Genomic DNA, 57,671 nt, shown 5'->3' on the forward strand with positions numbered 1-57,671 from the left:
GGGCTCCGACGGCTCCGACGTTGCCGCCCCCGCACCGGGCGCCCCCGAGAGCGCCGCGCCGGGCGCTCCCGACGCGTCGAACTTCCTCGCCACGGTCGCCGGCGAAATGCGCGACTACGCCGGCCGCAACTTCGTCTCCGAGCTGGCCGTTGAGCCCATCCACGCCGACGACCTCTACGAATACGCCGATTCTGTGCTCTCGCGCCTGCAGGAAACCCGCGTGGGCCAGCAGATCGCGCAGCTGAAGTCGCAGCTCCAGCGCATGCGGCCTTCCGACGACGAGGAGGCCTACAACGCCCTCTTCTCCGACCTCGTCGCGCTCGAGCAGGCCCGCCGCGACCTCAACGACCGCGCCTTCCGCGGCAACCGTTAGGGGCGCGGGTATACCGAAATTGGAATGTGGCAAATATTTGCCACATTTCGAAAACACCACATCCGTGGGCGAGTGGTGCTGGACGAAAAGTTGGGTGGGGCCCTTCGGAAGGAGCCGCCCCACATGAGGAAACCGGCTACCTACAACCGGCTACCATGCAGAGAAACCGCTGGTAGCCGGTTGTATGTAGCCGGTTTGCGTGGTAGCGGCGGCGGTTTCGGGCGAAACCCCCGAAACCGCCCCGAAAACCCCTACTCGGAGCGGCGGGCGAACTCGCGCAGCGCCCACTCCACGGCAGGAACATCAGCTACTGCTCCGGAACCGGGTCAATCATTGGCCTCACGCTGCGGAGTGCTGTTTGAGAATCTGCCCGACTCGGCCGTAGCTGATGCCCAGAAGGTAGGCGATGTCACGGTAGTTGTAACCGCGTTCAGAGAGGTCTTTCGCGTGCTGGGCGATTTTCCCCAGTTGATCGTGTTCTTGCCGACGCAGCTCTTCGAGCTCGTCTCGTGCCGAAAGTGCCGCCTTTTCCGCTTCGCCACCGATGGCGAGTTCGATCTGGGCGGACTCTGCATCGTGGGTCAGTTCGGGAAAAAGTCCAAGGGCGTCTTTGAATTCGTCTTCAATCTGATCAAGGCGACGTGCTTGGACGATGACACCAGGGTCTTGATCGAGTTGGCCGACCCACCAGCCGGAGTCACGTTGGACAGTCGCGGTAAAACAGTTCATCGTTATTTCAGTCCAATCTGCTTATAAATCTTTTGGGCGGCGAGATCGGGAATTTCTCGATGCCTGGGAACAGTCGTGTAGCGGTCACCGACCCATATGCCTGCCACTGACCACCTAAAAACAAAAACCCGGCGAGTTCAGGTTTTCCCTGAGCTCGCCGGATCGCACACATTCTTCCTACTCGGAGCGGCGGGCGAACTCGCGCAGCGCCCACTCGACGGCGTCCAACGGCAGCGATGAATCGTAAGCGTCGCGCGCCGAAGCCAGCGCAGCTAGGTACTCGCTGTACTCCTCGGCGGTCCAGTCGGCGTCAGAAGACAGCCCGGCCAAACGAGCGCGGTTGGAGCAGATGATCACCGGCTTCAACTCAGAGCCAGAGCCCGATTCCTGCTCCCCGGCCAGGAAGTACGCCACGGCCGACGCGAACTTCGGCGGCAGGCCAGTGCCGACCAAAGCACCGTAAGCGTCAACGGCACCCACGCCGTCAAGCTTCCGCACCGCCCCCAGCAGCTTCGAAGCGTTCCCCTTGTTCCGCAAAAACGCCTGCATCTGCATCACCTGGTTGGACTGGCCAGCGGCGTAGGCGAAGCAGGCGCCCAAAAAGTCGATGATCTGCTCGCGCGCAAAACCGGACTCACGCACGTCCTCGCCGAACGCGAACACCTCGGAGCGGGTGATGGAGGCGGTGGCGTCGTCGCGGAACGGCGGCACGCGGCGCAGGTGGTGCGGCCACCCAGTCTTCCAGCGGATGGGGGAGAAGGTCACGGAATCGCCCAGCGCGTCCTGCGCGGTGGGCTTGACGGTCTCGAGGGCTTCAGCAATCTGAGTCATGCGCTCCATCTTAGAGCCCTTAGACTTGCCCACCATGACCGCAACCGTCCTGCTTCTCGACCCCCGCTGGCCCTCCCTCATCCCCCTCCACCTCGCCGGCCGCATCAGCGGCGATGTCGCCTTCACGCCTGAGGTGCCTGTCGACGTCCGCTGGGCCCTCAACGTCAAAGGCGGCACGGAAAGCTGGCTGATTTCCACCGACCCGGACGACCCGGAGGTCCGTTGCTGGCAGGGGGAGGGCGCGGCAACGGAACGCGTCGCTAGTCTCGACGACCCTGTCTTCGAGGCCACCCGCACGATGCACGCCGCGCGCCGCCGCGGGGAGTGGGAGCAGGCGATGACGCACGAAAGCCTCCTGCCGTTTCTGTGGGAGGAGGCTGAGGAAGTCGCGCAGGCAATCGAGCACAAGTTGCCTATCGACGATCTAAAGTCCGAACTGTCCGACCTGCTGCTCCAAATCCTGTTCCACGCCGAAATCGCGCAGGAGACCGGAGCGTTCGATTTCGGCGACGTGGCCGACGCGTTCGTGCAGAAGATGCGCCGCCGCGCGCCCTACCTTTTCGACGGCTCAACCGGCCCCGTGGACAAAGCCACCCAGGACCGGTTGTGGGAGGAAGGCAAGGCCGCCGAGAAGAATTAGCGCAGCGCGCCGATGTAGTTGCGGATGTCCGGCAGGTTGGCCTGGGAGGACATCTGGGAGCTCATGGCGAAGAACTGGTCCAGCGGGGTGGCCGGGTCCGGCTTGACGATGCCGCACTCCAGCGCGCGGTCCGCAAGCGCGCCGACCGTGGAGGCGGAGGCGAGGCGCAGGGTGGCGTCCTTGCCCACGACGTTGTTCACGTTGGCGACCAGCTGGGAGCGGGTGGTGTCCGGGCCGACCATGTTGGTGGAGGTCAGGCCAACGCGCAGGGCGTCGCAGTTGGCGGTGGCGATGTTGCCGTTGAGCAGCTTGAGCAGCTCGAGCGACTGCGTCTGGGCCTGAGCGGTGGCGGGGGAGGTGACGGCGGCCGCGGCCATCAGGCCAGCGGCGGCAAGGGTTGCGATACGGCGCATTGGAAGGGGTCCTTTCGGGGAAGAAACTAGGTCGCGGAGAATCATACATGTTAAGCAAGTGGCACGTGTGGCAAAAGTGGCAAAATTGATCGCATTTCGGTCGGCCAGTGGGGTGGACATGTGCTGATTAACTTGCGTCGATGAAAACCCAAAAACAGCCGCGCGAAACCCCAGCTCGCAACCCACCCTCCCGCCCAAAACACACCAAAAACATCGCCGAATTCAGGTTTTGCCGCAATACCTGAATTCGGCGCGGGTGTGCGCGGTGGTATGTGCTTCAAGGCAGACATAAACCCGCCGCGAATTCGGGCCAACTACGACAAAACCCAACGCGGGTATGTGCTACCGGCGCGTTCACCATTCGCAGGCACCCGCGCGGTACACTCTCCGGTCATGTCAGCAGCCAGGCGAGTAGCGCGCGGGTGCGGCTGCGCGGGTGTCCTCGTCGCGGCCGCCGCGGTGGTGATGGTGGTCGCGCTGGTGGCGTGGCTCATCGCCGCGTTCTCCACCCCGGACCGTCACGAGCCGCTCCAGCCGGTGCCCACCACCATGCCGCCGCCAGCCGCCGTAGCGCCCCCGCCTATCGACGTCCACGGCCCCGGCCGCACCTCCGACCTGCTTTTTGACTGGTCGCAGGACATCGGCAACGCCACCAACGTCTCGGGCCAGGCGATCCGCGCCTACGCCAACGCCGCGCTGATCGCCAACGAGTCCTGGCCGGCCTGCAACCTGCAGTGGAACACGCTCGCCGGCATCGGCTGGGTGGAAACACGCCACGGCACCTACACGGGCCACTTCAACAACTCCCAGTTAAACCAAGATGGCTACCCGGAGCCGCCGATCATCGGCCCGAAGCTTGACGGCGACGGCTTCGCCCACGTCACGGACACCGACCAAGGCGCCTTCGACAACGACCCTGAGTTCGACCGTGCTGTCGGCCCCATGCAGTTCATCCCCGAGTCCTGGGCGCGCTTCGGACGCGACGCCAACGGCGACGGCCACCCGGACCCGCAGCAGATCGACGACGCCGCTCTCGGCGCCGCCAACCTCCTGTGCAACTCCGGCGGGCACACGCGCGACCTGGCTACGGAAGAGGGCTGGCGCCAAGCGATTTTCGCCTACAACCAGTCCAACGACTACGTGGCCAAAGTCCGCGACGCCGCGGCGAACTACGCCATGAACCAACCGGCGCACCGATAGCACTGACCGGGCTAAGCTAGTACCCGGTAAAACGCTTCCGACCCACGCAAGGAGTCACCATGGCCGACATCATGCACATCTTCGCCCGCGAGATCCTGGATTCCCGCGGCAACCCGACTGTGGAGGTGGAGGCGCTCCTCGCGGACGGCTCCCACGGTCGCGCGGGCGTCCCGTCCGGCGCGTCCACTGGCGAGCACGAGGCGCACGAGCTTCGCGACGGCGACGAGCGCTACGCCGGCAAGGGTGTGCTGAAGGCTGTCGAGAACGTCAACGAGACTATCGCGGACGAGTTGGCGGGGATTGAGGCGGACGACCAGCGGATCGTCGATAGGCTGATGCTCGAGCTCGACGGCACCGACAACAAGAAGAAGCTGGGCGCCAACGCCCTTCTGGGTGTGTCCATGGCCGTGGCGAAGGCTGCCGCTGATTCGGCCGCGCTGCCGCTGTACCGCTACATCGGCGGCCCGAACGCGCACGTGCTGCCGGTGCCGATGATGAACATCCTCAACGGCGGCGCCCACGCGGATTCGGGTGTGGACGTGCAGGAGTTCATGATCGCCCCGATCGGCGCGGAGACCTTCACCGAGGCGCTGCGCATGGGCGCCGAGGTCTACCACGCGCTCAAGAGCGTGCTGAAGTCCAAGGACCTGTCCACCGGCCTTGGCGACGAGGGCGGCTTCGCCCCGTCCGTCGGCTCCACCAAAGAGGCCCTGGACCTCATCGTGGAGGCCATTGAGAAGGCGGGCTACAAGCTTGGCGACGACGTCGCGCTCGCCCTCGACGTCGCTTCCTCCGAGTTCTTCGAGGACGGCGCCTACAACTTCGAGGGCGGCAAGCACTCCGCCGAGGAGATGATCAAGGTCTACGCGGACCTGGTGGAGCAGTACCCGATCGTCTCCATCGAGGACCCGCTGGATGAGAACGACTGGGACGGCTACGTCACCCTCACCGAGCAGCTGGGCGACAAGGTGCAGATCGTGGGCGACGATTTCTTCGTCACCAACCCGAAGCGCCTGGCCGAGGGTATTGAGAAGGGTGCCGCCAACGCGCTGCTGGTGAAGGTCAACCAGATCGGCACCCTTACCGAGACCTTCGACGCCGTGGAGCTGGCCCACCGCAACGGCTACCGCACCATGATGTCGCACCGCTCCGGCGAGACCGAGGACACCACCATCGCCGACCTGGCCGTGGCCCTGTCCTGCGGCCAGATCAAGACCGGTGCGCCGGCCCGCTCCGAGCGCGTGGCCAAGTACAACCGCCTCCTGCGCATCGAGGAGGAGCTCGGCCCGGCCGCCGAGTACGCGGGCCGCTCCGCGTTCCCGCGCTTCAAGTAAGCACTTGCTTATCGACGCACCTCCGGCCCCGCCCGTCTTCGGCGCGGGGTCTTCTTTTGGTCGCATCGATTGATGTTTGTATCAATCTGAACTGACGATTGTATCTCGATGAGTGATACAATCGTCGCCAGGGAGCGATACAAAGTGACGGAGTGGCGTATGAAGCAAGCGGAGGTGCTGGCGACCTTGGAGACGATCGCCTCCGACCAGTGGGGGATCGTCACTACGGCACAGGCTGGCCGGGAGGGCGTGGAAAGACTGCAACTTTCGCGGCTGGCTGAAAAAGGCGACCTTGATCGAGCGAGGCATGGCGTGTACTTGCTGCCCTCCCATCAGGCTGGGCCGCAGGATGAGATTCGTGCCGCATGGCTGTCTCTTGAACCAAAGAAGTTCATCGACGAACGCTGGGAGGATGAGTGGCCCGTCGTGGTTTCTCACGAGTCTGCAGCGCGCATCCACGGCATTGGGCGTTTGATTCCGCCGAAGCTCACATTCTCGACCGGCGGCACGAAGCAGACGCGGCAACAGGGGATCCGCATCTACACTCGCCGCGAGATTCCCGAAACAGACATCGTGTCCGTGGATGGGCTACCGGTGACAAGTGTTGCCAGGACAGTCGGCGACCTGGCTGAACTGAAGGTCGAGAGGGGATACCTGGCCGACCTGGTCGCGGACGCCTTGCGAAAGGAAAACGTACGCATCGATGACCTTGCTGAGAAGCTGAAGCCTGCAGCCCGTTCCTTCGGGGCGAAAACCGGTACGCAACTGGTCTCCGAGTTGAGTGCTGAAGCGTCTTCCGTGGAGGACCTCGATGAACTTCGCAAACGGCTGGTTCACACCACGCAGGGCGCGGGGGACTTGGTTATCGACGACAACGTATTGCAATTGATTAACAACCAAATCGAAGAGGCGCTGGAACCACTCCGGAAGCAGGTAGACCAGATAGCGAAACATCGGGCTTAAGGCGTGTGCTCGTAAAATTTAACGACGCACATTTCCCACCTGGGCAAACGCGCATCGAAAATCGCCGGAATGTCAGCTTTTGCGACGCAACACCATTTCCCGGTAGCGATGTCGTATGTCTCTGAGGGACTGGATCCGGCGCTGTCCAGTGACTAGGCAGCGTTGGGGCGAAACCACGTACAGTTGATCAAGTGACTATTCGTACTCTGTTTGATCAGCTGACCGTGGACTATCTGGCGGAGCGCACCGACCACGCGAGTTTTGACCGCGGGCAGAAGATCGACCCGCAGCGCGTGGCGATCACCGAGCGCACCGACAACGTGGTGCGCTCCACGGTGACCGCGCCGCACGAGTACCACGTGCGCCTTTTACTCAGCGGCGCGGACCTGCAGGCCGAGTGCGACTGCGCGATCGAGCACGAGTGGTGCCGCCACGCGGTGGCCACGGCGCTGAAGCTGATCCACGAGCGCGGGGAAGTGTTCACCCCCAGTGTGCAGGCGGCCGCTGCGGCGGAGGCCGTGTTCGACGACGAGATCGACGAATTCGTGGCCAACCTGCGCCACGACCAGCTGGTGCAGCTGGTGCGTAACCTGCGCGTGGCGCAGCCGAATGTGGACCTTGTGTTAGAGGTTGGGGCGGCGGAGCACGGTGGGGGACCGGAGGCCGTCGGTAGGCGAATCGCCCAACGGGTGGACCGCTTGAGCCGCAAGAACCCCGGCTGGTCCGCGCGACTGACCGCGGAAGTGGCGCAGGAGTGGTTCGCGCTGCTGGACATCTGCTCCACCTGCATCGACCGCGGCTGGGGCGCGCAGCTGGTGCGCCCGCTGGAGGCCGCCACCGAGGGCATCGGGCAGATGCTGCTGCGCACTGACGACGCCTACGGCTCTCTCGCCGACGCCTACCGCACCGCGATTATCCTGCACCTGGCCGCTTACCGGCAGGCGCCGCCGACGCCGGGGGAGGTGGTGGAGTGGATCTCCAACCTGGTCTTCGACGAAACCGGCTTCGGCGAGCCTGACCTAGCCGATTACGCCGACTGGCTGGACATCCCGGCCGTCGATGAGCTGGAGCGCCGCCTGGACAAGCAGGACACGCAGGACGCCTTCGGCCGCTACGACGACGCCCTGGTGTACCTGCGCGAGGGCATCGCTCGCCTGCGCGGAGACGACCTCGCGCTCGAGCAGATGCTCGCAGGCGACGAGCTACTCGCCTTCTTTGAGGAGCGCGCCCGCGACGACGACGCCCGGGAGCTGCTCGAAGCCGCCATGAAGGAGCGCGTGAGCACAAAGCGCCTAGGACTCGGCGGCACCGGCATCTCCATGGAGGCGCTGACAGCCCGCTTGGACCGCTACTTCGGCGCTGGCGCCCTATTAAAGTTCCGCACCGCCTTTGCCACATCCCACCCGGGTCGGGGTTTCCGCGAGCTGCTGGCCGAAGACGGCGCCACCCCCGCCATGGCCCAAGAGGTCATCGATGCCGCCCCGAGCTGGATCCAGGGCAACCTCAAGCTGCTCTACGCCGAGCACTTCGACGACTTCGAGCTGGGCTACCGTGTGGCCACCGAGCACCCGCGCCCGGACGAGCTGGACCCGGAGCTGATCTTTGAGATGGGCACCGCCATCGGCGTGAACGTGGACCGCGCCCGCGGCACCGAGCTGATGTTCCGCCTGCCGGAGCACTTCGCCGCCGCGGGTGATCTGCCCAGCTACAAGCGCTTGGAGGCGGAGCTGCGCGACATCCGCAAGTTCGTCGCCGACGACGCAAACGCGCAGGCCCGCTTCAACGAGCTGGTGGAGGACCTGCGTGCCCGCTACGCCGGCCGCGCCGCCATCCGCGAGATCCTCGAGCGCATCTAGTCCCTGGCGTATCATCTGCTGATTATGACGAAGCGCTCCCGCACCCGCCGCCCCAGCACGGTCCCCGTTGCCAGCCGCGACCGGGAAAACGCCGAGCGCGCCGCGCGCCGCAAACAACGCGGCAGGGCCATCGCATTTCCGAAGCAGGACATGGCCAGCGTGGTCATCCTCATCGCCGTGCTCATCCTCGTGCTGCTGGCCATCGCGGCGCCGCTGCGCAACTTCTATGAGGGCCGCGCCGAGATCGCCCGCGCCAACGAGTCCATCGCGCGCCTGGAGGCCCAAAAGCAGGCTCTGGAGGACGACATCGCCATGTACGACGACGACGCCTTCCTCAAACAGGAAGCCCGCCGCCGCCTCGGCGTCATGGAAGAAGGCGAGACCGCCTGGCGCATCATCGACCCCCGCATGACCGCTCCCGAGGCGATCACCACCGGCAAGGACGACATCCCCGACACCCGCACCTGGCCGCAGGTGATGTGGGATTCCCTACGCGAGGTCCCGGGGGAGGAGCTTCCGCCTATCGACGAAGCTCCGCCCGCCCCCGCGCCCGAAGCCCCAGCGCCAGAAGTTCCGGCTCCGGAGGCCCCAGCACCGGAAGCACCGGCGGCTCCGGAGGCCCCAGCACCGGAAGCACCGGCGGCACCGGAGGCCCCGGCACCAGAAGCTCCCGCGCCAGCGCAATAGGCGGCGTGTGGGACAATGGCCCGCATGCACACTCCTCCCACAGACGAACAACTCGCCATCGTTGCCGAGCAGCTCGGCCGCACCCCGCGCGGCGTGCTCGCCATCGCCTACACCACCCCGGACAACCAGCCGGCCGTGGTGAAAACCGCGCCCAAACTTGACGACGGCACCCCGTTCCCCACCCTCTACTACCTCACTGACCCGCGCCTGACCGCCGAGGCCTCGCGTCTCGAGGTCGCGCAGGTGATGAAGTGGATGGAAAACCGCCTCAACGCAGACAGCGACGAAGGCGAAGACCTGCGCGCGGATTACTTGGCAGCCCACGAACACTTCCTCGCCGAGCGCAACGCCATCGAGGACCTGGGCACCGACTTCTCCGGCGGCGGCATGCCCGAGCGCGTGAAGTGCCTCCACGTGCTCATCGCCTACGCCCTTGCCGAAGGCCCGGAGCGCGTCCGCTTCGGCACCGAAGCCGTGGCCCTGGCCGCCGAGCACGGTGACCTGCGCGGCACCGCCATCCCTGCCGACTGGCCCACGCTCGCCGACCTCGGCATCACCCTCGCAGAGGCAGGGGAGGGGCTGGCATGACCCGCGTCGCCGCCGTGGACTGCGGCACCAACTCCATCCGACTGCTCATCCACGACACGGACACCGGCGAGGTCTCCCGCCGCAACACCATCGTCCGCCTCGGCCAGGGCGTCGACGAAACCGGCCAGTTCGCCACTGAAGCGATCGAGCGCACCCGCGTAGCGCTCGCGGACTACGTCGAGGAGATGCAGCGCGAGAACGTCACCCGAGTGCGCATGGTGGCCACCTCCGCCACCCGCGACGCCGCCAACCGCGAGGACTTCTTCGCCATGACCCGAGAGCTGCTCGGCAAGATCCAGCCGGGGGCAGCTGCAGAGGTGATCACCGGCGAGGAGGAGGCGGCGCTGTCGTTTGCTGGCGCCACCGCAGACATCGATCCGGCCCGGGGCCCATTCTGCGTGATCGACCTCGGTGGCGGGTCGACGGAGTTCGTTATGGAGGGCCACGCCATCTCCACCCAAATGGGGTGTGTGCGCATAACCGAGCGCATCATGCGCACGGATCCGCTCACAGCAGAGGAGACCGCCGAGGCGCGTGTATTCATCGACGCGAAAATCGCTGACGCCGCATCCACCGTCCCTTTTGCAGAGACAAAGACGTTTGTGGGTTGCGCCGGCACCTTTACGACGCTCTCCGCGTTAGCGCAGGGGCTGGAATCCTACGACCCCGAGCGCATCCACATGTCGGAGATCCCATTCGATCGGCTGCGCAAAGTGACCGCGGACCTGCGCGGCAAGACCGCAGCGCAACGTCGTGAGAACCCAGTGGTCCACCCCGGCCGTGCCGACGTGATCGGCTCCGGCTCCACCGTGGTGGAGCAGCTCATGGATGCCTTCGAACGCGAAGCTGGCGCCACCAGCTTTATTATCAGCGAAAAGGACATCCTCGACGGCATTGTCGCAGGCCTTGCCCAAGATTAGGGGCGGATGCTTCTAGTCCTGGTCCGGCTCGTAGATCGTGTCCTCGATCTGCTTGTCCGAGCCGCGGAGCTTCTTGCCCTTGCGGAGGTCTCTGACCTCGCGCATGCGCGGCTCCGGATCAATCTTGTTCGCGATCGCTCGGCGAGCAGAGGCCGTGACCTGCTTGGTCACCGGCGAGTTAGCGACAGCCTGCGCGGCATTGACGATCTGGTGGTAGCGCTTCCGGCCAGCTTTCGTGCCGAGCACATACCCGGCGGCGGCCCCGACGACGTATTGGTACATGGTGGCTAGTGTATCTAGGAGTGGAAGTTCGCATTGACTTCACAACTACCGGTAGTGTTCAAAGAAGTCAGCGGCACCTTGAAATCAATTGGTTTTGAGCGGAGAAAGAAAAGCTTGGACGAAGAATGGTAAGTGAACACCCGAAGGTGATGGTGGTGTATGGGACACGGCCAGAAGCCATCAAACTTGCACCGGTCATCCGTCGGCTGAAGTCCTACGACGATTTAGATGTGGTCGTGGTGTCGACGGCGCAGCACCAGCAGCTGCTTGCGTCGATCGTCGAGAGGTTTGGCATTCACGCTGACCATGAACTTGCGGCAATGCCTGCGGGGAGGACGCTTAATCAACTTTTGGCATCGACGATTAGCGGCCTTGACTCCATCCTTTCGGAAGTTCAACCTCAGTTGGCTCTCGTCCAAGGGGATACAACGACTGCCTTTGCCTCCGCATTAGCGGCGTTCAACAGGGGAGTAAAGGTGGTACACCTTGAGGCTGGGCTGCGAACCGGGGATATTCGTGCACCTTTCCCCGAAGAAGCAAACCGCCGGTTAATTAGCCAGACTGCTGAATTGCACTGTGCACCGTCTGGAGATGCCGCGCAGAACTTGCTTGCGGAAGGCATCCCCAAGGAAAAAATCGTCATAACGGGAAATACGGTTATCGATGCCCTCTATGAAGTTGCGGAATGGGACGTTGAATTTTCTGATGGCCGCGTTAAGGACCTCGTTGATCAGAACGCCAGATTCGTCTTGGTGACGGCCCATAGAAGGGAAAATTTGGATAAACTTGGGGAGATTGCCGCTGCGATAGACCAACTTGCCGAATCATTCAGTAACGTCTCTTTTGTGGTTCCGCTTCACGCCAACCCGCTAATCAAAGAAACGTTCCAGCAAAAACTCGCCCTCAAAGATAATGTGTTTCTGATCGATGCGTTGCCCTACCCGGAATTTACAGCACTGTTGAGACGAAGCTGGATGGTGATTACAGACTCGGGCGGGGTACAAGAAGAAGCGCCGGCATTAGGTATCCCGGTCTTACTTATGCGAGATAAGACTGAACGACATGAAGTGCTCCAGTCTGGGTCTGTCCGTTTAGTAGGTACCGACGCGACCCGAATTGTCGAGGCAGCTACTCGAGTTCTGGATGACGAGGAAGAGCGGGCGGCGATGTCTGTCGTTTCAAGCCCATACGGAGAAGGTAGAGCTTCCTACCGGGTTGCTGACGCTCTCCACAATTTGCTTATTACGAATGGTTAGAGGCAACAGGGCAGGGGGCATTTCATCACGAGCAGAATGGCATGGCTATACTTTCGGCAAACGAGGGGCTATAGCTCAGTCGGTTAGAGCTACGGACTCATAATCCGTTGGTCGCGGGTTCGAGCCCCGCTGGCCCCACAGGAAGAGACGGCTTGCGGAATTTCCGGAGGGAGAGCTGATGCAAATACTCGTGCTTTCCCAGTATTGGTGGCCCGAAAATGGTGTACCGCAACGCAGGTGGAGCTGGTTGACATCAATCCTCATAAAACAGGGTCATGAAGTTTATGTAATTGCGCCTCCGCCCCGTGAGAAAAAGAGTACGAGCGTGGGCGTTTTCCACCGTCATGTTTCCCAAACCATCGCAGACCCTGAAGTGGGGCCCAGCGGCGAATATATCTATCGATGTGGGTATCTCCCCACCAACAGCTCTCTAACATATCGAGCCCTCAATCAAGCGTTTGTTGCCTTGAGTACGGTAATGGTTGGTGTGCGGTTGTGTCGTGATGGTCGCATTCCGAAACCTGAACTATTGGTCGGTACGGTGCCCGCACTGCCAACCGCACTGGCAACACGTTTGCTGGCAAAGTTGTTACAGGTGCGCTATGTAATTGATTTAAGGGATGCTTGGCCCGACTTGGTCGATTACAGTGCTCTCTGGAACCAAGGCGTTGGAAAGATGTCACGGCGTGAGCGGGTGCTTCGCCGGGGTCCAGTGCAGCTTGTGAGCCGGTACGTGAAGAAGATGCTGCCCGCCATATATAAGCGCAGTTCGGCGATGATCCTCACTTCGGACTACCTGAGGGAAAGTTTGCAAGAGCGGATGCGGGCAGGCGATCGTTTAGAACAGCCTTGTTTCGTGACCATTCGGAACGTTTTTCCAGCCCAGGTGGATGCAAGAGGCGCCCGCACAGAAGCTAAAACCCCGGGCGAGCTTAATGTTCTCTATGCAGGCACTCTCGGGAGGGCTCAACAGCTTTCCAATGCGGTGGAAGCGGTTCGTATCGCACGCGAGAAAGGGTACGAAGTCAATCTGAGGCTAGTGGGCGCTGGTGCAACTAGCGGAGCCCTGCGTGCACAAGTGAGGGCGACCGATTTGCCCATCAAGATTTACGGCAAGGCAAATCCGGAAACGCTCAGTGGACACTATGAGTGGGCAGACACTGCGCTCGTTCATTTGACAGATTGGGAGCCACTCAAAGCAGCGGTGCCCAGCAAGACCTTTGAACTGATGCGAATGGGAATACATATTTCAGGTTCTGTCGCAGGCGAAGCCGCGGATCTGATCGAGAGTCTCGAGGCAGGTGACGGAGTACCGCCTCAAGATCCGCTCGCTCTAGCAAATCTATGGTGTGAGTTGATTGATGATCGATCGCGTCTATCAATATCCGCCAAGGCCAGGTCATGGATTGATCAAGAGGAGAGCGTTGAAACCCCACGTAAGGTTCGCGCCCTCATTCAGAGCATCAAGGACCAACATTGATGCAATACGCGCGCGCGGTATTTACTTTTCTAACCTTCTTATTAAGGGAAGCAGTTGTTGATCCACGTGGTCTGATCGGCAAAGTGAGGGCGAAACGCGGCTTGCCAAAATGGCAGCCACTTTTTGAGCCAACAGAAGCTGAGCTGGCCGAAGACGGGGGCGAGTACCGATTAGCCCTAAAGCTGGCTTCGATGAAAGGGCGTCCCTCACAGCGGTGGAGAAATGCTCTCGTTCGCAGGCGAGTTGAAAACGAACTTTGGTGGCTCTCTCAATCAATTGCGACGAGCAAAACGTATCTGCTTTCGAGCGAGCCACGATCCACTCAAGTCCTCTATGTTGCTGGCAATTCTCTTCCGTACACAAACTCTGGATATTCAAAACGTACGCACTCTCTGGCAAAGGCCGTGCAGTCTTCGGGTGTGGCAATAACCGTCCTCACGAGACTCGGTTATCCCTCAGTAGTTGGTGTAGCTGTCAGTAAGGCAGCTGAGACGGTTGAATCGCTCCGCTATGAACGAAATATGCAGTGGCGATTTCCGTGCGACCCCAGGAAAGAATTTGAATACGCGAAAAAAGGAATCGTGGAGGCGGCGAGACGCCACAACGCTACAATTCTCCACACCACGACGAGCTTTAAGAATGCCATTGTAGTTGCCGCAGCGGCTCAGGAACTGCACCTGCCTTGGGTATATGAGACTCGTGGCGAGATTGAGAAAACGTGGCTGACGCATTCCGCATATGGCAGAACTTCGAGAACCGAGGAGTCAGAGCATTATCGCCTCTGGCGAGCGAAGGAAGTGGAGGCTGCTTCGGCGGCAGACGGGGTGGTTACATTAAGCAACCTCGCTGCTAGACGACTGATTCGTAAGGGTATCGCTGGGGGGGATATCTGTGTAGCGCCTAATTCTGCGGAGGATGACCTCTTCAAAAGGGTGATTTCTGTGGATGAAGCGCGAAGGTTGACCGGAGTTGAAGGTGATTTCATAGTGGGAACTATTACTTCGGTAGTTGAGTACGAGGGACTCGACACGATGATTCGAGCGCTCCCTCACCTACCGAACAGCGTGAAATTTCTGGTTGTCGGCGACGGTATCGATAGGCCACGATTAGAAGAACTAACTTCCGACCTGGGCCTGTCGGAACGGGTTACATTTGTGGGGCGTCAACCACAGGACGAGATCGTCCCCTGGTATAGGACACTCGACGTGTTCGTGGTGCCGCGAACAAATTCGCCGGTTTGCCGAACAGTGACTCCAATCAAGCCTCTTGCAGCCATGGCGCTAGGAATTCCAGTGGTGGCGTCCGATCTTCCGGCACTGCAAGAAGTCACAGGAGGCTTGGCCACGTACTTTGAGTCGGAAAACCCGGAGGCACTGGCAGCAGCGATTCGAACGGTAATGCGAGGACCGCATCGGGGCAGACAAGCACAGGAGTGGGCGAAGGGGCGTACCTGGAGTCAAATCGGGTACATTCTGAGGGAATTTTACAGTGAGATCGAGAATAGAAGGTTGACATCTTAGTGAACGCGAGTTTGGGAGCATATAGTCAGCGGGTAGATATCGGGGTAATTGGTCTTGGTTACATCGGGCTACCTACAGCCGTTGTGCTTGCAGATAACTTTGATGTTGTGGCCGGTTACGACATCGACGACGCGCGCCGACGGTTTGTAGAAAATGCAGTCGCGCCTTTTGTGGAACCCGGACTCGATCAGCTGCTCAAAAAAGCAGTGACGTCAGGTAAGCTGGTGGTTACCGATTCCATCGCTACGGCTGAAAATTACGTCATCGCGGTACCAACCCCGATTTCTGAAGACAGAAGTGCTGACTTGACCTACATTTTCAGCGCTATAGAAAGTCTTGCTGAGATTCTTCGTGGGGATGAATTGCTTATCATCGAATCTACTTGTCCTCCAGGAACTACGGCGCGTCTAGTAGATAGAATCGTTGAGCTACGTCCTGATTTGAAGGAAGCGGTGGATTCTGAGCGGATGGGAATCGCGTATTGCCCAGAACGAGTGCTTCCGGGCAATATCATTGAAGAGCTGCAATCGAATGACCGCATAATTGGGGGGTACACCACCAATGCGTCTAATAGAGCAGCAAAACTGTATTCCCAATTTTGTCGTGGTCAACTTTGGTTGACTGACTCTCGGACCGCTGAGATGAGTAAATTAGCAGAGAATGCATTTCGGGATGTGAATATTGCGTTCGCGAATCAGCTGGAGCTTCTCTGCGTGCAAAATGAAGTTGATGTTTGGGAACTTCGCGAACTGGCGAACAAGCATCCGCGTGTGAACATCCTCGAACCCGGTCCCGGGGTTGGCGGACACTGCATCGCGGTTGATCCCTGGTTTTTGGTGGGCGCAGAAGGGAACGCTCCGCTGATAGAGAGCGCTCGGCATCTTAACGATTCGAAACCTCAGAACATCTCGAACCGTATCGTTGAACTCGTGCAGAGCGTCGATGAGCCGCATATTTTGGCATTAGGGCTTGCTTTTAAAGAGAATGTGGATGATGTCCGTCATTCACCGGCCGTTGAAGTAGTCAGGATTTTCTCCGAAGCTAGACCGGATGCTGAAATTACTGTGATCGATCCGCTAGTTTCGGTGTGCCCTTCTGAGCTTCAGGGTATCTCGAATGTGCACTTTTTGCGGGAAATGCCCACGGATTTTGCGGGTGTCGATGTTGTGGTGGCGCTAGTCGCACACAATGAATTTAAAGATCTAACCCTGAGTCAGTTTGGCGAGGTGAAGCTGGTAGATACTCGCGGACTCTTCAAAGGCTCCATGTAGGAGTATAATCTTCTACGATTGTTGCCCTTGGGCCACATGTGTCCGCAAGTACGAATTCCAATCAGATGAGGATGGCACTATGGATAAAAGCGTAACTATCGTCGGGCAAGGATACGTCGGCTTGCCACTTGCGCAAGCCGCTGCAAGGGCCGGATGGAAGGTTTGGGGTCTCGATACGAGCAGCAAGACCGTAGAGGCTCTGAACGAAGGACGCTCTCATGTCGATGATCTGTCGGATGAAGAGATCAAGGAGATGATAGGTAAAGGCTACGAGGCTACAACGGATCCGACTTGTATCTCGAATAGTCAGTACATCGTCGTTTGCGTGCCAACTCCTTTGGGCGAGGCGGGGTCCCCCGACCTTCGGGCGGTCGAAGCTGCTACGACAACAGTGGGCCGTCATATTCAACGTGGAGCAACTTATATCCTTGAGTCGACCACGTATCCAGGCACGACAGACAACGTTTGTGTACCGCTTCTTGAGGGGCACTCGCAGCTGAAGGTGGGTGAGGACTTCAATGTTGCATACAGCCCCGAACGCGTTGACCCGGGTTCGAAGAAGTTCGGCATTCAAAACACTCCAAAATTGGTTGGCGGCGTAAATGACGAGTCGACTAATTCCGCATTGGGGTTCTATGGCACCTTTGTTGACAATGTGGTTCCGGTGAGGGGAACTAAGGAAGCGGAGACGGCGAAGCTGCTGGAGAACACCTTCCGACATGTTAATATCGCTCTGGTCAACGAGATGGCGCAGTTCTGTCATGAGCTTGGGATCGATATTTGGGAGGTTATTAACGGCGCAGCTACGAAGCCGTTTGGCTTCATGCGTTTCACTCCGGGCCCAGGCGTCGGTGGACACTGCATCCCCATTGATCCGAACTATCTCTCCTTTGAGGTGCGTAAGCAACTAGGCTACCCATTCCGCTTTGTCGAACTGGCTCAAGAAATCAACAACTCGATGCCGGCTTATGTCGTAGATCGTGCGTCGCGCCTGCTCAATAAAGAGAAGAAGGCCCTCAATGGTTCGAAGGTGCTTTTGCTTGGTGTGACATACAAGGCTGACATTGCAGACCAGCGTCAGTCCCCCGCTGTTCCGGTCGCCGAACGCTTCATGGCATTTGGTGCGGATCTCCAGTTCCATGACCCGTTTGTAGAAAAATGGAACGTCTCTGATGACCCGACCAGTCGCGATATCTTGCTGGACCGAGAAGACGATCTGGAAAAAGCTGTAAGTGAAGCAGATCTAGTTGTACTACTGCAGCCACACTCGATTTACGATATTGAGAAGCTCTCACAGCGTTCGAAAATTTTCTTCGACACCGTAGGTGCTTCTTCGTCCGATTCAGTGGTCAAACTATAGCCGAGAATCTGCTGGCCTCCTGATTAGATTCAGATATCAGGGGGCCTTAGTTTTTGTTGCTCCGCAGGCACCGTAGAATCACTGTGAATCGAAACAGGAGTGAAACGATGGCGTCAGACACATTAGTCGTCAATGGCGGGAGACTTTCAAGACTTCAGTCACGCCCCACACTAGAGGAATACATCAGGGAGATTTGGCAGGTTAGGCGTTTTATAGCTCTTAACGCTCGTACGCGTGCCAACCTAAATGGACGAGATACGTTTCTGGGGCGTGCTTGGGTCATTTTGGATCCGATACTTCAAACAGCATTTTACGGCTTTGTGTTCGGCATGGTCCTGAATGTTTCCAAAGGTATGGAGAACTTCCCAGGCTACCTCGCCATTGGTGTGGTCTTCTTCCGAATGGCGACCCGGGGTTTAACCAGCGGAATAGGGCTAGTTCGTCGTTCACGTGCCTTAATTTCTTCTTTTAGTTTTCCGCGGGCAGCCGTAGTCCTCGGCGAAGGATTAAAAAATGCGATCGACGGTGTTACCCCGGTGTTGGTTGGCATTTTGATGGCCCTAGCCTGGCAGTTAGACAAAGCCATTCCGTGGACTGTCGTACTCATCGTTCCGATATATTGCCTCGTACAGCTTTTTTCTCTAGGGTGTGTATTTTTCGTTGCCCGCGCCACGGCATTTGTTCCGGACCTAAAGTCGATCGTGAATCTATTTACCCGCGCCCTGTTTTTCCTGTCTGGGATCTTTTTCTCTATCGAGAGGTTTGTTAATCACGAGACGCTGGCGCTAGTAATGAAACTGAACCCCGTCTACCAAGCGCTTTATGCTGCACGGTGCTGCGTATTGGACGGCGAGGTGCCCCCGGTATTCACATGGGCCTATCTCGCGTTTTGGGCTTTCGGCCTTGTAACATTTGGCTTTATCTATTTCTGGGCGGCTGAAGGAAGGTACGCAAATGTTAGGTGATCCCGTTGTCGTCGCGGATGATTTGCATTTGACGTATAAGCTTGGTCGAAATGGCTCGGCCTACACTTTCGACTTTCGAGGTAGATCTACTCGCGTGGACGCGCTTAGGGGAGTTAGCTTCGTCATCCAAAGGGGTGAGTCGGTTGGAGTACTCGGGCGGAATGGCTCGGGAAAATCTTCATTGCTCTCCATCCTGTCGGGAAAGATTGCTGCTTCCGCCGGATCAGTGTACGTATCGTCAACGCCAACTTTGCTGAGCGTTTCTGCCGCACTGCAAGGTGATGTTTCAGGCAGGACCAACGCTAGGCTCGGTCTTCTCGCGCGTGGGTTGTCCGGTTCGGAGGTTGATCAGAAAGTAGCTGAGATCGGTGAGTGGACAGAACTTGATTCGGCTTATGACCGGCCTCTGAAAACCTACTCGTCTGGAATGAAGGCGCGCCTAAAGTTTGCTATCGCTACGGCTACCGCATCGGAGATCCTTTTGGTCGATGAGGCTCTATCTACGGGTGATTCCACTTTCGCACTTAAAGCCAAAGCGCGAATGGCAGAATTTCTTGAAGATTCTGGGACAATCGTAGTTGTGTCCCACTCGGCAACTTCGATTCGTCGACAGTGTGATCGCGTGATTTGGCTCAATGAGGGTGTAGTGGTGGCTGACGGTGCGGTCGCTGAAATTTCGAAGGTCTATGCGGAATGGAATCAGGCAAGGGCAAGAGGTGAAAGTGATAGAGCGAGCGGAATTCTCGCGGAAGCTTCGCGAGCATACAACAAGCCGAAAATAGTTATAGCTCGCTCTGTCGAGGGAGAATAAGGGGAGTCTATGTCCACCAAGTCCCTTCGGGTATCAATCCGAAAGAATGCACTGGCTGTTCTAGACCGGGCAGGTTTCAGGTCATCCGTAACCGAGTCTGATTTTAGTAAGCTTACCGAACGGCTAGCAGGCCAAAAAGATTCCGAAGACGATTGCCGCGGGCCGCGTGTGCTTCTCGTCTCGAGTAACGGTGCCGGCCTTGGCCATCTAAGCCGGTTGATCGGTATTTCCAAGGAGATAGAAGGCCCGAAGCTGATCTATACGCTGTCAAGCGCCTATCAAAAAGTCGGACTAAGCAAGGACGAAATAGTCTATTTCCCGTCCTACGGTGATCTCGAAATGGCTGGCGGAGCGTGGAATCCGCTGCTTACCGCACACTTTGGAGCAGTTGTCAGAGGGTTTGAACCAGACGTGATTGTCTTTGACGGAACGTTTGTCTATCGCGGAATTGTGGAATGCGCAAGGCGGTACCAAAAGACGCTAGTGTGGGTTCAAAGGGGGTGTTGGCGAGATGAGGTTCGAACGGCAAGCCGGCAGATTAGTTTCGCAGATCAATTTGTGGACGAAATTATCATCCCTCGAGATGTTGCCGTCGCGGAAAGCACTGAAATGCAAGGGCATATTGTGCCCAGGCAAGTGAATCCACTTTGCGTAGTAGCAGAAGGTGACCTGCTCACACGCCGAGCAGCCCGGGAAGCATTAGGTTTACCTGCAGATAAGAAGCTCTTTCTGATACAAATTGGCGCCGGTGTAATAAACGACATCTCTGATATACGCGCTGCCGCGCTGAAAGCCGTAGAGAATCTCGGCGACGACTGGAATCCAGTGTTGGTACAGAATCCATTGAACGCATCCGTAACAATTAAGGACGTATACTCGGTTCAAGCGTATCCGCTTGCAAAGTATCTCGGTGCTTTTGATGCCGCGGTGTTTGCTGCCGGATATAACTCGGTCCAAGAAAGCGTTGTTGCTAAAATCCCCGCGGTTTTTGTGCCGAACCTATATACAAAGACTGATGATCAGCTAAGGCGTGCACGCGGAATGGTTGACCGAGAGCTTGGGCTTGTGGCTCTAACTTCCGACGAAATAGAGACAAGTATTTCAAAACTTGGCGATGACAAGTTTAGGAACGGGTTGAGAGAGCGTTTGAAGCACGCCTCATTTGTTCCTGGGGCTAAGCAAGCCGCAGACTTGATCGTTAACGTTGTAAATAAGAGTTAGTTTCCCGCCTCACCAATTGAATCGAGGGATTCTTTCTGCGGCTTTCTTCGTGAATTCGGCTATTGTCTGCGGTTTGCTGTGGGTAGAAACGAGGGCCTTGAGCTTTCTCGAGTCGGGGAGTTTGTCCCCAAACTTCACTCCTGGGAAGAGTGAATGAAAGGCGTAGTCCTTTGGGACTTCCTGCTTCAAATAGTTCCTAAATCGGTTAGCTAAATCGCCACTCGGCTTGTCCTCACCAGAATCTTGCGAGAGATGAAGCGAATGTAAAAACTTAACTGATCGACTGTCGAGAACTACTGGTGCACGCTGGTCAATCTTGGTGTGTGGTGCGCGCTTGGGACCAATGACGCGTTTGGCGCCAATGGAACAGACGCGAGCAAGGCCTATGGCTATTTTAGGGCGATGCTCGTAGCGAGGCTCGAAAAAGGTTTCGTTTTCGTAGAATGCTTGCAGCCCTAGACCGTGCGAAACATGGAAGCCCACAAACGGGTTGGAGAGATAAGCCGAGAGAGATTCAAAGTAGTCGACGGCAAGAATATCGTCGTCATCGAGGCGGTACTCAGCAAAAATATCCCCCTGATTGAAGTGTTCGCGGGCGATATTTTCGAGAGAAAGCCCGTTTCGGTTTGAAGCGTCTCGGCGGTCGAGTAGTAGCCAACTGTACCGATTCGCAGCTTCTTTTAACTGCATTTGGTACCTGGCGGGAAGCTCATCAGAGTAGCTCACTACATGAATCAAATCCATCCCGGATTGTGCTTGGTCAAGAATTGGAAGGGAGTAATTGAAGAAAATTTCCTGGCGACTTTGCATTCTCTCCTCAGAGTAAAGTCGACGGAGGTAGGCTTCCTCACTCTTGCGACCTGCAGAGCGAGATAGCCGCCAGGAAGTTGAATCGGGTTCGAACAAACTAAACCGGGTATGTCCAATAAAACGCAAAGAAACCTCCCCATTGGGATTCGAAAAGTGTCGTTCATGTAAGTTTGCCCTCCATTGTATGTGGCGGCTCGTCGCCACTAACTGGTATCCGGTAGAAGTCGAGCGAGGCCCCGGAAAATTTGCGGGAGCCAATGAGCGCGCCGCTGAGGGGCCGGCGCTTAAGCTTCGTGAACCCTCTAATGGAGAGACAATCCGATGTGTCGAGTATCTTAAGTAATCGTGCGAAACTCGAACTTCAAGCTAACCAGAACCCGCCTGGTATTCGCGCTCGGCGCCGTGGCGACCACGTTGGGGCTCCTCGCAGCCTTGGGTGAGGTCTGGCGGTTAGCAATCCCACTATTAGCGGCAGGTGTAGCTTCAGGACTCATTTTGCTGCTCAGCGTGCATGAATTTCTTTTGAAGGTGCGAGCTACGCAGCTTTCGTCTAGGAAAGACGCTCGTGAAGTTCGCCGCGTCGCTGAGGGCAATCAGGACTCGATTTCAAAAGTGTTGGATGAGATAGAGTATTTGGGCGCAGCGGCAGATTCTCTCTCCTCCAACGCCGAACGTGTCCTTAGCGAAACAACTGTGGGGCGGGGGCAAGGATTCAAAAAGATCGCGCCCGCGAAGAATGCAAAAGCGCCTGCCAAGTCGAAAGCAACGGCAAATCGTTTGCGCAAGGCTTTAGAGTACAAGCAACCCGATATCTTGAGGCAGGTCGCGCACCAATTTAACGGTGACCTCAAGTCCGCTGAATCCTACGCACTTGTCACTCGCAGTTTCAATTTTCGGGACGTTCTCGCATACTTAGCATCGGATGGACGCTACGGCTTCGCTGATGTTCGTAGAATCCTGCGAGCGAGTTTGTCAGGGCAGGAAAGCGAACACGGCTTAGGATCAGTATTCGATGAGGAAGCGTTGATTGCCCTAGCTAGGGTGGTTGGTACACAGCGCCTAAGCGAGGACGATCTCGCCATGGCTCGGGATGTTTTGATGCTTCTCGAAAAACACGGAACCGATCGAAAATTAGACCTGAAAACCGCAAGAGTTTTTGGTGAGGTACTTGCGGATTTAGGAAATTACGATAGAGCCCGCGAACTCCTAGACGCTACAGGTGTATCGAAACGTGACCCAGCGCAGATCGATTTGATGAACGCGAATGAGATCCTGGAAAAGGGCTACTCAGATTATGAATGGTGTGCTTCCGTCAACAAAATCTATCAAAGGGCAGGTCTGGAGAAGATTCATGTCGGAACCACGGTAGCGGCAACGCGGTTTGATTCACTTAATTCAGTAAAATCCGAGGCCACTATAGATAAAGGGCCATTGATCTCAGTTCTCATTCCCACGTTTGGTGGCGGTGATCGGATAGAAACTGCTCTTAACTCACTTTTGAACCAGACTTGGAAGAATATTGAAATTCTGGTCGTGGATGATGGCTCCCCCGCCGCCGAGCTTCGTCGGCTCAGGGAAGTGGTTGCGCTGTATGACGAACGTGTGAGACTCATCGAACTCGATCAAAACAACGGCGCGTATGTGGCGCGTAATACCGCCTTGAAAGAAGCTCGCGGAAAATTTATTACTGTTCACGATGACGATGACTGGTCTCACCCGCAAAAGCTGCAGATTCAAGTCGAATACTTGTTGGATAATCCCAGTGTCGCGGCATGCTTTACCATGCACGTGAGGGCCGACGAAAACGTCAAGTTTTTAAGGATCAATAAGTCACCCCAGCTCGTTCAAAAGAACCTTTCTTCGCTGATGTTCCGTGATTGGGTATTCGACCAGTTCGGCACCTGGCAAAACGTGAATCGCGGAGGCGATGCTGAGTTTTACGACCGTCTGCGACGGATTGGCAAGTTAGAGGTACGCCAAGCTTCAACGGTGCCACTGTCTTTCACGAGGACGCACCCGTCTTCTCTTACGTCTGGAGAAATTAGTCGCGGCTATATGGATCCGTCTCGGCGTTTCTACCACTCCGCATACCTGAACCGTCATCAATTGTGGTCCGAAACTGGAACCAGGAATTTTGAGATTTCGTCTGATGAGATCCCCTTGAACATGCAGCCAGGTATGCGCGGGAAGGATCTAGGCCACTTCGGAACTGTCGTCTTAGCTGACTTTGGACAGATTTCCTCCAATGTATCGCTTGGGCTTAACAAGATCGCTTCGGAGATTCGCCGAGGTGGGCGATGCGGGATCGTCCACTTTTATGCGCCAACTAGCGCCGGTAGCGTGAGGGTGGATCCACGGGTGCATGCCGCATTTGATACAGCAAAGGTTGGAATTCTTTCTACGAGTGACCGCGCCGAGGTGGATTGTTTGGTTGTATTGGAGCCGACTTTGATCAAGTTCATGGATGGGCTCCCAATCAATCTCAAAATCGATTCTGTGCACGTTTTGCGTGGCGTAAGTACTTCTCCAATCGCGACTGATTCTGAGCTCGTAGATGTAGCGACGTCGGTTTTCGGGACTAAGGATGTGCGTGTAATAGACCCGTCTGAGCTCATGGGGAGGGACAACATTGTGGAACCTGGAGACCTTCTTTCACTGCTCCCCGTTGGGGATCGAACGGTAGTGACGAACAAATTCGTTCGTATCGCCGACAGTGAGGCACAAATTGAGTTCCTCGGTCAGCCAAGCCTTTTGGATAAACTTGGGCAGGGTTTTGAGATTCGTGGGCCCTCAGGCAAAACAGCCCTCCAAAGGATTTTAGTGATACGGCCCAACAAGCCCTCGGAGATTTTTGCTTTTGCGGATCGTATTTTGACCGCCATCAGGGGCGAAGAAATTGTGATTCTTCACAAAGATGTTGAAATGATTTTTGGAACGGCTGCGCTCTATCCGCGGGATGCTGACATGGCCGAGGCCATTGAGCTAATAATTTCCAATGCTGATCTAGCCAACTTCCAAAGAGCCCGTGCCCTTGATTGGTACAGCAACAATTTTCAGTTAGGAGTAAGTGATGCCGGATAGAGTTGAATCGTCCCGGGCACAGGCCGTATCGGATCGGAATCGTTTCAACCTGAGGGCCGAAGATTTTTGGCTGGACAATACGCTAATTTCGGCGAAGCGACGCGGCGCTGCTGTGTCTTCCGCACTACGGAACGGCGCAGAAGGTTACCTAAACTTCCTAGCCTACGAAATCAGTGAATTTAGTCTGGACTGGTGTGGCTTGCATGATTTACTTTGGAGCGAATTCGCTTCCGGCGGTTTTGATTTACGCTTGCCTAACATAGTCAAGTCGAATAATTTGTCCTCTAAGGCTTTGGCATGGTGCGAAGTCGCAGTCTACCTGGTTTTAGCTGAGAAATCAGATGTCGACTTGAAGATCGGTGCTGATCTACTAAAGTGGGCGGCCCCTCAGGTGCCAAGAAAGCTGGCTTCGAGTTCGCAATATCGCGAGCTCCTCATTCAACTATTGATCCGGACGTCCCAGGTTGATGCTGCTCGGAAGCTCCTCGCGGGAAAAACATGGCTGGATCAAGAGACCACCTGGTTCTACCGTGCTCAGTGCGAAAGAGTCTTAGAAGGAGCTGACAAGAGTTGGGTGGATAGTTTTAACCGGTTGCTTCCCCCTGAATTTGGATTGATTCTAGGCGGTGACGAAGCAGATACATATGACAGTCTGCGATTCTCGTTCGGAGAAGGGGAGACTCGCTCAAGCGCGGTCCGAAGCGCGTTCAGCGTCGTTGTCCCGGTGGAGGAAGTATGGGAGCTTGAGCTTTTGGATGAAAGTCTGCGTTCGGTAAAGAACCAGACTGCTCAGGCTAGCGAGATCTTGGTCGTTGTGAATAACACGCTGAAGTCCGCAGTGTCCAACGAAATCCAAAGCCAGTACAGCGCTGATGTCATCGTAGTTGGTAGCGGCACAGATCAAGGTTCTTTGTTGAAGGAAGGGGTTGATCGGTCTAGTAACGAGACTGTGTTTGTGCAATTGCCGAACTCGATATCCCATCCACGGAGATTTGAGTTCCAATTAGCAGACATGGCGAGCTCCGATCGTAATTTTTCATTCGGTAGCGTGGTGGCAACTGATATGTCTCTGGGTTTCCAGCAGATCGGGTATACAGTGAGCGGTGTTAGCGGAGCGTCTCTGTGTTTCGATAAACGCCTGTTTGATGCAGTCGGGGACTTGTTGCCTCTTGGGCGGATGGCTCTCGATGAGTTTCTAAAGAGGCTACATATTGTGTACCCGGGTAAAGGCATTTCTGGATACCCATTGGCGATAACCCGATCGCCTGACGGAAGGGACTTTCCTTTCCTTTATGGCCAAGTGTCGGAACAGCAGCGTCTTATCGATTCAGGGCTTGCCGAGTTTCATCTTCAGCTGGCGGAGTCTGTGAAAGATGATTCGACACTCGGTCTTGAGGTCCAGGAAGCATTGCTGGGCGTAATAGCTCAACAAGGGGATAACGACTTTGACGTGGTGCTGGCTGGGGATTGGCGAAAATACGGTGGACCCCAGAAGTCTATGATCGAGGAGATCCATGCTCTGGTTGGCGCTGGGTATAAAGTAGGCGTCCTTCATATGGAGGCGGCACGGTTCATGACGGTTGATACTGGCAACCTATGCCGACCTATCCAGCAGCTGATTAACAAAGGGTATGTGGGGCAAATTGCATACAACGAGCCCGCCTCGACAAAGCTCCTAATCCTCCGCTATCCTCCGATCCTCCAGGTGGTTCCTGAGAAGCCGTCGATGATCTATGTACAGCGCATGGTAATCCTTGCGAATCAGGCGCCTTCGGAGCTTGACGGCAGCGATATCCGGTACACGGTCCCTGAAGTTTCAAAAGGCGCACTGCACTGTTTTGGAGTCGACGCCACCTGGGCCCCTCAGGGCCCCCAGGTCAGGAGGGCCATAGAAGCATATTTGGCACCTGACCAGCTTGAAAAGTTCGATATGCCCGGGATTGTAAATCCTGTCGAGTGGCGAGGGGAGATTCCCAGAACTCGGCTGAATGAACTGCCGGTTATCGGCCGCCATTCACGTGATAATCCGATGAAATGGCCTGAAGACGCAGGGGCGATAGAAAGTGCGTACCCGACAAACGGCACTGCGCACGTCCGCTCCATGGGGGGAACTAGCTATGCTCAGCAAGTACTCGGTCTAAACCAGCCTCCAGAAAACTGGGATTCTTTGGCAAAAGACGCGGAACCAGTCGTAGATTTTCTCCATAGCTTGGACTATTATGTGTTTTTCCAGCACTCGAATGCGATCGAAGCCTTTGGGCGCGCAGTACTCGAGGCAATCGCTGCGAACTTGGTTGTCATTCTGCAACGCAACTACGAAGAAGTATTCGGAGAGGCCGCTATTTACGCTGACCCAGAGGAAGTGGCAGATATTATCCGGGACTTTCAAAACGATCCGCAGTCTTATGCAGAACAACAATTGAGAGCAGCTGACAAGGTGGCACGTGAGTTTTCGTACGAATCCCACGTCGATAAGATTCGCTCAATATTGAAGCGAGTCTAGATTGAATTTAGGACACGTAAATCCGTTAGGTTAAACGAAACTCTAGTAATTTACGAGCCTATTCCCAGTGCGCGCAAAGTGTGGCGTCTACTGTTTCCTTAAATTTCCGCTGATCGCGAAAGGAAGAGACATGACCGAGCCGTATAGCCCATCAAGAGCTGAGGTTCCGAGAGGGTTTGTTTTGTCCGACTTGGACATAGCCCCGCCTAAGGGATTTTCCAGTGTGGAAGTGCTACCGAACCTCTATGTGACTGCTGACCAGGAGATTTCTACAGCATCATCTGATGGACTGGTGGTCGTCGTTCTTGGGCTGGCAATCAGCCATTCGGTCTCGTCGGTGGCTGAGTATTTACTCGAGAGCCTGAGAGAGGGAGAAAGTCAGTTTTTCTCCCGATTGGGGGAGACCGCTGGGCGTTATGTAGTATTTTTCGGCAGTAGCACCAACCTAAAGGTGGTTTCGGACGCCACAGCAAGCCGGAGCATTTTCTATCGGGAGTCCGGAGGCCTGGTAGCTAGTCATGCGTATTTGGTCAGTGCATTAGAGCCCAAAAGTAAACGGGTCTCATTGCCTTTCGGTAATGGATTTCCCGGCAATTTCACCCCGTTTGAAGGCGTTAAAATCCTGACCGCGAACTTCGTCTTGGATGTAAATAGCGGCAGGATAAATCGTTATTGGCCAATTAACGTAGCTAGAAAAAAGGCTGCCGATCCGGGAACCGAAATCTTAGAGCTCGTAACCGATAACCTGAAACAGATGGCTAAGGGCAGGCGGGTGAAGTTAGCGCTAACCGCGGGAATTGACTCCCGGTTAGTGCTAGCCTGTGCCCTTTCTTCGGGCATCGATTTTGAAGCGTTTACTTACGGTAAACCGTCAGGTGGTGTACGAATCGACCACTTAGTGGCTGCCGAGATAGCACGGAAATTTGGAATTGCACATACAAGTGTTGAAGCTGTTCGGTCTCATCCGGACCTTCTTGCTGCTGTGAATCGTGCTAGCTACACACGCAATCATATTAAAGCGGTACAGGGGCTCGCGGCGTATTTCGGCGACAATTCGACTATTGGGCTGAACGGAAATCTGCTTGAATTGGGGCGCGATCATTACGAGCTTGCACGGGAGCTGTCGGAGCAGTTCGAAGGGGCGGAACTTGCTACTGAGATCTACTGGAGAAAACTTCCAAAACGCTTTCGGGATAACATAAGTGCCAACCGCGGCATCGAAGCATATAAAAAGCAAATATTCGAATATTTTGAGGCTTGGCTGTCTGAGATTGGTGGGTTCCAAGGGGGATACTACCCCGCACACTCCCAATTCTACTGGGAGCATCGTATGGCATCTTGGAATGGTCCGTTTTCCATAGAGCGCGATTTCTACTGCAACTTCGTGGTCCCCTTTAATAGCCATCGTATTTTCGAGCTTTTTTGGGATTACTCGGAAGTTGCTCGGCGTAACCGTGAGCCCCACACGCAACTTATCGAGAAGGTCGACCAGCATTTGCTCGATATACCAATCAACCCTCGCGTATGGCCCTTGGCCTAGTGGACTGGGAACTATTCAGGCTCGAAAGACTGTTTGGGAATTGGTTGTGTGGGCAACTCTTGTCCCACACCTGCGAATTCCAGATGTGCTGGTCCTGTTTTCTGTGTTTAATGCGATTTGATGCAATCTCGGAACGATTCCTATGAGAATTGGCTAGTGATCTTCCGGTGCCCTCTCACGGGGCTAGGCGGGTGGACCATGGATCAGCAGTGGGAAGTGGGCGAGATCTGATGACTTGACTGCCTTTTCTGCGTGCATGGCATGGGTGCGCGGGAGTTGTGTTGTGGAAACGTTTCGTGGTTGCTGCCCCGTTGAGGCTGGGAACTGTGCGCTGGCTTAAAACGAGATCGACTATCTGCTTGGTTATGGGCTACAACCAACTATTCCGACAATCTAAAGCGGTACTCTCTAGCTTCCCGTTGGCATCGCTAGCGGTGCATGCCCGGCACGGGAATGCGCTTGAAGTATTGCGCGAAGCCGTCTAGGAGAATTAAGTTAATTCACATTTCACCTTAAGGTAATCGCAGGTTCCCACTTCGCCTATAAGTTCCATTGCATGCGCCCCAGAAAGGGGCGCAACGTATTGCTAAGGAACTAAAAATGGGAATTCGAAAACGGGCGGTGCGTGGTTGCACTGCTCTTGTGTCCAGCGTCGTCATCGCGCTGCCGGTCGTCGCAGCGGTGGCACCGGCAAAGGCGGCGGACGCGGCTGCGCAGCCAGGTGGCCAGGTGGTTATCAGTGAGATCGCAAACGGCGGCCCCGGCGGCTATCACGACAACTTCATCGAGGTCGCCAACTGGGGCGACGAGCCTGTGGACGTCAGCGGCTGGGAGCTGTTCCGCTGCACCGGCACGGGTTCGGTGGCGTCGGCGCCGCAGAACACGCTGCAGGGCACGATCGGCGCGGGGGAGCGGTGGCTATTCGCGCGGGAGAGCGATCAGTCCACAATCGCGGACGAGGACGTGGAGCAGCGGTACACAACCTCGCTGGCCAACGAGTCCTACGGCGCGCTGCTGCGCGATAGCTCGGGCGAGGACGTCGACGCAGTCGCGATCCAGTTCCCGGGCACCACCAACCAGGCGTGCGGCGAGGGCACCGTGCTGGCCAACACCACAGATTCCGCCGCCGGCGAGAGCTTCCAGCGCACCCAGGACACCGACGACAACGCCGCGGACTTCATCCGCGCGCCGCGCACCCCGGGTACGGAGAATGCCACAGAGCCGTCGGGGGCGCCGAAGCGCGGCGACGTGCTCATCTCCGAGGTCGCGCACACGGGCGCGGACGGGGAGGGGCTGATTGAGGTCGCTTACTTCGGCGATCAGGAGGTCGACGTCACGGATCTGCGCGTGGACGTGGTCAACCAGTTCGGGCGCCGGTTTGCGGGGTATGTGTGGGCGGGGCGGATGCCCGTCGAGAAGCTTGGGCCCGGAGAGGCTGTCGTGGTGCCGCGTGATGAGGGCGGGCGCGACTTCACTGAGGGCGCCGCGGGCGTGGTGCTGTACGACGCCTCCGGTGCCGTCTGGGACCGCGTCGCCTGGGCGGACAATCAGGACTCCGCGGCTGCGGACGGCACGCCGCTGCCGTACGTCAGCCTGGACGCCGCGGGCGGCGTCTCCTACCAGCGCACCGCCAACACCGGCGACAACGCGTCGGACTTCGTGGCGGCGAAGCGCACCCCGGGCGCGATCGAGGTGGGCAAGCCCGCCGAGGAGCAGACGCCCGAATACACGCACGAGGAGCCGCACACCACCGGTGGGGCGAACGTGCTGGTCTCGGAGATGACCAACACCGGCCCGGACGGCAACGGCGACATCTTCCTCGAGCTGCAGAACTACGGCGACGCGCCGCAGGACATGACCGGCTGGTCCGTGTACCGCTGCATCGGCACCGGCGTGCGCGCGTCCGTGCCGCAGGTGTCCGCCGAACAGCTGGACGGTGTGGTGCTTGAGCCCGGTCAGCGTTTCACCGCGGGCCGGTCGGGGCAAGCGGGCACGGACATCCGCGCAGCGCAGGACACCACGTTCGACATCTCCTTTGCCACCCAGTACGGCCTGCTCGTTTTCGACCAGGACGGCAAGATCGTGGACCGCGTCGGCTCCGCACGCGAGGACGTGGAGAGCTTCTGTGCCATGGGCCAGCCACTTCCCGGTGTGCTCAACGGACTGCATGGGCAATCCTGGCAGCGCGTGGACATCACGGGCGATGACCGCCGGGATTTCATTGTGGCGGAGAGGACCCCTGGGCGTCGCAACGCAGAGGCCCCGCAGCACCAGCGCGTGGATTCGCCGGTGAAGATCACCGAGGTCACCAACGGCGGCCCGGGCGGTGCCGGCGATAACTTCTTCGAACTGACCAACACGGGCGATGCGCCTGTAGACGTCACCGGGTGGCAGGTCTACCGCTGCACCGGCACCGGGCGCGTGTACGACGGCATGCTGCAGCTCAATCTGCCCGACGGCGAGATGGCGCCGGGCGAGGTGTTCACCGCCACGCGCACCGGAGCGGACTCCACGGTGGAGGACCCGGACGCGACCTACGGCACCTCCTTCAACGCTGTCGATGGCTTCGGTCTGATGGTGGTGGACAAGGACCGCAACGTCGTGGACTCCGTCGGCGTGTTCGACCGCGTCGATTCCCCGTGCGCGGCGGGCGAGCCTTTGAGCGACACGCTCGATTTCGCCTCCGGCGAGTCCTACCAGCGCGTCGCGTTTACCGGCGACAACGCCAAGGACTATGTCCGCGCGATTCGCACCCCGGGCAAGTACGACCCGGACGTCGAGGCCATTGAGGTGCAAAAGCCCAAGATGGGTGATGTGGTGATCAACGAGATCGCCGCCGGCCGCCCGGATGACAAGGGTGGGCAGAAGGCGCAGTATATCGAGATCATCAACAACGGCTCCACGCCCGCGGATCTGTCCGGGCTGCGCGTGGACTACTGCGCTGCCGACGGGCGCCGCATGCTGGAGCCGGCAGCGGTGGTGCCGGACGGGTTCTCGCTGGCCCCGGGCGGCGTGCTCACCGTCGCGCGGCCGGAGGCGGGCGTGAAGGATGCGCTTGCCACCGACGCCACCTTCCAGCAGGAGGGTTACGGTGCCACAATCACGGATGCCGCAGGCACGCTTCTCGACGCCGTCGGTGTCTACTACGACGACGTAGGCAAAGTGACAAACGCACCGGAGGGCCCCTGCTCCTCCGCCGGCGTGCCGCTGGATCGCCGCATGCGGTTTACCTCCATCGAGGAGGCGCAGAAGCACGATTACGCCTGGCACCGTGTGCAGTCCACCGGCAACAACTGGGCGGACTTTGACACCGCGCCGGCCACTCCGGGCTCGGCGGACGGCCCGGAATACCGCGACGTGACCAAACCCGTGGAGGGCTCACTCGATCCGGTCGAGGTCGAGCGCGCAACCCGCACCGGGGTGCCTTCGCTTTCCGACGGCACGCCCCTGACCGCCACCGGCACCTCCGACGCCGACGTGACGGCGTTCGGCGCGAAGACGGCGGCAATCGACTGGTCGAAGTCCGCAGGCTTCATCGGTGCCTCCCCGCAGGCGGCGCTGGAGCAGCGGGTGGGCGAGGGCGAGACCCGCGCCGCGGACGTCCGCAAGATGGACCAGGCGCAAGACACCGGCCGCGCGTTCCCGTACCAGCGCTTCGAGCTGGCGGTGGAGCGCCCCGAGGACAGTGTGGTCTCGATTGCGTGGCGCGGCCACTCCCGCGACCGCCACGAGCTGCAGATGTACTTCTACAACCACACTGTTGGCCAGTGGCAGCGCGTGGACACCGCGGCGGGGGAGGACGGCGGCGAGGTCACCCTGGTGGGCACCGGTGCTGTTGCTGATTTCTACCGCGACGGCACCGTGGACGTGCTGGTCCAGGACGGCAAGCGCGTGGCGGATCCGTTCAGCGACTCCAACGGCGAGACGAACCAGATGTTCAAGACGCCTGGCGAGTACGACCTCGCCATCGCGCACGTGACGGATTCGCAGTACCTCACCGAGCAGAACCCGGCGTCGTATACCCAGATGATCGCGTGGTTGGCCGCGAACAAGGACGCGCGCGACATCATCGCTTCCGTGCACACCGGCGACGTGATCCAGAACTGGCTGCGCGGCAATCAGGAGCCGGACCGTGCGGTGCTGGAGTTTGAGCGGGCCTCCGAGATCATGAAGATCTTCGAGGACGCCGGCATGCCCTACGGCATCCTGCCGGGCAACCACGACAACGTGTGGGGCGCATCCAACGAAATGTTCAACGAGTACTTCCCGGCCTCGCGCTACGAGTCCAACCCCTGGTGGGGCGGGCACGGCCCGGACGGCAACGCGTCGAACTTCTTCACCATGGAGCGCGACGGCGCGAAGTTCCTCTTCCTGCAAATGGGCTTCGACTCCTCCGAGGAGGAGATCGACTGGGCGGACAAGGTCATCGCGGACCACCCGGACCACAACGTGATCTTCTCCACCCACGAGTACCTGCGCCCCGAGGAGGACGCCCGCTCGAACCCGGACAACGGCCGTTGGACCGCCCAGGGCGACCTACTTTTCGAGCGTCTTGTCAAACCCCACTCCAACGTCGTCCTGGTCTTCTCCGGCCACCTGCACGGTGTTCGCCAGCGCATCACCGAGCGTGAGGACGGCACCCACGTCATCGAGACCGTCGCCGACTACCAGTCCTACGAGGAGGACGGCGCCCGCGACGCCCTGTACACGCGTCTGTACCAGTTCGACCTGGACTCCGGAAAGGTCGCGGCCAACGCGTACTCGCCGCGCCTGCAGTCCTTCGAGCCGTGGAAGAACGACCCGCACGATCTGGGCTACACCCCGGAATCCGACGAGTTCGTCTACGACGCCGACCTGCAGTACGACAAGCAGGTGACCACCTCCGGCATCGCCGCCTTCGGCGCACCGGTGGAGCTCGGCACCGCCCAGCTTTCCGACGGCACCGCCGCCGAATTCACCTGGGACAACCTCGAGCCAGACGCGGAGTACCTCTGGTACACCCGCGCGCAGCGCGACGCCTCCGCCGCCAGTGGCGCCTCCGCCGCCGACCCGCGCTACTCCGACTTCCGCGTCTTCACCGCCCCGGCGGAGGACGATGAGGAGGCCCCGGAGACGTCCGCACCTGAAACCCCGGCGCCCGAGACCTCGGCCGAGCAGCCCACCGCAACCGTCACCGCGACCACCACGACGTCTGTGTCCGCAGACCCGGTGACCCACACGGAGACCGTTAAGGAGACCATTAAGGAGACGGCCACGGAGACCGAGAAGGTCACCGAAACCGAGCCGGCGGTCACGCACCGCGAAACGGTGACGACCTCGACGACCGTGGTCACCCCGACCACGGTGACCTCCACCGCAAAGGAGGTCTCCACCGCGCCGAACACGACGGTGACCAAGTCCGTGCCCACCACCGTGGTCACGCCGACGACCGTCACCGCACCGACGACGGTGGAGGTGCCGACGACGGTGCCCACGACCGTCGAGAAGCAAGGCGACCGTGTCACCGAAGAGCAGTTCCCGGACGAGGTCAGCTCCGTGACCGTCGGCTCGAGCGTTACCATCACCCCGCTGGGCATCCTGCTGTCCCTGCTCGGTGCGCTGGGCGCGGTCGGCATGATCGCCGCGCTGCTCAATTACATGGGCATTAACCTGCAGGAGTACTACGAGCAGTTCCTCGACATGCTCCCGTAAACCTGGCTCCCAGGCGAGTGGATGCGGCTGCGTTGCGCCGCGTCCACTTTTTATATGCTCGTCCTCATGCGCAATTTGGGTTACGACGATGTCATGTCCGCCATCCGCCCAGGTACCGCCGTCGATGCGTTGCGGGAGGTCCTGACGGGCGGCTTCGATCCCGCCACCGACCCGCACCGCCAAAAGGTCGCGCTGCCGCACGGGGAAATGCATCTACTGCCGTCGGCGCTCGATGGCGCGGTCGGGGTGAAGGTGCTGGGGATTCAGCCGGTGGGCTCGACTGTCGATGTCCCGTTCGTGCAGGGATCCTACCTGCTCATGAGTGGCGAGACGCTGACGCCGGAGGTCGTGATGGATGCCGCGGCGCTAACGGAGATTCGCACGGCCGCGGTAGCTGTGGCTGGGGTGCTGGACCGGTTGCGGGAATCGAGTGAGCCGTTGGAGTGCGTGATTGTGGGCGCGGGTGCGCAGGGGCGGGCGCACGCGCGAACGGTTGAGGACGTGCTTGAGGGGGTGCGGGAGGTGTCGGTGACGTTTACTTCGCGGAGCGAGCCGGCGGATCTGGCCTACCCGTGGGTGAAATCGGGGAGTGCTGCGGCCGATGAAGCGTTGGGCAAGGCCGGGTTGGTTGTGACGGCGACGAGTGCGGGACAACCTGTGGTCGTCGATAGGCAATTGCGGCCCGATGCGACCGTGCTTGCCGTGGGGGCGCACACGGTGGACACGCGGGAGTTGCATGAAGATGTGCTGCACGGCGCACAGGTGATCGTGGAAGATGTGGAGGCTGCGCAGCGGGAGGCCGGCGATGTGGCGATCGCGGTGGAGAAGGGGGCGCTTGCGTGGGACGACGTGGTGACGATGGCTGAGGTCGTGCGCGGGGAAGTGACGCTGGATCCGGCGCGGCGGGTGGTGTTTAAAGCCGTCGGGATGCCGTGGGAGGACCTGGCGGTGGCGACGGCTGTCGCCGGGCAGATCCAAACGGGGTCTAGGTGAGCGCTCTAGGGTGTGACCAGTTCTTCGGCTTAGAAGCCGGTGGGGTGGGGTGTGCCGTCGTTAAGCGTCCAGTGCTTAGCTGCCGTAACGGCCATAAGAACCTTGGTCATTGGGTCCTCTTAAAACTTGACGATCATCTTGCCGGTGTTGCCGCCCTCGAACAGTTCGAGGAATGCGGCCGGCATGTTGTCGATGCCCTCGCGCACCGTGGTTTCGAACGTGATTGAGCCGTCGACGACCAGCGGGGCGATCTTCTCCTGGAACTCCTTGGCAAGGTGGGAGTACTGGCCCACCACGAACCCGCGCAGCGTGAGGCATTTGCCGATGGACAGGCCCAGATTCCGCGGCCCCGGCGCCGGTTCCGTGTCGTTGTACTGCGCAATGGCCCCGCACATGGCGATGCGGCCGAACGTGTTCGCGTTCTGGATCGCGGCCTCGAGGTGGTCTCCGCCGACGTTGTCGAAGTAGACGTCGATGCCCTCCGGCGCTGCCTTGGCCAGCTGGCCGCTCACGTCGCCGTCCTTGTAGTTGAACGCCTCGTCGAAGCCGATGTTTTTGAGGTATTCGATTTTCTCCGCGGAGCCCGCGGACCCGATCACCTTCGCAGCGCCGAGGTGCTTCGCAATTTGTCCCGCGGCCGAGCCCACGGCACCTGCGGCGCCAGAGATGAACACGACGTCGCCCTCTTTCATCTCGCCGACGGCGGTCAGACCGACGTAGGCGGTCAGACCCGTCAGGCCGAGGATGCCCAGGTACGCTTCGGCCGGCGCGATGGTGGTGTCGATCTGCTCCGCCTCGTCCTCGTTCAGGACGGCGTGTGTGCGCCACCCGGCGAAGTGCCGGACCGTGTCGCCCGCTTTGAACTTGCTGGAGCGGGACTCGGTGACTGTGCCGATCGCGGTGCCGTTGAGTGGTTCATCGATCTGGAACGGCTCGATGTAGGACTCCACGTCGTTCATCCGCCCGCGCATGTAGGGGTCGACGCTGGAGAACGTGTTCTCGACGAGGACCTCGCCGTCGGAGAGCTCTGGCAGCTCCACCTCTTCGAGACGGAAGTTCTCGCTTGTTGGTGCCCCATTCGGGCGGGAGGCAAGGACCCATTGCTTCGCTGCAGTCACGCTGTGCTCCTTAGTCGTTGTTCTCTCGATGTTCGGCCTTTGCCGGGACATCGGGTGGAACGTCGGGAGGGCGGTTGCTATTCCTGATTTACAGTCTCTTCAGGACTGCGGCGACACTGGGGAATTGCGCCCTGATGCGACCTTGCTTGCCGTGGAGCGCGCACGGTGGACACGCGGGGCTGGATGCGGCGCGGCGGGTGGGCAGCTACTGCTGAAGGGCAATCTGCCCTAACGCCAGCTTCACCCGGTCTGCGAAACTGGGGCACCCTGCACGCTGCAGTGCAACATGGAGCGGGTCTTTCACGACGCCCGGCCGCGAGTAATACTCAAATTGGTCCGCGACCGCGTCGATGAATCCTGGTTGGTTGGAATCGGCGACAAGATTGAAGAAATCGTCGCTATTGACGATTTCGTACTGTTCCTCGTCGGGACGCGAGGTGAAATCATCCGGCCGGTTGTCGGTGAGGATGTAATGCACGTTTCCCGACACCGCAGCAGCATGAACGTGGAAATCCCCCGAATCAGCTCCGCTGAAGCCGTAGTCGCCATCTGGTGCGACAACCGTGTCGTCGATAAGAGCCTCCATCATTTTGAATCGACGCTCGATCGCAGACCCGGACCACTCGGGATGCTTCTTACGCATGGCGCGTATCGCTTCAGCTTGGATGTCGCGGGTCCACAGGATTGAAAACATGCCACGGTTGCATTTGCGTAAATGAAAGAGCCAGTCTGTCAGAATCCGACTGGCCAAGACATTGGCATCGACGAGCACCCGTTGTGTCACGACTACGACCTTATTTGTGGAACGGCAACAGCGAGGCTAATCGGTTAGTGGACCGAAAGATTCAAGATCAAAGGACCGGAGTCTTTCGAACGCCTCATCCTGCTCCTTTGCTAGCTGGCTCTTGAGGGAGAGTACGTCGTCTCGGTGAAAACGGGTATGTGTTCCGACTTTAAAGCTGTCGATCCTGCCGGCCCTTGCCCACTTCATCAAGGTCGGTCGCGAGATTCCCAGCACGTCCGCGGCAGAAGTGCTTGTCAGCTGTTCCGGCATTCGGGTGATCGCGACTTCGCCAGCCTCCGTGAGAGCTCTAATCGCTGCAAGTACGGTTGCCTGCACACGCTCGGGGAGGTCGACCTGGTTGCCATCCTTGTCAAGAACTGCGATGTCAGCGTCCTCGGGCATCCGCAGGGCTTCGAATGCAGCCGTATCTTCAGTGCTCAGAACAATGGCGCTTGAGGAAGATAGGGTGGCAGTCATTTGAGCCTCCTTTTTGCCGTGGAGGTTGAAGCGTATTGGATTTCACTTGTAAGTGCAATGGGGCTGAATCGGGTTTGCCCCTATTCGGGGAGTGGAAACGAGGGGGTGGAAATGCGAAAAAGGAGCCCCTTGCGGGCTCCTTCGTTTTGCTCCTCCAACTGGGCTCGAACCAGTGACCCTTCGATTAACAGTCGAATGCTCTGCCAACTGAGCTATGGAGGAATATGTTGCCGTTGCTCTCGCTGTGCAACGAGATGTAACAATAGCGTGGGTTGGTTGTGTTGCCCAAATCGGCAGGTTAGGTGATGTTTTCGGCCGTGGTTATGTGGCCGAGTTTTGGGGTAGGGTTTCGGACATGTTGATTCCGATAGGTGGATTCCGGGCAAACGCCGTCGCGTGGGGGCTCGCGGGCTTTGGCGTGGTGTGCCTGTTGTCGGCGAACCGGCTGGCGGATTGGCGGGCACTGACGTTTTTGGGGCTGGCGCTGGTCGTTCCGAGCGTCGTTTGGCTGGCTGCGGACAAGTGGTTCTCGCGGCCACGCGGGGTGCTGTGGTGGGTTTTGGTTGCCGCTGCTGTCGCGCTCGGGGTGTGGGGAATTGCGCTGTTCCCCTCGAAGTGACGGGTATAACGCGATAAAGTGGCGGGCATGAAGAAACCGATGCTTGCACTCGGCGTCGCCGCCGCAGTCACCACCTCCGCCGTCATTGCGCCTGCCACCTTCGCTGAAGAGGGCGCGAACACTACCGAAACGGGTTCCTCTGCGGATTCGGGGGAGGCCGAAGGTTCGTCGTTAAGCACGGGCGCAATTATCGGCATCACGCTCGGCGTGCTGGCCGCAGTGGGCGCCGGCGGGTACTTCGCGGTGCAGCAGGGCTTGCTGGAGCTGCCCGAGGGGCTGGACCCGGCGGCGGCTGCGGGACTTTCCTCGCTGGTGCCGGCGCTCGCGATCCCGGGGCTTACCAAGAAGGACAATGGCGCGGCTGCTGGTGGCTCTTGCGCGCCGCAGGCGTTTGACGCGGTGGTGCCGGAGTGGCCGCACTTCACTGGCACTGACGTGATTTTCTGCGACGGCAAGTGGGCCATTGCGGGTGCGAACCAGACGGACTGGATCCTGTACTTCAAGAACTCCAACGGCAAGTGGGCCGTGATCCCGACCGCGGGCACGAAGCAGACCGGGATGCAGCGCGGGTGCTACAACGGGCTGACTCTGCGCGAGCAGGGAGCGCCGGAGGAATTCATGCGCCAGGCGCCGATTTGTACGCCGGCGGAGATTGGGAAGTAGGTCCTCGGGGGGGGGTGCGGGCGCTTGGGGCGCTGAGGGGGAGTTGAGCCGGGAGCGGGTTGTGTCGCTCCCGGCTTTTCTTTTGGGGTCGCAGTGGACCAGTGTTGCGCTGGGGTCGCAGTGGACCAGTGTTGCGCGATTTTGGCGTATAGACGAAAACCTGAATTCAGGGTCGGCAGAGGCCGCTCAGAGTGGTGCTTGTGGCTGATGTGGTAGAAATCTGTCCCTCCGATTCAGGCTAAATGCGACGGAAGTTGGTGCGCGATCCCGACCGCCGGCACGAAGCAGACCGGGATGTATTGCGGTGCTACAGCGGCTTGACTCTGTGCGAGCAGGGTGCTTTGGAGAGGTTCACGCGCCAGGCGCCGATGTGCGCGCCGGCGGAGATTAGGAAGTAGGTTTTCTTCCGCAGATACGAAAGTGCCCCACCTCGTTCGAGATGGGGCATTGCGCTATTTGCTTACTTCAGCGTCGGAGTGAGCATTGCGAGGCCGTTCGAGTCGACCTCCCTCTTATCGTCCACTTTGTCCACGGCGTACATGACAATTTTGACGCGGCCACCGCCGCGGATGTCGGCGCTACGCTTCTTGGCGTCTCCCGGCTTCACAGTAACGCGATCGCGCAGGCCGTCATTGAGGTAGACCTCGATCACGCCGACACCACCAGAGTTCGGGATGTTGGAAGCCCACGCAGCGGTGTAATTCAGCGTCGAGTACTTCTTGTCCACATCAAACGTCGATTTATTATAACTACCTGCGTTCGTGGAGAGCAGCGACATCGGGTAGTCCTTCCCGTTGAAGGTCACACCAACACCAGACTGCATTCTGTATATGCGGTCGCGGTGGGTGTGCAGGTACTTCGGGTTGGCGAACTCCGGCTTGGAGTAGTCGCCGGAGTTACCCGGCTTCGACGGGGCGGACGGGGAGGAGTTGCCGCCACCGTTGTTGCTGGAGCTACCACCCAGTTCCGGGGCGACGGCGCCAAGGATCACGCCAAGGGCGGTGATGATCGCCAGTACAGAGCCGACGATTTGGGGCAGCAAGTTCTGGAAGTCGCGGAGCTGACGCTCGAGTTCTTTTGCGTTAGGCACGGAGCACTCCTTTGCAGGATTCGTGGAAGATTCTGACAATAGAATCTAAGCATGTGCCAAGCTGCTTTGCAGGGGATTGGGTGACGGGTCTCGCCGGAGGTACGTCGATAAGCAAAAGGCCCGGCTGTACGGACGCAACCGGGCCTTCACCGCCAACGAGCTACACCTGGTAGCCCATCGGGGAGCCCGGGCCGAGGGGGATGCCCAGGGCGTACCAGATCATGAAGAAGATGAACCAGCCCACCAGCATGCTCACCGCGTACGGCAGCGCCAGCGACATCAGGGTGCCCACGCCGGCCTTCTTGTAGTACTTCTGCAGGAACGTCAGCGCCAGGGCGAAGTAGGGCGACATCGGGGTGATGATGTTCGACGGCGAGTCGCCGATGCGGTAGAGCATCTGGGTGACCTCGGGGGAGACGTCCACGTACATCATCATCGGCACGACCACCGGCGCCATCAGCGCCCACTGCGCGGAGCCGGAGGTGATGAACAGGTTGATCAGCGTGACCATCAGCACGAACGCGGCAAACAGGACCACGTTGGGCAGGTCCCAGGACTGCAGCAGCTCAGAGCCCTTGATGGCGGTCCAGGGGCCCAGGTTGGACCACTGGAACCACGCCAGGAACTGGGAGACGGCGAAGAACAGCACCAGAATCGGCAGGAGGGACTCCAGGCCTTTGGCCATGAACTTCGGGATGTCGGCGGCATTGTTGATGGTGCCCACGATCAGGCCGTAGACCAGGCCGGTAGCGAAGAAGATCAGGGCGATCGGCACGGCGATGGCGCGGATCAGTGGCGACTCCATGAAGCCCTCCTCCGGCCGCGCGAATGGCGAGCCCGGGATGAACAGCAGTGCGAAGTAGGCCGCAAGTGCAACGAGGAGGGTGATGCCGGCCCAGGCCAGGCCCTTGCGCTCGAGTGGGGTCAGCGACAGGTCGTCATCGTCGGTGAGGTGGGAGTCGTTGGGCTGGTTGGAGTCGTCGAGTTGCAGTTCGTCCTCGTCGATGTGGTCGTGGTCGACAAGGTTCTCGGCCTTCTTGTCCACGAACAGTTCGGTCACCGCTGTGATGACCAGCGACAGCACCACCGCGGACGGGATGACAAAGAAGATGTTGGCGAGCGGGGAGACTTCGTAGGCTTCGTCCACCAGCTGCGCGGCGGAGGTGGAGATGCCGGCGAGCAGCAGGTCCGTGATGTTCAAGATCAGCGAGGAGTTAAAGCCTGCCGACGACGCCGCGAACGCCACCATCGCACCCACCACCGGCGAGCGGCCCACCGCGTGGAAGGCCATCGCGCCCAGCGGGATGATGATCACGTAGATGGCGTCCGAAGCCACCGAACCAGTCACGCCAGCCAGCGCGACCATGAACGTGAGCATCTTCGGGCTGACCTTGTCCACCATCGCGCGGACCATCGCCGCGAGCAGACCCGTCTGCTCCGCCACGGCCACGCCCAGCATCACCGCCAGGATCACGCCGAGTGGCGGAAAGGCGATGAAGTTCTCCACCGCGTCGGTGACCATGCGCGAGATGTTCTCACCAGTGAGCAGCGATTCGACGTGGATTTCTTCGCCGGAGGCCGGGTCGATTGCGGACAGGCCCGCCTTGCTGGCCAGCCAGGAGGACACCGCCACCACGCCGGCCAGGATCACAAATAGCCAGAACGGGTCCGGCAGTTTGTTGCCGACTTTTTCGATCCAGCCCAGAAAGCCGGACATGCCGTCTCGGTCTTGAGTCTTATCTTGGGCCTGGTCTTTAGGCTTATGGTCGGGTTTCTTGTCGGTCCTGGTTGATCCGGTCATGATGGGTCTTCCTGGTTGTCGGCAAATTGTGAGAGCCACATTACATATTCGTCACCCCGTAAGGTGAATCGCGTGAGTACTGAATTCCAAATTTCTCCCCGGCCCGCCCGCCGCGGCATAGGGGTCGCCGGCGCTGCCGCCTCGGTTGTTGCGGTGCTGGCCATCGTGGCGCTCGTGCTGGCGGTGACCCGCCCAGCGCTGCTCAATTGGCGGGAGGGGGAGGTGACGTCGACGACCATTGGGGCGTCGTTAGGCGATATTGCCCAGCTTTCTGTGGAGGAATACGTCTTCTCCGACGTGGGCAAATTCGACCAGGAAGGCCTCGAGGTGCTCGGGGTGCGCGTGCCGTTTACCGGACGGAATTTCCTGGTTACGTACGACGGGCGCGTCACCGCGGGCATCAAGGACGCCTCGCTTATCGACGTGCAGTTGGCCGACGGGAAAGTCAACGTGCAACTGCCTGAGGTGGAGGTGCTCGAATCCCACATCGACGCTGACAGCGTCAAGGTTTACGACCAAACCATGAACCCCATCAACCAACTCCGCGTCGAAGACGTCACCGGCTTCATCGCCGACCGGGAGGCCGACGCGCGGGAGAAAGCCATCGCGTCCGGGCTGTTGGACCGCGCCGGGCAGCACGCCGAGGAGCTCGTGCGCGCGCACGTGGCGGCGCTGGTGGCCGGCACGGAGTACGAGGACTACGAGGTGCGGGTTTCTCGGGGTTTGTGGAAAGGCCGGTAAGGAGGTGCCGTGCGGGGTATCTTTTTCCACATGCGTAAAACCCTCACAGCGGGCGTTATCGCCTGCGCCGCCGTTGCTGCCGTACTTCCGCCCGTCGCCGGAGCCGCCGACGCGCCTGAAGCGCCCGTCGACCCGGGCTTTTCCCGCGTCTGCGCCGTCGAGTACAACGCGGACCAGGTGCCTGCCCTGGCCGCCGGCCTTAACGCCGACGACATCCTTTACCACTCCGGTTCCCGCGCCGACGCGCTCGCGTTGTGGGCGAAGAAACAGGACGAGCTGCGCGCCGGGCTCGGCGAGAACGGCTGGGGCTCGGTGAAGCAAACCGATGATCTGCAGCTGTGGCCCGTCGAGGAGCACACCACCAGCTCCGTCATCGCCGACGACCTGACAAGCTCCAAGACCGGCGCGCCGTCCACCTTTGAGACCCCGTTCAGCGCCAACGAGGTCGCCTACGTCAAGTCCGCCGCCTCCTACACCGCGCAGCGTTTCGAGGACTGCGGCAAGGACATCAACCGCACTGCGCCGGCCGCGCCGTCGAGCCTGAATTCGGAGGTCGCGCCGGGCACCATCGCCGGCATCGTCGCCGTGGTGCTGGCGCTGCTCGGTGTTGGGGCGGCGTTCGCGGTGTCGGCAGGCATGGTCCCGGGGCTCACACTCCCGGCGCTGCCGTTCTAAGGACTCAAACCCCGAGTAAGCCCTCCCGAGTATGGCCGAAAATGGGCCGTAATAGGGATCGCTTACTAGGGGTCTGCGGGTGGGGGCGCACGCCACCCGGTCCCCGCGCGGCGCACGTAGGGTGGGCGGCATGGAGCTCGAGAAGTTTTTCAGCAACTGGCCGGTGGAGAACGTCGCGGCGGCCCTCGTCGGCGACACGGAAGCCACGTTCGGCGACCAGGACAAAGTCTTCGAACTCGCGAGCGTGACCAAGCTGCTCTCCGCGTACGCCGTGCTCATCGCGGTGGAGGAGGGGGCATTCGAGCTTGACGACGCCTCCGGTCCCCCCAACTCCACCATCCGCCACCTCCTCGCGCACGCCGCCGGGGTGGGGTTCGACTCCCGGGAGCCGCAAAAAGAACCGGGGGAGCGGCGCATCTACTCCTCGGCCGGCTACGAGATCCTGGCCGACCACCTGGAAGAGACCACCGGCATCGCGTTTGCGGACTACGCCTGCGAGGGGGTCTTCGAGCCCCTCGGCATGGATTCCACCGAAATCTACGGCTCGGCCGGCCACGGCGGGCGCTCCACCGTCGGCGACCTTTCTGCGTTCGCCTCCGAGCTCCTCTCGCCGCGTCTTCTGGACCCGTCGACGCTTGGCGAGGCCTTTTCTAACCAGTTCGGCGATTTGCGCGGCGTCGTTCCCGGCTACGGCATGCAAAAACCCTGCCAGTGGGGCCTCGGGTTTGAGATCAAGGGCGAGAAGGCGCCGCACTGGACCGGCGACGGCATGCCCGCCGACACCGTCGGGCACTTCGGTATGTCCGGGACCTACCTGTGGGTCGCGGGTGGGCAAGCGTGCGTGGTGCTGACGGACCGCGAGTTCGGCGACTGGGCCAAGCCCCTGTGGCAGGAGACCAACACCGCGCTGTGGGAGGCGCTGGGGTAGCCGCGGCGGCCGCAAACCTCCAGGGAGGTATGCGAAAAAGTCGCGTAGCCGAAAACCTGAATTCCGCGCGTTCGCATGGTGCGAGTCGCGCGAGTTTTCCCAGTGCGGACGGGTGCGCGCCGGGCCCTGCCTTCCGGCGCGGGCCCTGCCTTCCGGCGAATTCAGGTTAAGTGCGACGCGACTCAATCGGACACATTGCCCGCCCGCAAACGTGCTGGGGGTAGGGTGCGGCGGCCAGGTGGGCGTCGATAGGCAAAATGCCCCCGCATTTCGGGTGTAGCCGCCGCCTTTTTCGTGTAGGCGCGCGGCGCGCAGTGTTTTAAACTGCACGCATGACTACGACAAACACCCCGCTACCAGCAGCGGGGCAGAAGCTGCCGACCAACCAGGTCGTGCCCCTGATGACGGCGCTGCTGGTCGCCGTTTTCGCGTTCCAGCTCAACGCCTCCATGCTCGCGCCGGCGCTGCACACGATGGAGATGGACCTCAACGCCACCACCGCGCAGATCGGCATGACGCAGACGGCGTTCTTCACCGCGGCGGCCGTGTTTGCGCTGTTCATGCCGCGCTGGGGTGACCTGATTGGGCGTCGCAAGGTGCTGGTGTGGATGATGATCGGCACGGTCATCGGCTCCGTTGTCGCCGCGCTGGCCACCAACGTGACCATGCTGTTCATCGGCCGCGTGATCCAGGGCGTCTCCGGCCCGACCGTCGCGCTGACGTCGGTGATGCTGCGTCAGGCGGTGCGCGAGGAGAAGCAGTTCGCGTTCCTGGTGGGCATCCTCACCTCGGTCAACGGCGGTATCGCCGGCATTGACGCGATTTTGGGCGGCTGGCTTACCGACGCCTTCGGTTTCCGCTCCCTCTTCTGGGTCATCGGCGCCGCCGCGCTGATCGCCGTGTTCGCCGTGCAGTACGGCGTGCCGGAGACCAAGTCCGACCAGCTCCAGCCCATGGACTGGAAGGGCGTTGTCGGCCTGGTCATCGGTGCGGCCGCGGTGCTGACCGCCCTGAACATGGCCGGCGAGCTCGCCGCGGCGAACTGGTTCATGGTGATCCTCCTGCTGGTCGTCGGCGGCGCGTCCCTGGTGTGGTTCTGGCGCACCGAGAAGTCCAGCCCGCACCCGCTGATGTCCACCGACCTGCTGTCCCAGCGCCGCACCTGGGCGCTGCTGCTGACCACCACGCTGACCATGACCGGCGTGTTTGCGGTGATGAACGGCCTGGTGCCCAACCTCGCACAGGACCCGGCGGCCGGCCCGGGCATGTCCGCCGGCGTCGTGTCCTGGTGGACCCTGACCCCGTACGCCCTGGCCGGCCTGGCCATGGGCCCGATCTCCGGCTGGCTCGCGGGCCGCGTGGGCTACAAGATCATCCTGCAGATCGGCATCGCGGGTGCGGCGCTGTCTGTGCTGTTCGGCCTGGTCGTCGTGGGCAACGCCACCCACGGCATGCTGCTGGCGATGTCGCTGCTCGCTGGCATCACCTACGCCGGCATGGGCAACATCATGCTCGGCTCGCTCGGCGTCGTGCTGGCGCCGAAGCACAACCAGGGCTACCTGCCGGGGCTCAACGGCGGCGCGTTCAATCTGGGCGCCGGCCTGTCGTTCACCATCATCTTCGCCGTGTTCACCGCCACCGACGGCAGCTACCGCGCCGGCATGATCGCCGGTGCGATCCTGCTGGGCTGCGCGTTCGCGGCGTCCTTCCTCATCCCGAAGCCGTCGTCGGTGTCGGACACGATCGCCGCAGAGGACCTGGCTGCCCGTGCGTAAAATCATCCTGGACTGTGACCCCGGCCACGACGACGCCGTCGCCATCCTGCTCGCCGCCGGCAACCCGGACATCGAGCTGCTGGGCCTGACCACCGTCGGCGGCAACCACACCATCGACCACGTCACGCGCAACGCGCAGCAGGTGCTTACGGTCGCCGGTTTGCGCGATGTCCCCGTCTTTCGCGGGGTGACGAGGCCTTTGCTAAACGACGTCATCACGGCCGAAGACATCCACGGCGACACCGGCATGGAAATCCACGGCTTCGACCTTCCGGAACCTGCTGTTCCGGTGGGGGAGATCGGGGCGGTGCAGTGGATCGTCGATACGCTGATGCGCGAAGAGCCGGGGACCGTGACCCTGGTGCCCACCGGGCCGCTGACCAACATCGCCTTGGCGGCGCGCCTGGAGCCGCGGATTGTGTCGCGGGTGCGCGAGGTCGTGCTGATGGGCGGCGCGTACGGAGCCGGCAACTTCTCGCCGTCGGCGGAGTTCAACATCGCCGTCGACCCGGAAGCCGCCGCGATCGTGTTCGGCGAGGACTGGCCGGTGGTCATGGTCGGGCTGGATCTGACGCACCAGGCGCTTGCCACTCCTGAGGTGCAGGACCGTTTCCGCGCGTTGGGCACCGCCAGCGGCGACTTCCTGGCCGCGCTTGTGGACGCCTTCCGCGCCAACTACAAGGACGCCCAGGGCTTTGACAACCCGCCCGTCCACGACCCGTGTGCCGTAGCCTACGTCATCGACCCGTCGGTGGTCGAGACCGTGTCTGTGCCGGTGTCGGTGGAGCTCGCGGGCACGCTGACGCGCGGGCGCACCGTGGCGGACCTGCGCGCGTTCGGCGCGGCGCTCGCGTCCGGCGTGCCTGGTGGGGTCGCGGCTGGTGCGTCTGATGCCGCTGCCGACGCGGCCTGCAACACCTCGGTGGCGACGCGCCTAGACGTGGACCGGTTCTGGGACCTCGTCGTCGACGCCGTCGAGCGCCTGGGCTGAGGCATGCCTCCCGCCCCGTAAAACCGGCTACCTGGAACCGGTTACCCTGCGAAAATTCAGCTGGTAACCGGTCCTAGGTAGCCGGTTTATGCCATGTGGAGCAACCCCACACCGACCACCCACCAGCCACCCAGTCGCCGACCCAACCCGGAAAGCTAGCCTTGGCGCCCATGGACTTTTCTGATGACGTGGGCACTCTTTACTTTGTCCTCGAGTACACCGGTGTGTTGTTGGCGGCCACGATCGGCGGGACCGTGGCCAAGCGGATGAACTTCGACATTGTGGGGTTCGCGTTTGTAGCGTTGATTTCGTCGCTGAGCGGCGGCCTCATGCGCGACGCCATACTTAACGACGGCCCCGCCGCCGCCCTGACCAACCCCGGCTACCTGATCACCGCCACGATCGGCGGGCTGATCGCGTACTTTGCGCCCCTGCGTGGCAAACTCTGGGAGAACTTCCGGTTCTACGCGGACGTGGTCACGATCGGCGTGTGGGCGGTCGGCGGCACCATCAAGGCGCTGAACGCCGAGCTGAGCTGGGTGCCGTGCGTGCTGCTCGCCGTGATCACCGCAACCGGCGGCACCCTCGCGCGCGACATTGCGTTGCGGCAGGTGCCGTCACTGTTTACCAGTCAGAAGATGACGGTGTTCCCGGCGATCATCGCGTCGGTGATCATGCTGGTGCTCAACCGCTTCGACCTGGTGTGGGAGGGCATGCTGGCCGCCGCGATCGCCGCGCCGCTGTTTGCGTTTGCGGTGTACTTCGGCGGAGACAAGTTCTCGGCGTTTCAGACCAAGCGCATTGAGCGTCCGCTGGAGGAGAAGATCGGCGAGGCGCTGGGCGTGAACACCGACTCGCGACGCCCGGCCGAGTCCGGCAAAGAGGTGCGCAACGCGCTGGAGAGCGCCTCGGACGAGCAGCTGATCCAGGCGCTGCGCGTGATGCTGCAGAACGAGGTGCAGGAGCGCACGGAGGCCAAGACCTAAACCGGCCCCGCAGTGGCGCGAACCCTCCTACGATGGCGCGCATGTACTTCGACAACGTGCTCACCCCTGTGGGTTTTTCGTTTGCCGTGATGGATCTGATCGGCGTGTTCCTCAACGCTTTGATGGGCGGTCTGGTGGCCAGGCGGATGCGTTTCGACGCCGTCGGGTTCATGGTCATCTCCATCATCTCCGGCATGGCGGGCGGCATGATCCGCGACGCCCTGATCGGCTCCACCCCGGCGTCGGCGCTGCAGAACCCGTGGTACATCGGCACGGCGCTCGTCGGCTCGCTGGTGGCGTTCGCGCTGTCCATCGAGGGCCGCGCGTGGGAGTTGTTCCGCTTCCACGGCGACATGGTCATCGTGGGCGTGTGGGCGGTCACCGGCACGGTCACAGCGCTGCGTGCCGACGTCACGTGGTTCGGCTGCATCCTCATGGGTGTGCTCACCGCCACCGGCGGGATGGTCATCCGCGAGATGATGATTGGGCAGATTCCCAACATTCTCATTGATCGCCAGTTGTACGTGGTCCCGGCGATGGTGGCGTCGATAAGCGTGCAGCTCTTCTACGACCTCGGCTGGCAGTCGGTGGGCCTGGCCGTTTCCGCGCTGGTCGGCATCGCGCTCGGTGTGGCCGCGTACTGGCTGGATTGGTCGGTGCCGGGCGTGGAGGCGCTCGCGCCGGTGGATAACTATTTCACCCGGATGAAGCACCGGGTCGGCGGCAAGCTTCCGCCCGTTGCGTACCGGCAGCGCACCGCCAACCCGACGCTGATTTCCGCGCCGACGCGCAAGGACGTGCGCGACGAGCTCGCCGCCGTCGACGGCGACATCACCCACGAGGAGTTCATCGCCGCGCTGTACCGCGCCTACGGGTTGAAGTAGCCGTTCGGCGCGGGCCAACCGTTCGCCGCGCCCGCCCCGGGCAGCGGATCCGAGTACGGGCTGTAGCGCTGGTCGAGCTGCTCGAACTGGCGCTCCAGCTCCGTGAACTCCGCCGTGGAGCTGTCGAACTGCGAGGCCACCTGGTGTTGCACCAGCATCACGCTTAGCGCGGTGCCGAGGATCGCGGTCACCAACGCCACGGCCGGCCACAACTTCTTCGCGCCCTGCGGGAACAGTCCGACCACCCCGAGGATGAACCCGGCCTGGACCAGCGGCGCGCCGAAGGCGGCGGTGGTGGCGGAGAAAGAAAGCAGCGTGCCGAGGCCTGCGCTGGCGACGCCGATGATGCCGATGAGGTTGTCACCGGAGGCGTCGATAGGCGAAGGCTTTGGCGCTGGTGCTGGTGTTGGAGCAAACGGAAATGCAGTAGTCATAATCCCCCCTTGTTTTGGACTTGCTGGCGAGCCTAGCGCAGGGCGTCGAATCGCGCCCGGCAACTAGTTCTGCCTGGTCAATCGCCTGTGTCCGGACAGGTCTTTTTGCAACTGGCGCCACTGCTCGTCGGTGATCTCGTGGCTTTCAATCTCCGCGAGCGCAGCCTGCACCGACGGGATGGAATTCACCCCGATGCCGACGAGCGCGAGGACGACCGCAAGCCTCGGGGCGCGACCGGGCGTCGGGTGGTGCTGACGGCGCGGCTCCGAACGGACCTGCGCGAGACCGACCACGCCCATTGTCAGCGCCGTTCCCAGCAGCACGATGCCGACGAGTTTTGTGCCCGAGCTCATCGCCAGAATCGTCCCGGCGAAAGCGACAAGCGCCCCAATCGTGCCGAGCGTATTTGCGTTCATGAGTATTCCCCCTTGGTAGATCCCCCTGTACGCCTTCGGAGTGTAGCCGGGGAAGTGGCCGCGCGCTCGGCGTGAGAAGATCGGCGCATGCTGAAGAAAAGAAAAGCAGGCGCATTCTGCGCCTGCCCATAAGAGTTTTTAAGTTTCGTTCTAGTTCACCGAAACGAAACGCTTGCGTGAGAAGGGATCCGGTTCAACCGACAAAACGCCCTCGTTAGCAGTAGCTTTGTCCACCAAGAAGACCAGGTTTCCGGTGGTGCTTGCGTCCTTGTAAAGGGTGTTCCCGAGGTCGAAAGCGTCCGGAGTGATTACCGGCGCATCAAAGCTTTGAACCGTGTTTCCCTGGGGGCTCACGTACGCGACGCTTACCCACGGGCTCGAGCCCTGAGGATCGTCGCCGGTGTACTTAGCGGTGACGTTGGCCAAGACGTAGGTCTGACCGTCTGCAGGAACCTCGTTGAACTCGTTCTCGGCCAGGATCGCATCGGTCGCGTCAAGGTCGACGCTGTTGATCGTCACTTCCCATTCATCGGACGAAATGGTGCTTCCGATCGGAAGTGGGTTCTCGCGGGTAGAGCCGTCAGCAGCATCAGACGCCTGGTTAGCCGGCTGGTCGGATGCGTCATTGGAATTGTCGCTGTTGTTCGAGACCGTGGTCTCCTTGTTGAACGTGTCGTCAATTGCGCTGTCCACCACGAAAGCAAACACGACGGCAGCGACGATCGTTCCGACGATCGAGATGATCACAGCGGCGATGGCAGTGCCTTTAGCCTTGTCCTTTGGGAAGAGACCGACTAGTCCGAGAATGAAAGCAATCGGCAGCAAAATCCAACCTGCGAGGAGGATACCGGGGATGCACGACAGGATGGTGCCTAGTACCGCGCACACCAATCCGATGATGCCGATAACATTTCGGTCCTTGGCTTTCGGGGATGGGCCGTCTGCTGGCGGAGTTGTGTAGGGCTGGTTGCCCTGTTCAGCGAGCGTGGCCGGATTCTCGGGCTTGTTGTTGGTGCCGCCCACGGGGCCCGGATATGCAGTTGACATACTGATCCTTATAAGACGAATGGAGATTCCTGTGGAATCGCTGCATGGCTATCGTATTACAGGAGTCATACAGTCCCGAAATGCACTATCGGAATGCCCTTCGGTGGCGGCGCGCTCGTCGTGAGAAGATCGGCGCATGCTGTTGCTTGTGGCGCTCGCGGTAGGCGGGCTGATTCCGATCCAGACCGCGGCGAACTCGCGCCTGCGATTGAGCGTGGGCAACAAGCCGGTGGTGTCGGCGCTGGTGTCGTTCACGGTGGCGCTGCTGGTAGCCATCGTCGCGACGACCGTGTTGCAGGGCAACCCTGTGCCGCAGTTCGACGACGGTACGAGCGCACCCTGGTGGGTCTGGCTTGGCGGCGCGATGGGCGTGTGCTTCGTGCTGGGCAACATCCTGCTGTTCCCGCGTCTTGGGGCGGTGCAGACCGTGGTCCTGCCGATTCTGGGGCAGGTGGTGATGGGCATGTGCATCGACCGCTTCGGCCTGTTCGGCGCGCCCGTGCTGCCGGTGACGTGGATGCGTGTGGTGGGGGCGTTGGTGGTGCTGGCTGGCATCGTTGTGGTGCTGCGTGCGGGCAAGCGGCCGCCTATCGACGGCGACGCGACCGGCCTCGAACTCTGGCTGTTCCGCGCGCTCGGCGTCTTGGTCGGCGTGGGGTCTGCGGTACAGACTGCGGTGAACGGCTACCTGGGCACCATCGCCGGGTCGTCGCTGCACGCCGGCGAGATCAACCTGGCCGTCGGCGCGCTGTTGCTGCTGGTGGCGGTGCTGGTGACCAGCCCGCGCCAGCTGGTGCGGCGTCCGGAGCCGGGGCCGTGGTGGATGTGGGTCGGCGGCCTAGTCGGCGCGACCTTCGTGATCTCCGGCGCGACCCTGTCCCCGCTGCTGGGCACCGCCACGACCGTGATCGCCTTCAACGCCGGCACCATCGCCGCGGGCCAGGCGCTGGAGGCGCGCGGGGCGTTCGGCGCGCGGAAGAACCCGCTGACGGCGACGCGCCTGGTCGGCCTCGTGGTGATCTTCCTCGGCGTGCTGGCGGTGCGGCTGCTGTAGCCGGGGCCGTCTAACTTGACGTAGGCGAAATTTTATATCTGGTGGCTCGTTTCCTAAAAGCTTCGGCACCGCCGTCCACGATGTCGCAGATATGCTGCTCCATACTGCGGCTTCGCAGGAAATAAGGCGATTTGGTGCTCATTTTGTATTCCTGGCCTTCAAGAGAGCCGGATTGGAAATCGAACACCTGCATCTGGGGCCCGTTAGGAAATTCTTGGCTTGCGCGGTTTACCGCAATAACCAAGTCAGAATCTGCTCCGACGACCAGATTAGCGTTGTGAGTAACCATAATTATTTGGCGCTTCAGACTGGCTTCGCGCAAAAATGGGGCGATGGTGGAATAGATGGATCGCGAATCGAGGTCGTCTTCTGGCTGATCGAGGAGCAGTGGCCAGGGGGACGGATCTACGTTAAGCAGAACAGAAAGTGCAAAAAGTGATCGTTTTCCTGCGGTCATTGTGGTTGGCTTGGCACCACCAATTCGATCCCCTTCGTACTTGCAACCGTAGGCAGGAACTTTCAGAAGATTCGAGCACAGTTCACCGAAAATTGCGGAAGAGTCGCCAGCTTTTGAGCGAAGTCGCGCCTTCTTGGTCACGAGGCCAATGACAAGCTCCTCCAAAGAACTGATGCTCGGTAGGGGACCGTCAAGGGAGGTTAGGATCCCTGCAATTGTCGGGTCCTGTCCTCTTTCGAGGAATTTATCCTTTGTTTGATTCAGTGGCTCAGTTGGATGTTCGAATTCGACGAAAATCTCGTAAGGCCCTTCAGTTTTAGCGCTGGCGTTCCGAACGCGATTAATGAATTTGTGGGTTTCACTTTCCCACGTATCCAACGCGTGGTGTATCTCTTTAACGCAGTCCTTGAGATTCTTGGCCGAGGAGTTTTTGGCGCTGGTGACTTCTTCTAACCTAGTAGACCGTCTTTGCTGTTCCTTAAGGTCGGCCTCCAGCGCAAGTAGCTGATTCGTACGGCTTTTTAGAACTTTCTCGTATTCATCAGGGTAGCCTGCATCGACGTTAGCGGTCGAGAGTGCCGACAGGAATCGCTGAGAAAGGTTCAGGACATGTTCCTTATGCTGTTCTATTTGGCTTGCTAGGTCTTCAACGAAAGTCCTTACCGTTTCGTTTAGAGAATTTCTGAGATACTGCACCAACTCGTCATCGGCACCTTCTGCTGAAGGGATGGCACTCGCTAGAATCTCCTGTGTTAACTCTTCGGTATTTGGAGTGGAAATCCGCTTGGCGCTTGCTGCCAGGCTGTCATTCGCTCGTTCAATTTGCTTTTCAAACTCCATCTTCCCGGTGGCAATTAGTGCGGTCGGGGAGTTGAGCTGGCTGACTAACTGATCGTAATTCTTAGTGGCGACAGCTAACGAGTTCTTGATTTCTACTGGGTCGCCAAGGTTGTCCAGCGTCTCATTGAGTGTTTCCATCCTGCTCGCGAGGCTAAAAGCCTTAGCAGACAGCTCGACAACCCGCGACCTGAGAGCGGAGTATTCCTTTTCGACTAGCTGGCGCACCTGAGCCAAAGGAGGGGAGGCTTCAATTTGGCGACCCAGCAAGTTGTTGAGAGCATCACTGGACGAAATTCTGAAAAGATAGTTTTGGGGAATGTAGAAAACTTTCCGTTCTATCTGGTCGGCTTCACCATCTTTTTCTTGGTCCTTCCAGTGGACCGAGGCTGAAATTGTCTTAGCTTGTTCAGACCAGCTTATACCTTCCGCAGGGCCGTGATCCTTTTCAGATTTCTCGGGTTGAGCTTTTATCTGGGCCTCCAAAGTTGCATCCGCGTCGATTGCATTTGCTACATGAGCTAGTAACGTCGATTTGCCGGAGCTACGGGGACCAATGACCGCATTCAAGCCAGGATTAAATCTCACTTTTTTGGGGAAGACGTTGTCGGATTGGAATGAGATCGATTCGATTAAATACCTGGAATCTTTTCTATCTGGACTCGTTGCGTCAATTTTGCATCTTGTTTTTGGTTCGATTGTTGATTGGTGAACTGCAGAGAAAGATCGCTTTCCTCTCAGCCAAGTTTTTGGCTTTGTTGAGGTGAAGTTTTCGAGTGATTGGAAACAATGCGCATCTGACCCTTGGAATACTGGGCGCGGGAACTTTGAGCGCGTGGCGACAAGCTTCAGATAGTCGGCGTTTTTTTGGTTGCCCCTGCCTCTTTCTGGCTTTAGTCGCTCCCAATCGATCTGGTCGAGAATTTGCTCGTCGTTGTCGTTGCCGAAAAAGAAATCGACGTGTTCGAGGATCGACAAGGTTTGGGTTTCATCACGAGCCGATTGGCCCTTTCTCATCCCCGGATCGAACATGCCGTCGCTTCTGAAGGGGACCCCGAGGAGCACGCTCTGGCGGTAATCGTCTCCGAACTCTTTCCAGAGTGCATCGACGATGTCATCGACCTTAATAGTTACGGAACTTAGCTCGTGGTCGGGGACGTTTCTGAGCGTTCTGGCAGATTGATGGTGACAAGGCAGGCCATTTAAGATTTCCCTAACGTGGTCGCATTCTACCTTCTCTGAAAACAGTAAATGCAGGTTGATGTAGCCCTGTCCAACATCATTCGGAATTCTGAGCTCCACATTTGGGAGTAGAACTTTATCGCTGTCGCTGAGCAACGCTTTGAAGCGTGAAAAGTTTTCAATGCTGAAGTAATCTGTTAGCCCTAAAATGTCGCAAGGGTGAGCCTTGATGGTTTCCACGAAAAATTGGTCAATTCGTTCGCGGTCTTCGACGTCGGGAAGAAAATCTGATGGGATGTCTTTGGCCGAGTACCTATCCTTCACCTTGGTGCCAGGGGTATGTAAGTGAAGGTCGGCCGAAAGCCATTGAGCGCCTGGTGTTTTTGACATGCAAAAACCTTACAACAGCCTGAGTTTCCCGTCCCCTCAACCTCAACCGAAGCTCGAGCAAATAGGGGGATCAACCAGCGGTTGAGGGTTGCTCGAGTCAACTCGTGTGAAGCAATATCGGCCGAGAGAAATCAGAGGCCGTTGGGGAAGACGAACCTCTCGTCTCACACTCCGCCGCGCGCCGGGCCCGCCTAGTCACCGGGCCGGGGCGCGCGGCAGTAGCTGCCGGCACCCGCCGCGGCACAAGATCCCGCCTAGTCACCGGGGTCGGAGTGTGCCGCCACCGATGCGGGCCGCCGCCACCAGGCGCCCGCAAGAAGGGTCCCCACCAATGACGACAACACTGGCCGCACCCACCTGCCGCGCCCCGCGCACCCGACTCGCGTGGACATTCTGCGTTGAGGGGATGGGGGTGCGGGAACGGCGGAGCGTCGAGAAGCAAATGCTTCTGCTTCCCGACGGCGCGCCCGGCGAAATCTGGTTCACCCGCTGGCAGCGGCGCGCGGACCGCACGTACTCGTGCCGCGAGACGATTTACGCCACGCACGAGGAGATCGAGCCGTTTGCGCAGGCCATGGACCGGCTTTCGCGGGAGAAAAATTTTGTGGCGAGCCTCACGCCACGCTCCTACGATGGGCCACATGTCTACTAAATACCGCGTGCAAAACCCGAAAAACAACGAGATCGTTGAGTCCTTCGACTTCATCACCGACGACGAGCTTGAAACCGCCCTGACCACCGCAAACGACACGTTCAAGCAGTGGCGCGAGAAGAGCTTCGAGGAGCGCGCGGAGGTCCTTCGCAAGGTAGCGAAGCTTTTCGACGAGCAGCGCGCCGAGCTCACCCGCATCATCGCAGAAGAGATGGGCAAGTCGGTCAAGGAAGGCGACGGCGAGATCGACGACGTCGTCGAGATTTTCAACTACTACGCCGACAACGGCGCGGAGTTCGGCGCCGACGAGGAGATCCCGAACCAGCGCGGCGGCACCTCCGTGATGCGCAAGGTCCCGCTCGGCGTGATCCTGGGCATCATGCCGTGGAACTTCCCGTACTACCAGGTCGCACGCTTCGCAGCACCCGCGCTGATGGCCGGCAACGCGGTGATGGTCAAGCACGCCGAGATCTGCCCGCGCTCCGCGGCCGCGATTGAGAAGATCTTCGACGAGGCGGGCGCGCCGAAGGGCCTGTACACGAACCTGTACGCCAAGCACTCTCAGGTCTCCACGCTGATCAACGACGACCGCGTGCAGGGCGTGTCCCTCACCGGTTCCGAGCGCGCCGGCCGCACCATCGCCTCGCAGGCCGGCCAGGCGCTGAAGAAGTGCGTGCTCGAGCTCGGAGGCACCGACGCCTACGTGGTGTTGGACGCCTCCGACGTCAAGGCCGCCGCGGAGACCGCGTGGAACAAGCGCATCGGCAACGTCGGCCAGGCCTGCACGTCCAACAAGCGCATTATCGTCATGGAGGACATTTACGACGAGTTTGTGCAGGCGCTGGTGGACCTTGCGTCGTCGTATAGCGAAGGCGACCCGCTCAACCCCGGCGAGGGCAAGGAGTTCTACCCGCTGTCCTCCCGCGACGCCGCGGAGCTGCTCGCGCAGCAACTGCGCCTGGCCGTGGAAGAGGGCGCGAACCTGCGCGTCGGTGGCGAGGTCACCGGCAAGGGCGCCTACATCACCCCGGCCGTGATCACCGACATCCCGGTCGGCTCCGACTCCTACTACGAGGAGTTCTTCGGGCCCGTGGCCGAGGTGTACAAGGTTTCCTCCGAGGAAGAGGCGATCGAGCTGGCCAACGATTCCCGCTACGGCCTCGGCGGCGCGGTGATGTCCGAGGACGCCGAGCGCGCCAAGAAGGTCGCGGCGAAGGTCGACACCGGCATGATCCACGTGAACATCCCGCAGGCGCGCGGCGCCGAGCTGCCGTTCGGCGGCGTGAAGGCGTCCGGTTTGGGCCGCGAGCTGGGCCCGCTGGGCATGGACGAGTTTGTCAACCACCAGCGCTTCTACGTTGCCGGCTCCGACTCGGCGGTGTAGCCCGGGGCCTGCTCGGCCGTGTCAGTTTTGACGCGGGTGTTTCAAAAATGACACACGCGTGTCAAAATTGACACTATGAAGCTTCAGAACCCGTTTACTGCCATCTGCTCCGACGCAGATGCGGCGGTGCTGCTCGCGCTCGGCCGGGCGCCGGTGGAGCTCACTGCCCAGCAGGTTCACGGTCTCGCGGCGGGTCCGTCGCTTTCCAGCGTTCGCCGCAGTTTGGAACGGCTCGCTCAGGGTGGGGTCATCCACGAGCGGGTGTTGGGGCAGGCGAGGGGCTACTCCTTGAACCAACAGCACCTGCTGGCTAGGCCAATTCAGGACATCGCTCACGCAACAGCGGAGCTTCATTCCCGCATTGCGCAGTGCGTGGAAGCGTGGCCAGCAGACGTGGCGGGATGCGTCCTCTTTGGCTCGGCAGCCCGGGGCGAGATGGGGGATTCCAGTGACATCGACCTGCTCATTTTAGTGGACAGCGAGTCGGCGGCAGTGCAGGTGGAAAACGGAGTATATGAGCTGTCGCGCCAGGTAGAGGCCTGGACGGGGGCGTCCGCCAACGTCGTGGTGTGGACGGCGGACCAAGACCATCCAGGCGCAATCCTCGACAACATTGTGGACGAGGGCAAAACCATATACGGTAACCCGCAACACGTATGGGGGATTCTGAGGGGGATTCGTGACACCGCGAGCGGGCAAAGGAAAGACCGCACAAGCTAGTGATGCAGTTCTTCGCAAGCGGATGCTTCGGGTCGAAGAGCATTTGGAACTGGCGCAGTTCGCCGAGGGTGAGTTCGGCGCAAACGCAGTGATTTCCAACTACATCAACGCAGCGATAGGCGCTGGCGACGTGATTTGCGGAGCGCTGACCGGTGAATACAACCGTTCTGCTGATCACTTCGAAGCGGTGCGCATGCTCGAGTTGTCTGGAGAAAAGGAAGCCGCGAAGGCTTTGAACACGGTGCTA

Annotated in this window: 49 protein-coding genes, 2 tRNA genes and 1 pseudogene (1 of these 52 running past the window's edge); 37 read left to right on the forward strand and 15 right to left on the reverse strand. The window is 60.0% G+C overall.

From position 1 onward, the window contains the following. Window positions 1-373, forward strand: a pseudogene (locus tag HMPREF3151_RS03300) (DNA primase); the annotation flags it as partial. 339 nt (window positions 374-712) lie between these two features. On the opposite strand, the gene HMPREF3151_RS11520 reads toward HMPREF3151_RS03300, so the two are convergent. Both HMPREF3151_RS11520 and HMPREF3151_RS03310 read right to left on the reverse strand, forming a co-directional pair. Next, entirely contained in the window at window positions 713-1,102 is a 390-nt protein-coding gene (locus HMPREF3151_RS11520; RefSeq protein WP_083290156.1) for a hypothetical protein, read from the reverse strand. A 177-nt stretch (window positions 1,103-1,279) separates the two neighbouring features. Further along, window positions 1,280-1,933, reverse strand: coding sequence for an 8-oxoguanine DNA glycosylase OGG fold protein (locus HMPREF3151_RS03310; RefSeq protein ID WP_070473595.1), 654 nt, complete (start codon window positions 1,931-1,933; stop codon window positions 1,280-1,282). A 34-nt stretch (window positions 1,934-1,967) separates the two neighbouring features. Between HMPREF3151_RS03310 and HMPREF3151_RS03315 the strand changes: the two genes are divergently transcribed. Next, entirely contained in the window at window positions 1,968-2,573 is a 606-nt protein-coding gene (locus HMPREF3151_RS03315; RefSeq protein ID WP_070473478.1) for a MazG nucleotide pyrophosphohydrolase domain-containing protein, read from the forward strand. Here HMPREF3151_RS03315 and HMPREF3151_RS03320 read toward each other — a convergent pair. Continuing rightward, window positions 2,570-2,986, reverse strand: coding sequence for a hypothetical protein (locus HMPREF3151_RS03320; protein WP_070473481.1), 417 nt, complete (start codon window positions 2,984-2,986; stop codon window positions 2,570-2,572). The genes HMPREF3151_RS03315 and HMPREF3151_RS03320 overlap by 4 nt on opposite strands. A 393-nt stretch (window positions 2,987-3,379) precedes the next feature. Here HMPREF3151_RS03320 and HMPREF3151_RS03325 point away from each other — a divergent pair, with 393 nt between their 5' ends. From HMPREF3151_RS03325 to HMPREF3151_RS03355, 7 genes are all read left to right on the forward strand, one after another. Beyond that, complete coding sequence (locus HMPREF3151_RS03325) at window positions 3,380-4,186, forward strand: lytic transglycosylase domain-containing protein (protein WP_083290157.1); 807 nt, start codon at window positions 3,380-3,382, stop codon at window positions 4,184-4,186. 59 nt (window positions 4,187-4,245) lie between these two features. Continuing rightward, complete coding sequence (gene eno / locus HMPREF3151_RS03330; protein ID WP_070473485.1) at window positions 4,246-5,520, forward strand: phosphopyruvate hydratase; 1,275 nt, start codon at window positions 4,246-4,248, stop codon at window positions 5,518-5,520. Window positions 5,521-5,679: 159 nt separating this feature from the next. Next, the gene (locus HMPREF3151_RS03335) at window positions 5,680-6,483 is read left to right on the forward strand and encodes a type IV toxin-antitoxin system AbiEi family antitoxin domain-containing protein (protein ID WP_070473487.1); all 804 of its coding nucleotides are present in this window, start codon (window positions 5,680-5,682) and stop codon (window positions 6,481-6,483) included. 191 nt (window positions 6,484-6,674) lie between these two features. Further along, window positions 6,675-8,339 (forward strand): hypothetical protein, encoded by a 1,665-nt coding sequence (locus HMPREF3151_RS03340; RefSeq protein WP_141741293.1) that lies wholly within the window; start codon window positions 6,675-6,677, stop codon window positions 8,337-8,339. A gap of 24 nt (window positions 8,340-8,363) precedes the next feature. After that, complete coding sequence (locus HMPREF3151_RS03345; protein ID WP_070473491.1) at window positions 8,364-9,026, forward strand: septum formation initiator family protein; 663 nt, start codon at window positions 8,364-8,366, stop codon at window positions 9,024-9,026. 24 nt (window positions 9,027-9,050) lie between these two features. Beyond that, window positions 9,051-9,614, forward strand: coding sequence for a DUF501 domain-containing protein (locus HMPREF3151_RS03350; protein WP_070473597.1), 564 nt, complete (start codon window positions 9,051-9,053; stop codon window positions 9,612-9,614). Further along, on the forward strand, window positions 9,611-10,534 hold the full coding sequence (locus tag HMPREF3151_RS03355; RefSeq protein WP_070473493.1) for a Ppx/GppA phosphatase family protein: 924 nt from the start codon (window positions 9,611-9,613) through the stop codon (window positions 10,532-10,534). The genes HMPREF3151_RS03350 and HMPREF3151_RS03355 overlap by 4 nt, the downstream gene beginning before the upstream one ends. Window positions 10,535-10,546: 12 nt before the next feature. On the opposite strand, the gene HMPREF3151_RS03360 is transcribed toward HMPREF3151_RS03355, so the two are convergent. Next, a complete protein-coding gene (locus HMPREF3151_RS03360; RefSeq protein ID WP_070473495.1) occupies window positions 10,547-10,816 on the reverse strand; it encodes a hypothetical protein in 270 nt (89 codons plus the stop codon). Between the two features lie 125 nt (window positions 10,817-10,941). Here HMPREF3151_RS03360 and wecB point away from each other — a divergent pair, with 125 nt between their 5' ends. From wecB to HMPREF3151_RS11765, 9 genes are all read left to right on the forward strand, one after another. Continuing rightward, on the forward strand, window positions 10,942-12,072 hold the full coding sequence (wecB, locus tag HMPREF3151_RS03365; RefSeq protein WP_070473496.1) for a non-hydrolyzing UDP-N-acetylglucosamine 2-epimerase: 1,131 nt from the start codon (window positions 10,942-10,944) through the stop codon (window positions 12,070-12,072). Window positions 12,073-12,136: 64 nt separating this feature from the next. Beyond that, window positions 12,137-12,210, forward strand: a tRNA-Ile gene (locus HMPREF3151_RS03370). Between the two features lie 187 nt (window positions 12,211-12,397). Then, window positions 12,398-13,552, forward strand: a complete 1,155-nt coding sequence (locus HMPREF3151_RS03375; RefSeq protein ID WP_168160588.1) for a glycosyltransferase — start codon at window positions 12,398-12,400, stop codon at window positions 13,550-13,552. Continuing rightward, a complete protein-coding gene (locus HMPREF3151_RS11525) occupies window positions 13,552-15,072 on the forward strand; it encodes a glycosyltransferase family 4 protein (protein WP_083290158.1) in 1,521 nt (506 codons plus the stop codon). Before HMPREF3151_RS03375 ends, HMPREF3151_RS11525 begins: the two co-directional genes overlap by 1 nt. Further along, on the forward strand, window positions 15,072-16,343 hold the full coding sequence (locus HMPREF3151_RS11530) for a nucleotide sugar dehydrogenase (RefSeq protein ID WP_246815187.1): 1,272 nt from the start codon (window positions 15,072-15,074) through the stop codon (window positions 16,341-16,343). Before HMPREF3151_RS11525 ends, HMPREF3151_RS11530 begins: the two co-directional genes overlap by 1 nt. A gap of 79 nt (window positions 16,344-16,422) precedes the next feature. Beyond that, the gene (locus HMPREF3151_RS03385) at window positions 16,423-17,703 is read left to right on the forward strand and encodes a nucleotide sugar dehydrogenase (protein WP_070473502.1); all 1,281 of its coding nucleotides are present in this window, start codon (window positions 16,423-16,425) and stop codon (window positions 17,701-17,703) included. A 107-nt stretch (window positions 17,704-17,810) separates the two neighbouring features. Then, complete coding sequence (locus HMPREF3151_RS03390; protein ID WP_070473504.1) at window positions 17,811-18,668, forward strand: ABC transporter permease; 858 nt, start codon at window positions 17,811-17,813, stop codon at window positions 18,666-18,668. After that, window positions 18,658-19,479 (forward strand): ABC transporter ATP-binding protein, encoded by an 822-nt coding sequence (locus tag HMPREF3151_RS11535; RefSeq protein WP_083290159.1) that lies wholly within the window; start codon window positions 18,658-18,660, stop codon window positions 19,477-19,479. Before HMPREF3151_RS03390 ends, HMPREF3151_RS11535 begins: the two co-directional genes overlap by 11 nt. Window positions 19,480-19,488: 9 nt before the next feature. Then, the gene (locus HMPREF3151_RS11765) at window positions 19,489-20,700 is read left to right on the forward strand and encodes a UDP-N-acetylglucosamine--N-acetylmuramyl-(pentapeptide) pyrophosphoryl-undecaprenol N-acetylglucosamine transferase (RefSeq protein WP_141741294.1); all 1,212 of its coding nucleotides are present in this window, start codon (window positions 19,489-19,491) and stop codon (window positions 20,698-20,700) included. 9 nt (window positions 20,701-20,709) lie between these two features. On the opposite strand, the gene HMPREF3151_RS03395 is transcribed toward HMPREF3151_RS11765, so the two are convergent. Continuing rightward, window positions 20,710-21,714, reverse strand: coding sequence for a glycosyltransferase (locus HMPREF3151_RS03395; RefSeq protein ID WP_246815188.1), 1,005 nt, complete (start codon window positions 21,712-21,714; stop codon window positions 20,710-20,712). Window positions 21,715-21,855: 141 nt separating this feature from the next. Between HMPREF3151_RS03395 and HMPREF3151_RS03400 the strand changes: the two genes are divergently transcribed. The 5 genes from HMPREF3151_RS03400 (at window position 21,856) to HMPREF3151_RS03420 (ending at window position 35,318) form a co-directional block, all read left to right on the forward strand. Then, window positions 21,856-24,591, forward strand: a complete 2,736-nt coding sequence (locus HMPREF3151_RS03400; RefSeq protein WP_141741295.1) for a glycosyltransferase family 2 protein — start codon at window positions 21,856-21,858, stop codon at window positions 24,589-24,591. Continuing rightward, window positions 24,581-27,094 carry a glycosyltransferase family protein gene (locus HMPREF3151_RS03405; protein WP_141741296.1) on the forward strand — a complete coding sequence of 838 codons (2,514 nt, stop codon included), beginning with the start codon at window positions 24,581-24,583 and terminating at the stop codon, window positions 27,092-27,094. Before HMPREF3151_RS03400 ends, HMPREF3151_RS03405 begins: the two co-directional genes overlap by 11 nt. A gap of 130 nt (window positions 27,095-27,224) precedes the next feature. Next, window positions 27,225-28,634: an asparagine synthetase B family protein gene (locus tag HMPREF3151_RS11770; protein ID WP_141741297.1), complete on the forward strand. Its 1,410-nt coding sequence runs from the start codon at window positions 27,225-27,227 to the stop codon at window positions 28,632-28,634. 600 nt (window positions 28,635-29,234) lie between these two features. Then, entirely contained in the window at window positions 29,235-34,325 is a 5,091-nt protein-coding gene (locus HMPREF3151_RS03415; protein ID WP_083290161.1) for a lamin tail domain-containing protein, read from the forward strand. Between the two features lie 66 nt (window positions 34,326-34,391). Then, window positions 34,392-35,318 (forward strand): ornithine cyclodeaminase family protein, encoded by a 927-nt coding sequence (locus HMPREF3151_RS03420; protein WP_070473599.1) that lies wholly within the window; start codon window positions 34,392-34,394, stop codon window positions 35,316-35,318. A gap of 119 nt (window positions 35,319-35,437) precedes the next feature. Here the strand turns inward: HMPREF3151_RS03420 and HMPREF3151_RS03425 are convergent, their stop codons facing one another. The 4 genes from HMPREF3151_RS03425 to HMPREF3151_RS03440 form a co-directional block, all read right to left on the reverse strand. Then, entirely contained in the window at window positions 35,438-36,487 is a 1,050-nt protein-coding gene (locus tag HMPREF3151_RS03425) for an NADP-dependent oxidoreductase (protein ID WP_070473515.1), read from the reverse strand. A 154-nt stretch (window positions 36,488-36,641) separates the two neighbouring features. Then, window positions 36,642-37,220, reverse strand: coding sequence for a PIN domain-containing protein (locus tag HMPREF3151_RS03430; RefSeq protein ID WP_070473517.1), 579 nt, complete (start codon window positions 37,218-37,220; stop codon window positions 36,642-36,644). A gap of 36 nt (window positions 37,221-37,256) precedes the next feature. Beyond that, a complete protein-coding gene (locus tag HMPREF3151_RS03435) occupies window positions 37,257-37,697 on the reverse strand; it encodes a helix-turn-helix domain-containing protein (protein WP_070473519.1) in 441 nt (146 codons plus the stop codon). A 149-nt stretch (window positions 37,698-37,846) separates the two neighbouring features. Continuing rightward, a tRNA-Asn gene (locus HMPREF3151_RS03440) sits at window positions 37,847-37,919 on the reverse strand. A 133-nt stretch (window positions 37,920-38,052) separates the two neighbouring features. Between HMPREF3151_RS03440 and HMPREF3151_RS03445 the strand changes: the two genes are divergently transcribed. Next, on the forward strand, window positions 38,053-38,316 hold the full coding sequence (locus HMPREF3151_RS03445; RefSeq protein WP_141741299.1) for a hypothetical protein: 264 nt from the start codon (window positions 38,053-38,055) through the stop codon (window positions 38,314-38,316). 27 nt (window positions 38,317-38,343) lie between these two features. Beyond that, entirely contained in the window at window positions 38,344-38,979 is a 636-nt protein-coding gene (locus tag HMPREF3151_RS11540; RefSeq protein ID WP_083290163.1) for a hypothetical protein, read from the forward strand. Between the two features lie 460 nt (window positions 38,980-39,439). On the opposite strand, the gene HMPREF3151_RS03455 is transcribed toward HMPREF3151_RS11540, so the two are convergent. Next, the gene (locus HMPREF3151_RS03455) at window positions 39,440-40,069 is read right to left on the reverse strand and encodes a hypothetical protein (RefSeq protein WP_070473523.1); all 630 of its coding nucleotides are present in this window, start codon (window positions 40,067-40,069) and stop codon (window positions 39,440-39,442) included. 160 nt (window positions 40,070-40,229) lie between these two features. After that, complete coding sequence (locus HMPREF3151_RS03460) at window positions 40,230-41,786, reverse strand: AbgT family transporter (protein WP_070473525.1); 1,557 nt, start codon at window positions 41,784-41,786, stop codon at window positions 40,230-40,232. Window positions 41,787-41,942: 156 nt separating this feature from the next. Here HMPREF3151_RS03460 and HMPREF3151_RS03465 point away from each other — a divergent pair, with 156 nt between their 5' ends. From HMPREF3151_RS03465 to HMPREF3151_RS03495, 7 genes are all read left to right on the forward strand, one after another. Beyond that, window positions 41,943-42,611, forward strand: coding sequence for a DUF4230 domain-containing protein (locus HMPREF3151_RS03465; RefSeq protein ID WP_246815189.1), 669 nt, complete (start codon window positions 41,943-41,945; stop codon window positions 42,609-42,611). A gap of 30 nt (window positions 42,612-42,641) precedes the next feature. Then, on the forward strand, window positions 42,642-43,286 hold the full coding sequence (locus HMPREF3151_RS03470) for a hypothetical protein (protein ID WP_070473527.1): 645 nt from the start codon (window positions 42,642-42,644) through the stop codon (window positions 43,284-43,286). A gap of 130 nt (window positions 43,287-43,416) precedes the next feature. Beyond that, a complete protein-coding gene (locus HMPREF3151_RS03475) occupies window positions 43,417-44,214 on the forward strand; it encodes a serine hydrolase domain-containing protein (protein ID WP_070473529.1) in 798 nt (265 codons plus the stop codon). Between the two features lie 332 nt (window positions 44,215-44,546). After that, window positions 44,547-45,989 (forward strand): uridine transporter UriT, encoded by a 1,443-nt coding sequence (locus HMPREF3151_RS03480; protein WP_070473531.1) that lies wholly within the window; start codon window positions 44,547-44,549, stop codon window positions 45,987-45,989. After that, entirely contained in the window at window positions 45,982-46,980 is a 999-nt protein-coding gene (locus HMPREF3151_RS03485; RefSeq protein WP_070473533.1) for a uridine-preferring nucleoside hydrolase UriH, read from the forward strand. Before HMPREF3151_RS03480 ends, HMPREF3151_RS03485 begins: the two co-directional genes overlap by 8 nt. 170 nt (window positions 46,981-47,150) lie before the next feature. Beyond that, the gene (locus HMPREF3151_RS03490; RefSeq protein ID WP_070473535.1) at window positions 47,151-47,966 is read left to right on the forward strand and encodes a trimeric intracellular cation channel family protein; all 816 of its coding nucleotides are present in this window, start codon (window positions 47,151-47,153) and stop codon (window positions 47,964-47,966) included. 41 nt (window positions 47,967-48,007) lie between these two features. Next, a complete protein-coding gene (locus HMPREF3151_RS03495) occupies window positions 48,008-48,850 on the forward strand; it encodes a trimeric intracellular cation channel family protein (RefSeq protein WP_070473605.1) in 843 nt (280 codons plus the stop codon). On the opposite strand, the gene HMPREF3151_RS03500 is transcribed toward HMPREF3151_RS03495, so the two are convergent. The 3 genes from HMPREF3151_RS03500 to HMPREF3151_RS03510 form a co-directional block, all read right to left on the reverse strand. Next, window positions 48,835-49,284 (reverse strand): hypothetical protein, encoded by a 450-nt coding sequence (locus HMPREF3151_RS03500; protein ID WP_070473537.1) that lies wholly within the window; start codon window positions 49,282-49,284, stop codon window positions 48,835-48,837. The genes HMPREF3151_RS03495 and HMPREF3151_RS03500 overlap by 16 nt on opposite strands. A 63-nt stretch (window positions 49,285-49,347) precedes the next feature. After that, complete coding sequence (locus HMPREF3151_RS03505) at window positions 49,348-49,701, reverse strand: hypothetical protein (RefSeq protein WP_070473539.1); 354 nt, start codon at window positions 49,699-49,701, stop codon at window positions 49,348-49,350. Between the two features lie 150 nt (window positions 49,702-49,851). Next, window positions 49,852-50,724: a DUF4352 domain-containing protein gene (locus tag HMPREF3151_RS03510; RefSeq protein ID WP_210383709.1), complete on the reverse strand. Its 873-nt coding sequence runs from the start codon at window positions 50,722-50,724 to the stop codon at window positions 49,852-49,854. A 160-nt stretch (window positions 50,725-50,884) separates the two neighbouring features. Here HMPREF3151_RS03510 and HMPREF3151_RS03515 point away from each other — a divergent pair, with 160 nt between their 5' ends. Further along, window positions 50,885-51,802, forward strand: a complete 918-nt coding sequence (locus HMPREF3151_RS03515; RefSeq protein ID WP_070473541.1) for a DMT family transporter — start codon at window positions 50,885-50,887, stop codon at window positions 51,800-51,802. Between the two features lie 10 nt (window positions 51,803-51,812). Here HMPREF3151_RS03515 and HMPREF3151_RS11780 read toward each other — a convergent pair whose 3' ends face one another. Beyond that, window positions 51,813-54,668, reverse strand: coding sequence for a TrlF family AAA-like ATPase (locus HMPREF3151_RS11780; protein WP_141741300.1), 2,856 nt, complete (start codon window positions 54,666-54,668; stop codon window positions 51,813-51,815). Between the two features lie 331 nt (window positions 54,669-54,999). Between HMPREF3151_RS11780 and HMPREF3151_RS03530 the strand changes: the two genes are divergently transcribed. From HMPREF3151_RS03530 to HMPREF3151_RS03545, 4 genes are all read left to right on the forward strand, one after another. Further along, window positions 55,000-55,320 (forward strand): hypothetical protein, encoded by a 321-nt coding sequence (locus HMPREF3151_RS03530; RefSeq protein WP_141741301.1) that lies wholly within the window; start codon window positions 55,000-55,002, stop codon window positions 55,318-55,320. Then, on the forward strand, window positions 55,310-56,704 hold the full coding sequence (locus tag HMPREF3151_RS03535) for an NAD-dependent succinate-semialdehyde dehydrogenase (RefSeq protein WP_070473608.1): 1,395 nt from the start codon (window positions 55,310-55,312) through the stop codon (window positions 56,702-56,704). Before HMPREF3151_RS03530 ends, HMPREF3151_RS03535 begins: the two co-directional genes overlap by 11 nt. Before the next feature lie 75 nt (window positions 56,705-56,779). Next, window positions 56,780-57,424, forward strand: a complete 645-nt coding sequence (locus tag HMPREF3151_RS03540; RefSeq protein ID WP_070473549.1) for a nucleotidyltransferase domain-containing protein — start codon at window positions 56,780-56,782, stop codon at window positions 57,422-57,424. Next, window positions 57,384-57,671, forward strand: the 5' portion of a protein-coding gene (locus HMPREF3151_RS03545; RefSeq protein ID WP_141741302.1) for a hypothetical protein. It continues 114 nt past the right edge of the window; only the first 288 of its 402 coding nucleotides appear in the window; its start codon is at window positions 57,384-57,386; the stop codon falls past the right edge of the window. The genes HMPREF3151_RS03540 and HMPREF3151_RS03545 overlap by 41 nt, the downstream gene beginning before the upstream one ends.

This window comes from Corynebacterium sp. HMSC05H05, from assembly GCF_001807265.1.
Classification (GTDB): domain Bacteria; phylum Actinomycetota; class Actinomycetes; order Mycobacteriales; family Mycobacteriaceae; genus Corynebacterium.

What these genes read in the sequence shown, in the direction of transcription:
- HMPREF3151_RS11520 (WP_083290156.1), bottom strand. Translation starts at nt 1,102, where the DNA reads ATGAACTGTTTTACCGCGACTGTCCAACGTGACTCCGGCTGGTGGGTC.
- HMPREF3151_RS03310 (WP_070473595.1), bottom strand. Translation starts at nt 1,933, where the DNA reads ATGACTCAGATTGCTGAAGCCCTCGAGACCGTCAAGCCCACCGCGCAG.
- HMPREF3151_RS03315 (WP_070473478.1), top strand. Translation starts at nt 1,968, where the DNA reads ATGACCGCAACCGTCCTGCTTCTCGACCCCCGCTGGCCCTCCCTCATC.
- HMPREF3151_RS03320 (WP_070473481.1), bottom strand. Translation starts at nt 2,986, where the DNA reads ATGCGCCGTATCGCAACCCTTGCCGCCGCTGGCCTGATGGCCGCGGCC.
- HMPREF3151_RS03325 (WP_083290157.1), top strand. Translation starts at nt 3,380, where the DNA reads ATGTCAGCAGCCAGGCGAGTAGCGCGCGGGTGCGGCTGCGCGGGTGTC.
- eno (WP_070473485.1), top strand. Translation starts at nt 4,246, where the DNA reads ATGGCCGACATCATGCACATCTTCGCCCGCGAGATCCTGGATTCCCGC.
- HMPREF3151_RS03335 (WP_070473487.1), top strand. Translation starts at nt 5,680, where the DNA reads ATGAAGCAAGCGGAGGTGCTGGCGACCTTGGAGACGATCGCCTCCGAC.
- HMPREF3151_RS03345 (WP_070473491.1), top strand. Translation starts at nt 8,364, where the DNA reads ATGACGAAGCGCTCCCGCACCCGCCGCCCCAGCACGGTCCCCGTTGCC.
- HMPREF3151_RS03350 (WP_070473597.1), top strand. Translation starts at nt 9,051, where the DNA reads ATGCACACTCCTCCCACAGACGAACAACTCGCCATCGTTGCCGAGCAG.
- HMPREF3151_RS03355 (WP_070473493.1), top strand. Translation starts at nt 9,611, where the DNA reads ATGACCCGCGTCGCCGCCGTGGACTGCGGCACCAACTCCATCCGACTG.
- HMPREF3151_RS03360 (WP_070473495.1), bottom strand. Translation starts at nt 10,816, where the DNA reads ATGTACCAATACGTCGTCGGGGCCGCCGCCGGGTATGTGCTCGGCACG.
- wecB (WP_070473496.1), top strand. Translation starts at nt 10,942, where the DNA reads ATGGTAAGTGAACACCCGAAGGTGATGGTGGTGTATGGGACACGGCCA.
- HMPREF3151_RS11525 (WP_083290158.1), top strand. Translation starts at nt 13,552, where the DNA reads ATGCAATACGCGCGCGCGGTATTTACTTTTCTAACCTTCTTATTAAGG.
- HMPREF3151_RS03385 (WP_070473502.1), top strand. Translation starts at nt 16,423, where the DNA reads ATGGATAAAAGCGTAACTATCGTCGGGCAAGGATACGTCGGCTTGCCA.
- HMPREF3151_RS03390 (WP_070473504.1), top strand. Translation starts at nt 17,811, where the DNA reads ATGGCGTCAGACACATTAGTCGTCAATGGCGGGAGACTTTCAAGACTT.
- HMPREF3151_RS11535 (WP_083290159.1), top strand. Translation starts at nt 18,658, where the DNA reads ATGTTAGGTGATCCCGTTGTCGTCGCGGATGATTTGCATTTGACGTAT.
- HMPREF3151_RS11765 (WP_141741294.1), top strand. Translation starts at nt 19,489, where the DNA reads ATGTCCACCAAGTCCCTTCGGGTATCAATCCGAAAGAATGCACTGGCT.
- HMPREF3151_RS03405 (WP_141741296.1), top strand. Translation starts at nt 24,581, where the DNA reads ATGCCGGATAGAGTTGAATCGTCCCGGGCACAGGCCGTATCGGATCGG.
- HMPREF3151_RS11770 (WP_141741297.1), top strand. Translation starts at nt 27,225, where the DNA reads ATGACCGAGCCGTATAGCCCATCAAGAGCTGAGGTTCCGAGAGGGTTT.
- HMPREF3151_RS03415 (WP_083290161.1), top strand. Translation starts at nt 29,235, where the DNA reads ATGGGAATTCGAAAACGGGCGGTGCGTGGTTGCACTGCTCTTGTGTCC.
- HMPREF3151_RS03420 (WP_070473599.1), top strand. Translation starts at nt 34,392, where the DNA reads ATGCGCAATTTGGGTTACGACGATGTCATGTCCGCCATCCGCCCAGGT.
- HMPREF3151_RS03425 (WP_070473515.1), bottom strand. Translation starts at nt 36,487, where the DNA reads ATGTCCCGGCAAAGGCCGAACATCGAGAGAACAACGACTAAGGAGCAC.
- HMPREF3151_RS03435 (WP_070473519.1), bottom strand. Translation starts at nt 37,697, where the DNA reads ATGACTGCCACCCTATCTTCCTCAAGCGCCATTGTTCTGAGCACTGAA.
- HMPREF3151_RS03445 (WP_141741299.1), top strand. Translation starts at nt 38,053, where the DNA reads ATGTTGATTCCGATAGGTGGATTCCGGGCAAACGCCGTCGCGTGGGGG.
- HMPREF3151_RS11540 (WP_083290163.1), top strand. Translation starts at nt 38,344, where the DNA reads ATGAAGAAACCGATGCTTGCACTCGGCGTCGCCGCCGCAGTCACCACC.
- HMPREF3151_RS03460 (WP_070473525.1), bottom strand. Translation starts at nt 41,786, where the DNA reads ATGTCCGGCTTTCTGGGCTGGATCGAAAAAGTCGGCAACAAACTGCCG.
- HMPREF3151_RS03470 (WP_070473527.1), top strand. Translation starts at nt 42,642, where the DNA reads ATGCGTAAAACCCTCACAGCGGGCGTTATCGCCTGCGCCGCCGTTGCT.
- HMPREF3151_RS03475 (WP_070473529.1), top strand. Translation starts at nt 43,417, where the DNA reads ATGGAGCTCGAGAAGTTTTTCAGCAACTGGCCGGTGGAGAACGTCGCG.
- HMPREF3151_RS03480 (WP_070473531.1), top strand. Translation starts at nt 44,547, where the DNA reads ATGACTACGACAAACACCCCGCTACCAGCAGCGGGGCAGAAGCTGCCG.
- HMPREF3151_RS03490 (WP_070473535.1), top strand. Translation starts at nt 47,151, where the DNA reads ATGGACTTTTCTGATGACGTGGGCACTCTTTACTTTGTCCTCGAGTAC.
- HMPREF3151_RS03495 (WP_070473605.1), top strand. Translation starts at nt 48,008, where the DNA reads ATGTACTTCGACAACGTGCTCACCCCTGTGGGTTTTTCGTTTGCCGTG.
- HMPREF3151_RS03500 (WP_070473537.1), bottom strand. Translation starts at nt 49,284, where the DNA reads ATGACTACTGCATTTCCGTTTGCTCCAACACCAGCACCAGCGCCAAAG.
- HMPREF3151_RS03505 (WP_070473539.1), bottom strand. Translation starts at nt 49,701, where the DNA reads ATGAACGCAAATACGCTCGGCACGATTGGGGCGCTTGTCGCTTTCGCC.
- HMPREF3151_RS03515 (WP_070473541.1), top strand. Translation starts at nt 50,885, where the DNA reads ATGCTGTTGCTTGTGGCGCTCGCGGTAGGCGGGCTGATTCCGATCCAG.
- HMPREF3151_RS11780 (WP_141741300.1), bottom strand. Translation starts at nt 54,668, where the DNA reads ATGTCAAAAACACCAGGCGCTCAATGGCTTTCGGCCGACCTTCACTTA.
- HMPREF3151_RS03530 (WP_141741301.1), top strand. Translation starts at nt 55,000, where the DNA reads ATGACGACAACACTGGCCGCACCCACCTGCCGCGCCCCGCGCACCCGA.
- HMPREF3151_RS03535 (WP_070473608.1), top strand. Translation starts at nt 55,310, where the DNA reads ATGTCTACTAAATACCGCGTGCAAAACCCGAAAAACAACGAGATCGTT.
- HMPREF3151_RS03540 (WP_070473549.1), top strand. Translation starts at nt 56,780, where the DNA reads ATGAAGCTTCAGAACCCGTTTACTGCCATCTGCTCCGACGCAGATGCG.